Here is a 56879-nt window from a genome sequence, read left to right on the forward strand (position 1 = left end):
GGGAGGCGCGCAAGCGCGCCATCGAGATGCTCGACCGCGTCGGCATCCCGCAGCCCGACCGTCGTGTGGACGACTACCCGCACCAGTTCTCCGGCGGTATGCGCCAGCGCGCGATGATCGCGATGGGACTGATCAACAACCCGAGCCTGCTCATCGCCGACGAGCCGACCACCGCGCTGGACGTGACCGTCCAGGCGCAGATCCTCGACCTGCTCCAGGACCTGCAGCGCGACTTCGACGCGGCGGTCATCATCATCACCCACGACCTCGGTGTCGTGGCGGAGATGGCCGATGACGTACTCGTGATGTACGCCGGCCGGGCGGTCGAGTACGGCCCGTGCAAGGAGATCCTCACCCACCCGCAGATGCCCTACACCTGGGGACTGCTCTCCAGCGTGCCGGACCTGACCGCGTCGACCGAGGCCAAGCTGATCCCGATCCGAGGCAACCCCCCGTCGCTGCTCAACGCACCGCCGGGATGTGCCTTCGAACCGCGCTGTGACCACGTGGCGAAGGTGGGCGGCGACCTGTGCCGGACGACCCTTCCCGACCTCACCCCGGCCAGCAGCGGTGGCAACCACACCAAGCGGTGCCACATCAAGAACGCCGACGAGGTCTACGTGGCAGAGATCCTGCCCGAGATCGCCCCTGACCTGGTGGAGGACTGATGAGCGACACCACGACTGCCACCGCGGCCTCGGTCGCGCCGGCGAGCACGGAGACCGTGCTCTCGGTCGAGAATCTGAAGATGCACTTCCCGGTCAAGGGCAGCGGCGTGATCCGGCGTACGGTCGGGCACGTCAAGGCCGTCGACGGGGTCTCCTTCGAGGTGGCCAAGGGCAGCGCCCTCGGCCTCGTCGGTGAGTCCGGCTGTGGCAAGTCCACCACCGGGCGGATGGTGACGCGGCTCTACCAGCCCACCGAGGGGAAGATCAACTTCGAGGGCACCGACATCGCCAACTACTCGGGTAGGAAGCTGCACCCGATGCGCCGGGAGATCCAGATGATCTTCCAGGACCCGTCGACCTCGTTGAACCCGCGGCACACGGTCGGTTCGATCATCGGCGCGCCGCTGCGGATCCACAACATGGTGCCCAAGGACAAGGTGCTCAGCCGGGTCCAGGAGCTGCTCGAGCTCGTCGGGCTCAACCCCGAGCACTACAACCGCTACCCGCACGAGTTCTCCGGCGGCCAGCGTCAGCGCATCGGCATCGCCCGGGCCATGACCCTGCAGCCGAAGCTGCTCGTCGCCGACGAGCCCGTCTCCGCGCTGGACGTGTCGATCCAGGCCCAGGTGATCAACCTTCTGCAGGACCTGCAGAAGGAGTTCGACATCTCCTACCTGTTCATCGCGCACGACCTCGCCATCGTTCGTCACTTCTGCCCCGAGGTCGCGGTGATGTACCTCGGCAAGATCGTGGAGATCGGTGACCGCGAGTCGATCTACGAGCACGCTCACCACCCCTACACCCAGGCGCTGCTCTCCGCTGTGCCCGACGTGAAGCAGGCCGCGATCGGCGGCCGTCGTGAGCGGATCCGGCTGGAGGGCGACGTACCTTCGCCGATCAACCCGCCCTCGGGCTGCCACTTCCGCACCCGCTGCTCCCTCGCCAAGGACATCTGCTCCGTGGTCGAGCCGCCGCTGCTGCAGATCGGCAAGAAGCACAAGGTCGCCTGCCACTTCCCGGGTGAGATCCACCAGCACCCGGAGAAGCCGATCACCGCGCCGCTCCTGGGCGTCGACGAGTTCGGTGCGCCGGACCCGGGCGCCAGCCCGGCCGAGGTCCCGGGCGACGGTCCCGGGTACGCCGACACCTGGTACGACCTGGCGAACAACTCGCGGGGTCGCGCCTGAGAATCTCCCGCGTCTCGGCGAGATTACGAAAGACGGTCCGCAGCCTTTGGCTGCGGGCCGTCTTTGTTACGTGTGTGTCACACGTCACCGTCGGTATCGAACCGTTACCTGTAGTCCCGCCCGAACCGCTGCAACTTGGCATAACTTGATGCAGCGCGCTGGCTCGGGGCCGCGCGAAGTGGTCTGGTCTTGGGCGTACCGAGCCTTGGCATCGAACGGAGATCCGAGCGTATGACTGTGTCCGAAGTGTTGATCCAGGGTCCTGATCCCGAGATCAATCCGGAACCGAGGACGGGCGATGTCGCCGGCCGTTCGCCGATGCGGATCGCGATGGACCGCCTCCTCTCGGACAAGGTCGCGATGATCTGTGCCGGGATCGTGCTGCTCTTCGTCCTGATCGCGATCTTCGCGCCGTTGCTGTGCAAGCTGTTCGGCGTCGAGGTGCGTGCCGGTGACCCGGTCGCCGACACCGACTCGTTCAACTACCCCGTCATCGGCCCGCCCAACTACGGGTTCACCTGGGAGGCGCCGCTCGGCCTGGAGCCCAACTCCGGCAACGACCTGCTCGCGGAGTGGTTCTACGGCGCGCGTACGTCCCTGCTGGTCGCCACGATCGCCACGGTCGTCTCGACCGTCGTCGGCGTGGTGCTCGGCCTGATCGCGGGCTACAGCCGCGGCTGGGGCGACCGGGTGATCACGTTCGTGATCGACCTCTTTCTCACGCTGCCGTTCCTGCTGGTCGCGATCGCCATCTCGCCGATGCTCGTGGAGCGCTGGCGGGAGAACCCGGCGATGCTCGACAACGCCTCGCTGATCGCGCTCATCGTGATCCTCTCGATCTTCGGATGGATGGGCCTGGCCCGGCTGATCCGCGGTGAGGTGATCTCGCTGCGTGAGCGCGAGTTCATCGAGGCTGCCCACGTCCTCGGGATGCCGACCCATCGGATCCTGTTCAAGGAGCTGCTGCCCAACCTGGTGGCGCCGATCGTCGTCTCGTTCTCGCTGAGCCTGCCGGCCACGATCGCCGCGGAGGCGACGCTGGCCTACCTCGGCGTCGGTGTGACCGGACGCCCGTCCTGGGGACAGACGATCCTGCGCGCCCAGAGCTGGTTCGACGAGTACCCCTTGTACCTCTACGCGCCGATCGTCGGGATCGTGGTCCTGGTCTTCGCGCTCAACCTGCTCGGAGACGCCATCCGCGACGCCTTCGACCCCAAGTCTTTCCGGTGAGCACGTCGTCGGAGAGAGGCATCAACCATGGAAGGTGGACACCTACGATGCAATTGAAGAGAACAGTGATCGCCGCCAGTGCGATCGCTGCGCTGACGCTCACCGCTGCTTGTGGTGGCGGGGGCGGCGGTGGCGAGGACCCGGCCGGCGAGTTCAAGGCCGGCGGCGGAGCCGGAGCCGGCAAGGACGCCACGGCCGAGGGGCCGCTGGAGATCCCGTCCGACGCGAAGAAGGGCGGCACGATCACGGTGCTGTCGAACAACGCGCCCGCCACGCTCGACCCGACCCGGACCTACTACACCGACTCGGGCGCGATCATGTCCGGCTTGGTGACCCGCTCGCTGACGCAGTACGTCTACGACGAGGAGAGCGGCGACTCCATCCTCGTCCCCGACCTCGCCACCGACCTCGGTCAAGTCTCCGAGGACGGATTGACCTGGACCTTCGAGCTGAAGGACGGGATCAAGTACGAGGACGGCACCGACGTCACCGCCGAGGACGTCGTCTACGGCATCAAGCGCTCGTTCGCGACCGACACCCTGACCGACGGCCCGACCTACCAGACGACGTTCTTCAAGGACGGTCAGAAGTACAAGGGCCCGTTCGCGGACACCGACGCGGAGCTGAAGAAGCTCGCCGACTACGACCCCAGCGCCGGCTGGTACGGCGGTGAGGACTACGACGGCGTCGAGGCCGACGGCAACAAGGTGATCATCCACCTCGCCCAGGCGTTCCCCGAGCTCGACTACTACGCCTCGTTCCCGGTCTTCTCGCCGATCCCGAAGGCCAAGGACAAGGACCCGCTGGCCTACGAGAGCCACCCGATGTCCACCGGGCCCTACAAGTTCGAGTCCTACAAGCCCGGCACCTCGCTGACGCTGGTCAAGAACGACCAGTGGGACCCCGACACCGACCCCGGCCGGTTCCAGGCCGCCGACGCGTTCGACTTCAAGTTCGCCCAGGACACCGCGAAGCTCGAGAACCAGATCCTCGGCGACAAGGGCGCAGCGCAGACGATGATGACGTACGACGACGTCACGCCTCCGACCTACAAGTCGATCAAGGAGAGCGCGCCGGACAACCTCGTCGAGGGCACCTCGCCGTGCACCTACATGTACCGTCCGGACCAGACCAAGATCACGGACAAGAAGGTGCGCGAGGCCATCAGCTGGGCCTACCCCTACCAGGCTGCCTGGAAGGCCTCCGGTGAGATCATCGGCGTCACCATCCAGCCCGGCACCTCGCTCCTGCCCCCGGGCACCGCGGGTCGGGTCGAGTACCAGTACCCGAAGGGCCAGGACGGTCAGACCACCGACCCGGAGAAGGCCAAGGCGCTGCTGAAGGAGGCCGGCGCCGAGGGCTTCGAGATCAAGTGGTACTACGAGCGAGACGACGAGCAGTCGGTGGCCAAGAAGGACCAGATGGTCAAGGGCTTCGAGGCCGCCGGCTTCAAGGCGACCCCGGTGGCCTCGACCGACGAGACCTACCGCGACGACCAGAGCAACCTGGACGCTCCGATCAACCTTCGCTACGGCGGCTGGTGCTCCGACTGGCCCTCGGGCGGCTCGTGGTTCCCGGCTCAGTGGATCGGCTCGAACGCCAACAAGCCGGGCATGCCGAACCCGACCAACTTCAAGGAGGCCGACGCTGACGCGAAGCAGGCCGAGATCCTGAAGATGGACGCCGACGAGGTTCCCGCGGCCTGGGGCGAGTTCGACAAGTGGATGCAGGAGACCTACATGGTCGAGATCAACGCCGGCTACGACGCGAACGCCTTCATCAAGGGCTCGCAGGTCGGCGGGGTCGTCAACGACCCGGTCAAGGGCATGCCGAGCTTCTCCATCATGTACCTGAAGTGAGGTGATCCGGCCGGCGTGGGTGCACACCCCACGCCGGCCGGACCCGCACACAGGACACCGCAACTCTGGGCCAGCGCCCGTGGACACCTTCTAGGAAGCGAGACCTCCGTCCCATGATCGGTTTTGTCGTACGCCGGTTGATCTCGGCGATTCTCGTGCTGTTCGTGATCTCGGTGGCGGTCGTCGCGCTCTTCACCTATGGCCCGAGCGACCCGGCGGACGCGATGTGCCCGGAGCCCAAGTGCACCGCGGAGCGACAGGACGCGATCCGGGAGGCGCTCAACCTGGATGCGCCGCTCCATGTTCAGTACACCGAGTACATGACCGGCATCTTCACGGGTCGCGAGATCGCCTTCGGCTCCGAGGCGTACGACTGTGAGGCCCCGTGCTTCGGGGTCAGCTTCATCTACCGGGTCAACGTCTGGGACGACATCAAGGACCGGATCGGGCCGACGGTCTCGGTCGCGGTCGGCGCCGGCGTCACGATCCTGCTCATCGGCGTGCCCATCGGGATGTTCGCGGCCAGACGCCGGGGGACCTCGGCGGACAAGGCCGTCATCGGCGCGACGCTGGTGATCGAGTCGATTCCCTACTATCTGTTCGTCCTGCTCGCGTTCCTCTATCTCGCGGTCAGTGCCGGGATCTTCCCGCAGGAGGGCTACCACCCGTTGACCGAATCGCCTCTGAAGTGGGCGTGGGGCCTGATGCTGCCCTGGCTCGCGCTCGGCCTGGTGAACTCCTCGAAGTACGCCCGGTTCACCCGCGGCTCGATGATCGAGTCGTTCAACCAGGACTACGTCCGGACGGCGCGCGCCAAGGGCCTTCCGGAGCGGCGGATCGTCAACAAGCACGCGCTGCGCGCGGCGGTCGTGCCGATCGTGACGATCTTCGGCATCGACTTCGGATCGCTGCTGACGGGCACCATCTTCACCGAGCTCATCTTCGGCATCCCCGGCCTCGGTCTGCGGGCACTCAACGCGGTCAGCCAGAGCGACCTGCCGGTCATCGAGGCGACCACGCTGATCTCCGCCTTCATCATCGTGGTCACCAACCTCCTGGTCGACCTCTTCTACAGCGTGCTCGACCCACGCGTACGCCTCACCTGACCCCCCACCCTGTCGGCTGAGTCTGTCGGTGCCGGCCACTAGGGTTGGCGTGTGGACGGGTTGTTTGAGATGGGGGCTGCTGCCGGCGCCTCGCGCGGCGGGTCGCTGAGTCACAGCGACCATGCGGCAGCGCCGCTGGCAGTCCGGATGCGACCGCGTACGCTCGAGGAGCTCGTGGGCCAGAGCTCGCTCAAGGCGTCCGGGTCGCCGCTGCACCAGGTGGTGGAGGGCGGGCAGTCGCTCTCGCTGCTGCTGTGGGGGCCGCCGGGGACCGGGAAGACGACCATCGCCTCGATCGTGAGCCGCTCCACCGACCGTCGGTTCGTCGAGGTCTCCGCGGTCTCGGCCGGGGTCAAGGAGGTTCGCGCGGCGATCGACTCGGCCCGCGCCGAGCTGGTCGCGACCGGCAAGGAGACGGTCCTCTTCGTCGACGAGGTCCACCGGTTCAGCAAGGCGCAGCAGGACGCGCTGCTGCCGGGCGTGGAGAACCGCTGGGTCACGCTGGTCGCCGCCACCACGGAGAACCCCTTCTTCTCGGTGATCTCGCCGCTGCTGTCGCGCTCGCTGCTGCTGCGGCTCGAGTCGCTCACCGACGACGACATCCGTGGCGTACTGCTGAAGGCGGTCGAGGACGAGCGTGGCCTCGGCGGCTCGGTGACACTGACGGACGAGGCGCTCGACCATCTCGTACGCCTCGCCGGCGGCGACGCGCGCCGGTCGCTGACGTATCTGGAGGCCGCTGCGGGAGCTGCGTCGGGTGGGAAGATCACCCTTGAGGCCGCCGAGCGGGCGGTCGATCAGGCGGCGGTGCGCTACGACCGGCAGGGCGACCAGCACTACGACGTGGTCAGCGCCTTCATCAAGTCGGTGCGTGGGTCGGACGCCGACGCGGCGCTGCACTACCTGGCGCGGATGATCGAGGCGGGGGAGGACCCCCGGTTCATCGCCCGCCGGCTGATGATCCTCGCCTCTGAGGACATCGGCCTGGCCGACTCGACGGCGCTTCAGACCGCGGTCGCCGCGGCCCAGACCGTGCAGCTGATCGGGATGCCCGAGGCCCAGCTCACCTTGGCGCACGCGACGATCGCCCTCGCCGTCGCGCCGAAGTCCAACGCGGTCACCAACGCCATCTTCGCCGCTCGCGCCGACGTCTCGGCCGGGAAGATCGGCAACGTCCCGCCACACCTGCGCGACGCCCACTACGAGGGCGCGAAGAAGATCGGGCACGGGGAGGCGTACAAGTACGCCCACGACGAGCCGTTCGGCATCGCGACGCAGCAGTACGCACCCGACGCTGTGGCGGATGCGGAGTACTACCAGCCGACCACCCACGGAGCCGAAGCCGGAGTGAAGGAACGTTGGGAGCGTGTCCGGAAAATCGTGCGCGGACAGGATGGATAGGGTAGGCGCACCATGACGAACTCGAGCATGCCCGGGTGGGCGCTGGTGGCGACGCTGACCGCGGTGGGGGTCCTGGTCCTCATCTCGCTGGTGGCCGTGCTGCTCGCGCTCCGGGCGCGCCGAGCCGCGCGGCGCCGGCTCGAGGAGGCCGAGGCCAGCGAGGCCGAGCTGCGCGAGCGGCTCGAAGCGCTGGAGAAGCGGCTGACCCCGCCCGAGCCGGCCGGGCGACGGCGGCGCCGGGACGTCGCCGAGAGAGAGTATGTGATCACCTCCCTCGGGGAGGACGGCGAGCCTGCCGAGGTGGAGCAGGTGGTGCAGCGTACGTTGACCGCACCCGCCTTCGCGGACGCCGTGTTCCGGGAGACCGTGGTGCACAGTGCCGCGCTGGTCCACGGGGTGCGCCGGGCGCTCTCGCCCGAGGTGCGGTTCAAGATCCGCTACGAGATGCACCGCGAGGTCAAGCGGGCACGCAAGGACCGGAAGAGCGAGATGCGCGAGGCGCTGCGCGAATACCGTGCGCGCCAGCGCGCGGCAGTTGACGAGGACGTACGTATGGAGGACTCCCTATGAGGGGCGCGATCTGGTTCGTGGTCGGTGCGGGTGCGGGCGTGTACGCGATGGTCAAGGGGCGGCGGGCCGCGGAGGCCTTCACCGCCGACGGCCTGCGCGACCGGGCCCAGGCGCTCGGCGTCGGCGCGCGGATCTTCCGCGACGAGCTGGCCACCGGCAAGGCCGAGAAGGAGCTCGAGCTGCGCGAGTGGATCGAGGCCAGGACCGCGGGTCCGAAACAGATTGGCGCCGCAGGTGCCGAGCAGCAGACACTTGGATTGAACGGGCCAACCGAGGACCCGAGGCAGAACACGGAAGGTAGTACCCCCTGATGGAGTGGTTGAGCACGGCGGAGATCCGCCGCCGTTTCACGGCGCATTTCGCCGAGAACACGAGTGTCGGCGAGCACACGGTGGTGCCGTCGGCATCGCTCCTGCTCGACGACCCCAACCTGCTCTTCGTCAATGCAGGCATGGTGCCCTTCAAGCCCTACTTCCTGGGTCAGGCCACTCCGCCCTACGACCGGGCGACCTCGGTGCAGAAGTGCATCCGCACGCCCGACATCGAGGAGGTCGGCAAGACCACCCGGCACGGCACCTTCTTCGAGATGTGCGGCAACTTCTCCTTCGGTGACTACTTCAAGGAGGGCGCGATCACGCTCGCCTGGGAGCTGGTCACCAAGTCGGTCGCCGACGGCGGCTTCGGCTTCGACGAGTCTGCCCTCTACCCCTCGGTGCTCAACGGCGACGAGGAGGCGGTCGCGCTCTGGAAGAAGATCTCCGGCCTGCCCGACGACCGCATCGTGCGGCTGCCCCCGAGCGAGAACTACTGGTCCATGGGCGTGCCCGGACCGGGCGGTCCGTGCTCGGAGATCCTGATCGACCGCGGCCCGGAGTTCGGCGCCGATCGTGACTGGGACGCCGGCGACCGCTACCTGGAGTTCTGGAACCTGGTCTTCATGCAGGACAACGTCGTCGCGGCGCGGTCCAAGTACGACGTCGACATCGACGGCGCCCTGCCGCAGAAGAGCATCGACACCGGCCTCGGCCTCGAGCGTGTCGCCTACCTGATGCAGGGCAAGGCGAACATGTACGAGACCGACGTCGTCTTCCCAGTGATCGAGAAGGCGATGGAACTGACCGGGAAGAAGTACGGCGCCTCCTACGAGGACGACGTCCGCTTCCGCGTGGTCGCCGACCACGTGCGCTCCTCGCTGATGCTGATCAGCGACGGCGTGACCCCCGGCAACGAGGGCCGTGGCTACGTCCTGCGTCGGCTGATGCGCCGCGCGATCCGCAACATGCGCCTGCTGGGCTACGAGGACCCGGCGATGCCGGAGCTGCTGCCGATCTCCCGCGACAAGATGGGGGAGACCTACACCGACCTGCACACCGGCTGGGACCGCATCAAGCGGGTCGCAGACGCCGAGGAGGAGGCCTTCCGCAAGACCCTCGCGGCCGGCACCCAGATCTTCGACCTGGCCGCGACCGAGGTGAAGTCGAGCGGATCCACCACGTTCACGGGCGCCAAGGCGTTCCAGCTCCACGACACGTACGGCTTCCCGATCGACCTGACCCTCGAGATGGCCGCCGAGGCGGGCCTCGAGGTCGACGAGCCGGGCTTCCGCGGGCTGATGACCGAGCAGCGTGAGCGGGCCAAGGCCGACGCGCGCGCCAAGAAGGGCCAGCACGCCGACGTGTCGGTCTACCGCGGCATCCTCGACAGCAACGGGCCGACCGACTGGCAGGCCTACACGACCCTCGACACCGAGTCGAAGGCGATCGCCCTCCTCAAGGAGGGCAAGCCGGTCGACGTGCTCGGCCCCGAGGAGATCGGTGAGATCGTCCTCGACCGCACCCCGTTCTACGCCGAGTCCGGTGGCCAGTCCGCCGACGCGGGCATCATCGAGTTCGACGGCGGCCGGCTCGAGGTCGTCGACGTGCAGCGGCCGGTCAAGGGCCTCGTGGTGCACCAGGTCCGGGTCGTCGACGGCGAGTTCTCTGCACACGGGTCGGCCGGCGAGTCGCTCGTGCACGCGCAGGTCGACCCCGAGTGGCGTCTCGGCGCCCGCCAGGCCCACTCCGGCACCCACGTGGTGCACGCGGCGCTGCGCGAGGTGCTCGGTCCGACCGCGCTGCAGTCGGGCTCCTACAACCGCCCCGGCTACCTGCGTCTCGACTACGGCTGGACCAAGGGCCTGACCCCCGAGCAGATGCACGAGATCGAGGAGGTCTCCAACCACGCGCTGCGGGCCGACCTGCCGGTCTCGTGGGACTACATGACGCTCCCGCAGGCCAAGGAGTGGGGCGCGATCGCGCTCTTCGGCGAGACCTACGACGACTCCAAGGTGCGAGTCGTCGAGATCGGCGGCCCCTGGTCGCGCGAGCTGTGCGGCGGCACCCACGTGGACCACTCCGCCCAGATCGGCACGATCGTGGTCACCTCCGAGGCCTCGGTCGGCTCCGGCAACCGGCGCATCGAGGCATACACGGGCGTCGAGGGCTTCAACTACCTCGCCCGTGAGCGCGACGTGGTCTCCGAGCTCAACCTGCTGCTCAAGACGAAGTCCGACGACGTCGTCGGCAGGGTCTCCGACCTGATGGAGCGGCTCAAGGCCGCCGAGAAGGAGATCGCCCGGGCGCGTACGGCACAGCTGCTCGCCTCCGGTGGCTCGATCGCGGCCTCCGCGGTCGACGTCAACGGCGTCCAGCTCGTCGCCCAGCGGGTCCCGGGTGTGGGCGGCGGCGACGCCCGCACGCTCGCCCAGGACGTACGCGCCCGGCTCGGGGACGCGCCGGCGGCTGTGGTCCTCATCGGTGACGCCGACGACAAGGTCGCGGTCGTGGCTGCGGTCAACTCGGCTGGCATCGCCAAGGGCGTGAAGGCGGGTGACCTGATCAAGGAGCTCGCGCCGGTCGTCGGCGGTCGTGGCGGCGGCAAGCCGGACTTCGCCCAGGGCGGCGGCACCGACGTCTCCAAGATCGACACCGCGCTCGGGATGGTCCCGACGCTGGTCGCGCAAGCCTGATGCGGCACGGCGTACGCCTCGGTCTCGATCCTGGCGACGCCCGGATCGGCGTCGCCAGGAGTGACCCCACGGGGTTCCTGGCGACGCCGCTCGAGACGGTCAAGAAGGGTCGCGGAGACCTCGCGCGTCTGCAGGCGATCGTCGCCGAGATCGCCGAGGAGTCGACGATGCTCGAGGTGGTCGTCGGGCTGCCCCGGTCCCTCAAGGGAGGGGAGAACCCGGCGACTGCTAAGGTCCGGGACTTCGCCGCGTCCTTGGCGCGGCGAGTGGCCCCGGTCCCGGTTCGCCTCATCGACGAACGACTCACCACAGTTTCCGCGGAGGCTATGCTCCGAGACCGGGGGCGCAAGGGCCAGGACCGCCGAGCCGTGGTGGACATGGCCGCGGCGGTTGTGATCCTGCAACACGCATTGGACAGTGAGCGCGCTTCGGGGACCGCGCCTGGAGAGATCGTTGAGGTCGGTCATTGAGTGAGCGCTACTACCCCCCGGACCCGCGCGACCCGCGTCGCCCTGGCCAGGGGTCATATGGTCGCGATCCGCGCGGTGGCCACCCGCCACGGCAGCAGCCTCCGCAGGATCCCCGCGACCCACGCCGGATGCCGCCGCAGATGCCGGGTCAGATGCCTCCGCAGCAGGGCCAGCCGGGTCGGCGCCCGGGGCCTCGTCCGGTGCCCGGTGCCGGCACGCCCCCGCCGGGCTACGGCCGGCAGGAGCCACCGCAGCGGCCGGGCGACTACGGCAGGCCGACCTACCAGCAGCAGCCGGCCTTCTTCGAGGGTGGTCCCTCCGATCACGATCCCTACTTCGACGAGGAGCCGCCCAAGCGCAAACGACGCTTCGGTGGCTGTCTGGCCGTTCTGGTGGCCATGGCGGTGGTCGTCGGTGGGTTCTACTTCGTGGGCGACCGGGCGATCGACTACGTCAAGGACATGGTTGCGCCGCCGGCCGACTACCCCGGACCCGGCACCGACCCCGTCTCCTTCGAGGTGCACGAGGGTGACTCGGTCTCAGCGGTCGGCCGCAACCTGAAGGAGATCGGCGTCGTGGAGTCGGTCGACGCCTTCATCGAGGCGGCCAACGCCGAGGGACTGACCGTCCAGGTCGGCTTCTACCCGCTGAAGAAGCAGATGAAGGCCGCCGACGCCGTCGAGATCCTCGCCAACCCGGAGAACATCGACACGGTCAACGTCACCATCACCGAGGGGTCGCGCGCCAAGGCGATCTACAAGGTGCTCGCCGAGAAGACCGGGAAGAAGCCGGCCGAGTTCAAGAAGGCCGCCCAGGACGCTGAGGCGATCGGGCTGCCCGACTACGCCGAGGGCAACGTCGAGGGTTACCTCTTCCCGGCGACGTACGCCTTCCCGCCCGACGCGACGCCGACCGAGATGCTGGCGATGATGGTCGACCGATGGGAGCAGGCCCTCGGTGACAACGACATCGAGGCGCGCGCCAAACAGCTCAAGTGCGGCGGCGGCAAGGCATGTACGCCCGAGCAGATCATGACCGTGGCCTCCCTCGTCGAGGCGGAGGGTCGTGGCGACGACATGTCGAAGATCGCCCGGGTCATCTACAACCGTGTCGAGAACCCCGGCACGGCCGGCCAAGCGGGCTTCCTGCAGATCGACGCGACCGTCAACTATGCGCTCGGGAAGTCTGGAAGCACCGAGCTCGGTGGCGTCAACGTGCAATCCGTCGACTCGTCCTACAACACCTACACCAACAAGGGTCTGCCTCCGGGCCCGATCGGTGCACCGGGTGATGAAGCGATCCAGGCCGCGCTCAACCCGGCGGAAGGTGACTGGTACTACTACGTGACCGTCAACCTGAAGACCGGCGAGACGAAGTTCGCCAAGAACTATGACCAGTTCTTGAAGTTCAAGGCCGAGTACAAGGACTACTGCGCAACCGAGTCCAAGAGCTGCTGAGGAGAAGACCTGAGTGAAGTGCGCTGTCCTGGGTGATCCGATCGATCACTCGCTCTCCCCGACCCTCCACCAGGCCGCGTACGCCGAGCTGGAGATGTCCGACTGGTCCTACACGTCCACGCGCGTGCAGGCCGGCGGCCTGGCGAAGTACGTTGCCGACCTCGGTGGCGACTGGCCGCCCAGCCGGTGGCGTGGGCTGTCGGTGACGATGCCGCTCAAGCGGGAGGCGTACGAGCTGGCTCGGTCGATGTCGCCGCGGGCGCGGCTCGTGGGGGCGGTCAACACGCTGGTGCGCTCCTCGCACGGCTGGGCGGGGGACAACACCGACCTGCCCGGCGCGGTCGCGGCGATTCGGGAGCGCGCGGGCGAGGGATTCTCCTGCACGTCCGGCGCGATCCTGGGCGCCGGCGCGACTGCGGCCTCCACGGGCCTCGCGCTGGCCGAGCTGGGTGCCTCCCGGATCACGTTGCTGGCGCGGAACCCGGGTGCGGCGGGGGAGACGATCGAGATGATCTCGCGTCACCCGAGCAAGCCGGTCGTCTCGGTGCTGCCGCTGGACTCGGCTGCCCGGGAGTCGGTTACCAGTGGCGTCGACGTGGTCGTCTCCACGGTCCCGGCGAAGGCGCAGACTCCGGAGCTCATCGACCGCTGGGCCTCGACGCCGGTCGTCTTCGACGTCGTCTACGACCCGTGGCCCTCGCCCCTGCTGTCGGTGACGCCTGGCGTCGCGGTGAGCGGTCTGGACCTGCTCGTGCACCAGGCGGTGCTGCAGTTCGAGCTCTTCACCGGCCGGCCGGCACCTCTCGCCGCGATGCGGGCAGCGGGGGAGAAGGCGCTGGCCAGCAGGGAGTCCAGTATGGAGCCGTCACCGGCATGAGTCCCGGGGCGGTCGTGCTGGTGAGTGCGGCCGTCGCCGGTCTGCTCGCTCTCGGGGTGCCGGCACTGCTTCGCCGGCTCCCCGAGCCGGTCGACGATCCGCCGGCGGTCTCCTATGCCACCGTGGCCGGGTGGCCCCCGCTCCTGCCTCTTGCGGTGGCCGTCTCCGCGGCGCTCGCCGGGCTGCTCGCCTGGCGGGTGGAGCCCTCGCGACTGATGGTGGCGCTGGTGCCGCTCACACCTGTCTGGGTTCTGCTGGCCTATGTCGACTGGCGCGTCCAGCGGCTGCCGAAGTTGCCGATCCTGGTGGCGACCGCGGTCGGGCTCGGCCTGCTCGCCGCCGAGTGGCTCTGGACGCGTGACACCGCGGCGGCACTCGGCGCCCTTGCCGGGCTGGTGATCGCGCGCTCGGTGTTCTGGCTGCTGTGGCGGATGCTGCCGCACGCGATGGGCTTCGGCGACGTACGGCTGGCGGCGCTCGTCGGCCTGGTCCTCGGTCGGCTCGGCTGGGAGCAGCTCGCGGTCGGGCTGTGGGCAGGGCTGGCGATCTTCGGTGTCTGGGGCATCGGACGCGCCGTCGCGCAGCGCTCGCGCACGGCGATGCGCGAGCCCCTGGCGTACGGGCCGTTCATGATTCTGGGCATGCTCGTCGGTGTGCTCGCCGTCTCGCTTTGAGCCCGGGTGCACGGGGTTGCGTGACCGGGATGAAACACTGGCCTCATGTTGCGTTGGCTCACTGCGGGCGAGTCCCATGGTCCGTCCCTGACGGCCGTGATGGAGGGTCTGCCCGCCCACGTCCGGATCACCTCTGACCACATCGCGGATGCCCTGGCCCGGCGGCGCCTCGGCTATGGCCGCGGTGCCCGGATGAAGTTCGAGAAGGACCAGGTGCGGATCACCGGCGGCGTACGCCACGGGGAGTCGCAGGGCGGTCCGGTCGCGATCGAGGTCGGCAACACCGAGTGGCCCAAGTGGGAGACCGTGATGGCCTCCGACCCGGTCGACGCCGACGTGCTGGCCGGCCAGGCCCGCAACGCGCCGCTGACCCGTCCGCGGCCCGGTCACGCCGACCTGGTCGGGATGCAGAAGTACGACTTCGACGATGCCCGTCCGATCCTGGAGCGGGCCTCGGCCCGCGAGACCGCGGCCCGCGTCGCGCTCGGGGCCGTCGCCTCGGCCTTCCTCGAGCAGGCGATCGGCGTCCGGTTGGTGTCCCACGTCCTGGAGATCGGCGGAGTCCGTACGCCCGGCCGCGAGGTCCCCGCTCCCGAGGACGTGGCGCGCCTGGACGAGGACCCGGTGCGGGTGCTCGACCCCGACGGCTCCAAGCAGATGGTCGCCCGCATCGACGAGGCCCACAAGGAGGGCGACACCCTCGGTGGTGTCGTCGAGGTCGTCGTCCACGGGCTGCCGCCGGGCCTCGGCTCCCACGTCCACTGGGACCGGCGCCTCGATGCGCGCCTGGCCGGTGCGCTGATGGGCATCCAGGCGATCAAGGGTGTCGAGGTCGGCGACGGCTTCGAGCTCGCCGCGACTCCGGGCTCCAAGGCCCATGACGAGATCGTTCCCTCTGCTGACGGCATCCGCCGCGCCTCCGGCCGCTCCGGAGGCACCGAGGGCGGCATGTCGACCGGCGAGATCCTGCGCGTGCGCGCCGCGATGAAGCCGATCGCGACCGTGCCGCGTGCCCTGCGCACCGTCGACGTGGCCACCGGCGAGGAGGCCGTCGCCCACCACCAGCGCTCCGACGTCTGCGCGGTGCCCGCCGCCGGTGTCGTCGCCGAAGCGATGGTCGCGCTCGTACTGGCCGAGGCGGCGCTGGAGAAGTTCGGTGGCGACTCGGTCGCCGAGACCGCGCGCAACGCCAAGTCCTACCTCGAGAACCTGAGGCTGCGTTGATTTCCCGGGCTCTGATGCCGGCTGTCGTGCTCGTCGGCCCGATGGGCGCGGGCAAGTCGACCGTCGGTGCGTTGCTCGCCTCCCGTCTCGGGGTCACTCTGCGCGACACCGACGAAGACATCGCGGCGGCCGCCGGTAAGAGCGTGCAGGACATCTTCGTCGACGAGGGCGAGGCGCACTTCCGTGCGGTCGAGGCCGACGCGGTCGCCGCCGCTCTCGCTGAGCACGACGGGGTCGTCTCCCTCGGTGGAGGCTCCGTTCTGGCCGATCGGACCCAGATCCTGCTCAAGGAGCACACCGTCGTCTACCTGCGCGTCGGGGTCGCGGACGCGGTCAAGCGGGTCGGGCTCGGCTCGGGCCGTCCGATGCTGCTCGGCAACGTACGCGGCCGCATCAAGACGCTTCTGGAGGAGCGGGCACCGATCTATGAGTCGGTCGCGACGCTGGTCGTCGACACCGACGGCCGCTCGGCCGACGACGTCGCCGCCGAGCTCGCCACCGCCCTCACCGCGCTGAACACCACGGAGTAGAAGTGACCGAACCCGTCAGCACCGTCATCAGGGTCGAGAGCGCCGCGGCGTACGACGTCGTCATCGGCTCCGGCCTCGCCGGCCGGCTCCAGGGACTCCTGGGTGAAAGCGTCGAGCGGGTGGCGTTCCTCTACGCCGCCGAGCTCGCCGAGTACGCCGAGCCGGTGCTCGAGGAGCTGCTGAAGCACTACGACGTGCTCGGCCTCGGACTGCCCAGCGGCGAGGACCAGAAGACGGTCGCGGTCGCCAACGACTGCTGGGAGGCGCTGGGGGAGCGCGGCTTCACCCGCTCCGACGCCGTCGTCACCTTCGGTGGCGGTGCGACCACCGACCTCGGCGGGTTCGTCGCGGCCGGTTGGCTGCGCGGCGTACGCGTCGTCCACGTGCCCACCACGGTGCTCGCCATGGTCGACGCCGCGGTCGGCGGCAAGACCGGCGTCAACACCGGTGCCGGGAAGAACCTCGTCGGTGCGTTCCACGAGCCCGCCGGCGTGCTGTGCGACCTCGCGCTGCTCGAGACCCTGCCGGAGGCCGACCTGATCGCCGGACTCGGCGAGGTCGTCAAGTGCGGCTTCATCGCCGACCCCGAGATCCTGCGCCTGGTCGACGAGACGGACAAGATCACCGCCGACTCGCCGGTCCTGGCCGAGTTGGTCGAGCGCGCGATCCGGGTCAAGGCCGAGGTCGTCGCCGCGGACCTGAAGGAGACCGGCGGCGCCGACGGCCACCCCGGTCGCGAGACGCTCAACTACGGCCACACGCTCGCGCACGCGCTCGAGAAGCACTCCGGCTTCTCGATCCGCCACGGTGACGCGGTCGCCGTCGGGTGCGTGTACGCCGCCGAGCTCGCCCGGCTCGCCGGAGTCCTCTCCGACGACGTCGCCGCCCGGCACGCGCCGACCTTCGCGAAGGTCGGCCTCCCGACCACCGTCAAGGAGCTCGGCGTCGAGGCCGGCTTCGACGACCTCATCGGTGCCATGCGTGTCGACAAGAAGGCCCGCGGCTCCGTCCTCCGCTTCCTCGTCCTCCACGACCTCGCCGCCCCCCGCATCCTCACCGGTCCGTCCGAGGAGCAGCTGCGGGAGGCGTACGCGGTCGTCGCCGGCTGACCACGATCGCCCGGCTGGTGCCGGTCGGCGTGGAAGGAAAATTCCTTCCGCGGTTCAACTCACTTCCCGGACCAGCGCGCGATGTCCTCGTCGGTGACCGCGACGGGGCCCTCGACACGCTGGGTGGCACGGATGTGGTTGCCGAAGGGGTCGCGGAAGGCGCAGTCGATGCCGTAGGGCTGCTTGGTCGGCTTGTCGGTGAACTCGACGCCCTTGGCGGCGAGGTCCTCGTAGAGCTTGTCGCAGTCGTCGGTGTTGAAGATGACCACGGCGCCCATGGCTCCCTTGGTGACCAGGTCGCGCAGCTGGGCGGCCGTCTCCTCGCTGTGGGCGGGTGAGCCGCCGGGCACCTCGAGCAGCAGCTGGTGGTCGGGGTCGCCGGGAAGGTGGACGGTGAGCCAGCGCATGAAGCCCATGTCGACGTCGCTCCCGACCTCGAGCCCGAGCTTGCCGACGTAGAAGTCGAGCGCCTCGTCCTGGTCGAGCACGTAGATTCCGGTGATGTTGATGTTGGTCAGCATGCGACCAGTCTGCGGCGTGTTCGACGCCCGCGCTTCTCCGAAACTGCTCAGCTCGCCGGCCGCATCCAGGCGCGGGTCACACACCCCGGAACGGCCGGGCTGTCGGCCCGGGCGCGGTAGTCGGTCGGTGAGGTGCCGACGATGTCGCGGAACGTACGGCTGAAGGTGCCGAGGCTGGTGAAGCCGACCCTGAGCGCGACATCGGTGACCGGGGTCGCGGTGTCCCGCAGCAACGCCATCGACCGTTCGATCCGCCGCCGCTGTAGGTAGCGGTGCGGCGTCTCCCCGAAGACCGCCTTGAACCGGCGGCTGAAGTGCGCCGGTGACACATGGGCGACACGCGCGATCGCTGCGACGTCGAGCGGCTCGGCGTAGTGCCGGTCCATCACGTCACGCGCCCGCAGCAAGCGGCGATTCTCGTCCTCGCGCGGCGTCATGCCCTCGAGCCTATGCCGAGTCGGCTCGTCATGACGAGCCGACTCGGCAGGGCTTCTAGCAGGTCACAGACCCATGTCCTTAGCAATAATTAGCTTCATGACCTCGGAGGTGCCGCCGTAGATCCGGTTCACGCGGTTGTCGGCGTAGAGGCGGGCGATGGGGTACTCGTTCATGTAGCCGTAGCCGCCGTGGAGCTGGAGGCAGCGGTCGATGACGCGGTGGGCGACCTCGGTGCAGAAGAGCTTGGCCGAGGCGGCCTCGGCGGCGGTGAGCGTGCCGAGATCCTCGGCCTCGATGGCGCGGTCGACCACGGCCTCGGCGGCGTCGACCTCGGCCTTGCAGGCGGCCAGCTCGAACTTGGTGTTCTGGAACGAGGCGACGGTGGTGCCGAAGACCTTGCGCTCGGCGACGTACTTCTTGGCGAACTCGACGGCGGCCGCGGCCTGGGCGTAGGCGCCGACGGCGATGCCGAGACGCTCGACGGGGAGGTTCTGGCCGAGGTAGGAGAAGCCCTTGCCGACCTCGCCGAGTACGTCCTCGACCGGGACCTGCACGTCGGTGAAGGAGAGCTCGGCGGTGTCGGAGACCTTGAGGCCGAGCTTGTCGAGCTTGCGGCCGACCTCGTAGCCCGGGAGCGAGGTGTCGACGGCGAGCAGGGTGATCCCGCCACGTCGATCGTCGGCGGAGGCCGGCGCGGTGCGGGCACAGACAATCACCCGGTCGGCGTTGACACCCCCGGTGATGAAGGTCTTGGCGCCGTTGAGGACGTAGTGCTTGCCGTCCTCGGTGAGCTTGGCGTTGGTGGTCATCCCGGCGAGGTCGGAGCCGGTGCCGGGCTCGGTCATCGCGATCGCCCACATCTCCTCACCGGCGACGAAGCCGGGCATCCAGCGCTCCATCTGCTCCTTGGTGCCGAGCTTGAGGAGGTAGGGCAGGCAGAGGCCGACGTGGGTACTCGAGCCGCCGAAGGAGACGCCGGCGCGGGCGAGCTCCTCGGTGATGACGGCGGAGTACTTGAACGACTCGATCCCGGCGCCGCCGTACTCCTCGGGCACCTGGATGCCCCACACGCCGAGCTCACCGAGCTTGAGGTAGAAGTCGTGGGGGACGATCCCGGCCTCGTACCACTCGTCGTAGACGGGGGTGACCTCCTTCTCGATGAACGAGCGGATGGTCTCGCGGAAGGACTGGTGGTCCTCGGTGTAGATGGTGCGGCGCATGGCGGTGTTGTCTCCTCGGTGCTTCCTTGTAGGGGTCAGGGGCGGGCGCCGACGGCGCGGAGCGCCAGGTCGGCATAGAAGTCGGCGAGGGCCTCCGGGGTCCAGGAGCCGTCGTCGCGGTACCACCGGGCCAGGTCGATGCCGAGCGAGAGCAGGGCGGTGGCGGCCTTGGCGGGGTCGGGGGTGTCGAAGTCGCCGCTGCGTACGCCTTCCTCGACGACCTCACGCATGACGGTGTCGATGGCGCGGCGCAGTCCCGCGATCTCCCGGAAGTGCTCCTCGGTCAGCGCGGCGAGCTCGTAGTTGATGACTCGAGCCGTCGTGTGGGAGCGCGCGTGGAAGAGGACATAGGTGCGTACGGCGGCCGCGACCCGCTCGGCGGGCGTGGCGTCGGCGCGGGTTGCGTCGGTGACCGCCTCGAGGATCACCTCGTGGCCGCGCACCGCGATCGCGTGCAGGAGCTCCTCCTTGGAGCGGTGGTGGACGTAGACCGCGGCCGGGCTCAGTCCGGCCGCAGTGGCGATGTCGCGGGTGCTGGTGCCGTGGAACCCCTTGGCGGAGAATGCCTGGACCGCCGCGTCGAGCAGACGGGCGCGGCTGCGGTCGCCGCGCGCCTGGGTGCTGGTGCGGAGTTCGCTCATCGGCCATCCTCGTGTCGGAGTCTCCTGGTGTCGGATCCAGTGTCGCACAATATAAGTGAGCGCTTAGATTGGGATCGCCGTCACCGGTGTCGAGACGGCCCGGAGACCGCCCGGGGCCCGTGACAGGATGACCGGGTGAGCAAGAAGCTACAGCCGGTCCTGGTCCTCAACGGCCCCAACCTCGGTCGTCTCGGGAAGCGTCAGCCCGAGATCTACGGGCACACCACCCACGACGAGCTCGCCGCGATGTGCGTCGACTGGGGTCATGCGCTCGGCTTCGCCGTGGACGTACGTCAGACCAACCACGAGGGCGACATGGTCGACTGGCTCAACGCCGCGGCCGACAAGGACATCCCGGTCGTGCTCAACGCCGCCGCCTGGACCCACTACTCCTACGCCATCTACGACGCCTGCGCGCAGCTGACCGCTCCGCTGGTCGAGGTGCACATCTCCGACCCGACCCAGCGCCCCGAGGTCTTCCGGCACACCAGCGTGGTCACCGACCACGCGGTCGCGGTCGTCGCGGGCAAGGGCATCGACGGCTACCACGAGGCGCTCTCGGTCATCGCCGCGAAGCTCGGCGACGCCTGACCTGACCCATATTGGCGATCGCCGCCCGGGGTTCCCGGGCGGTCGCCGATGCCGGGGCCACCGTGGTCCCATGGGTCGGCTGGCGACAGGTCTCGCGCGGGTTCTCGCCGTGCTGCTCGCCGGTGGCGTGCTCGGTGCGTTGATCGGCGGCGTCGGCGGGCGGGTCGTGATGTTCCTGCTCATCCGGCTGACTCCGGCGGCCGACGGGATCACCAGCGACGACGGGTTCGAGATGGGGCGCTTCACCCTGAGCGGCTCGCTGAACCTCATCGTCATCTGCACGATCCTCGGCGTCGTCGGCGCGGTGCTCTACCTGCTCATCCGGTGGCTGCTGTTCGGGCCCTGGTGGTTCCGGGTCCTCAGCGTCACCCTCGCCGCCGGTGTGGGGGTGGGCAACCTCCTCGTGCACACCGACGGCGTCGACTTCACTCTGCTCGAGCCGGCCGTGGTCTCGGTGCTCGCGTTCGTGGCGGTCCCCGCGGCGTACGGTGCCGCGCTGACCGTCGTCGCAGAGCGGTGGATCCTGGCCGCATGGCCGGTCCCGCCTCAGACGGGGGCCGCGGGGAGCGCCACGCTGTGGGTGCTGCGAGCGCTGGCGCTGGTCGTCGGCGTACTGTCTCTGGTGGATCTTGCCGGGAAGACCGCGGTCGTTGCTTGATTCGGCCCTGTGCGGACTCGCGGATAGGATTCTCCGAGGCCCTCAGGGGCCCTGCGAACCTTGACTGACATTGACAATTGAAGCCTGCATCGGTGCAGGTCAAAGAGACGAAGGCTGACGGACGGTTATGGCGACGACGAACGACCTCAAGAACGGCATGGTGCTGAAGATCGAGGGCCAGCTCTGGCAGGTGGTCGAGTTCCAGCACGTGAAGCCCGGCAAGGGTCCGGCCTTCGTCCGCACCAAGCTGAAGAACGTCGAGTCGGGCAAGAACGTCGACAAGACCTTCAACGCCGGCACCAAGGTCGAGACCGCCACGGTCGACCGCCGCTCGTTCCAGTACCTCTACAACGACGGCAGCAACTTCGTCTTCATGGACGTGGCGGACTTCGACCAGGTCGAGGTCGACCCGGAGATCATCGGCGATGGCGCCGGGTTCCTCCTGGAGAACCAGGAGGTCATCCTGGCCACCAACGAGGGTCGGGTGCTCTTCGTCGAGCTCCCGCCGTCGGTCGAGCTCGTCATCTCCTACACCGAGCCCGGTGTCATGGGTGACTCGGCCACCGGCCGCACCAAGCCCGCCACCCTGGAGACCGGCGCCGAGATCCAGGTGCCGCTCTTCATCGAGCAGGGCGAGAAGATCAAGGTCGACACCCGCGAGGGCGGTTCCTACCTCTCTCGCGTCAAGGGCTGACCTGTGGCTCACGTCGCCACCGCCCGCACCAAGGCCCGTAAGCGCGCGCTCGACCTGCTCTTCGCCGCTGAGGCCCGTGGACTCTCCGCCGGTGATCTGCTCGACCAGCAGATCCGCGAGGGTGAGGTGCCCAACAACCCCTTCACGGTCAAGCTCGTCCGTGGCGTGGTCGCCGAGTCCGAGCGCATCGACGCTCTGATCGCCGCCTTCGCCAAGGACTGGTCGCTGGCCCGGATGCCCGCGGTCGACCGCAACGTCCTCCGCCTCGGCGTCTGGGAGCTCCTCGACGGCGATGTCGCCTCCGAGGTCGCGATCAGCGAGGCCACCGCCCTGGTGACCGAGCTGTCCACCGACGACTCGCCGTCCTTCGTCAACGGCGTGCTCGCCGCGGTCGCGAAGGACCTCGCCAAGGCCTGATCGGCATGAGACGTACGCCTGTCCGGGACCGTTCCGGGCAGGCGTAGCGTCATTTCGGGTGCGGCGCGACGCGTGTGTTTTCCGGTTATCGACGATTGCTTCGGTCGGGACCGTATGTTTGGACCCAAGGCTGTGATGGAGGCCGTAACCAAGCACCCGTATTCGGAGAGCGCATGACGCAGGAGAACAACCCCTACGACGAGCCGGACTCGCGCACCCGGCCGGCCGGCGCACCCTCGCACTGGGTGACGCCGCCCCCGCCGAACACGGCGGGAAGGCCGACGACGCCCCCCACCCAGCCCCATCCGGACCCGAGTCAGGAGGCGACTCGCATCACCAACCCACAGGTCACCACGACACCCGCCCCGCCCCCTCCGGTGGCGGTGACGCCGCCACCCCCGGGCGTACACGGGCAGGAGGTCCCCAGCGCGACCGACTTCCTCGACCGGCGCGCGGAGTCGGCCGGTTTCGGCCCCGCGACCTGGGGCTGGCGAGGCGCGATCCGCAGGATGTCCGGCGGGTTGATCAGCCCGAAGATGGGGCAGGACGAGGTCGCCTACGAGCAGGACCGGGCGATGATCCAGCGCGACTTCGACGGACCGCGCACGATCGTGTTCATCAACCCCAAGGGCGGCGCCGCCAAGACCACCGGCGTGCTCGCGGCGGGCTACACCTTCGGCACCGTGCGCGGTGGCGGGATCGTGGCCTGGGACAACAACGAGACCCGCGGCACCCTCGGCATTCGCGGCATGCGGAGCACCCACCGCAACACCACCCGCGAGCTGCTCGACAACCTGGCCGCGTTCAACAACGTCTACCAGTCCCGCATCGGCGACCTCGGTGCCTTCGTACGCTCCCAGGGCGACGCCCACTTCGATGTGCTCGCCTCCGACGAGCGGCCCGATGTCACCGGCCAGATCCACGCCGACGACTTCGGGCAGGTGCACCAGCTGCTGGAGCGCTTCTACAAGGTGATCCTGGTCGACACCGGCAACAACATGCGTGCCGAGAACTGGCTGGCCGCGGCCGACACCGCCGACCTGCTGGTGGTCACCTCGACGGTGCGCGAGGACACCGGCTACAGCGGCCTGTGGATGCTCGACGCGCTCCAGGAGTCGGGCTACGCCGACCTCAAGCTGAAGACGATCACCGTGCTCTCCGACCCGTCCCCGAAGGTCGACACCAACCTGGCCCGCGACCTCACCGAGGTCTACCAGCAGCGCACCCGCGGGGTCTACCGGGTGCCGTTCGACCCGGTGCTCGTCGCAGGGTCCACGGTGCAGTACTCCCAGCTCTCGGAGGACACCAAGATGTCGTGGCTGAAGGCCTGCGCTGGGATGGCGCACGCGCTCTAGCCATGGGCCGCTAACGTCGGAGTCATGCGCGCAGTCGTCTACTCCGAGAACGGTTCCTCCTCCGCCATGCGTCTGACCGAGCGCCCGGTGCCGAAGCCCGGCCCGGGCGAGGTCCTGGTCAGGCTGGTGCGGGCGGGGGTCAACCCCACCGACTGGAAGGTACGCGCCGGCATCAGCGCGACCCTCACGACTCCCGAGGCGACCCCCGGCCAGGACGGCGCCGGCGTGATCGAGGAGATCGGCGAGGGCGTCACGACCCACGTCGTCGGTCAGCCGGTCTGGCTCTTCATGGTCCAGCACGGGCAGGCCTGGGGGACCGCGGCGGAGTACGTGACGGTGCCGGCCCACAAGGCCGTCGAGCTGGCCGCGGGCGCCTCCTACGACCTCGGCGCCTCGCTCGGGGTCCCGGCGATGACTGCGCACCGGGCGCTCACCTCCGGCGCGGTGGAGCGGGTGGCCCCCGAGTCGTTCAACGGCCTCGCCATCCTCGTCCACGGCGGTGCCGGAGCGGTCGGCAACGCCGCCATCCAGCTCGCCGTGTGGGCGGGAGCGACGGTGATCACCACGGTCAGCTCCGCGGAGAAGGCGGCGCTGGCGAAGGCCGCGGGGGCCCACCACATCGTCAACTACCGCGAGGGCGACCCGACCGCCGAGATCCGCGAGATCGCACCCGACGGCGTCGACCAGATCGTCGAGGTCGCCCCGGCGGTCAACAACGACCTCGACCTCGCTGTCATCGCCAATCGCGGCACGATCGCGATCTACGCCAACAACGGCGGCGACGAGCTCACCCTGCCCGTGCGGGCGACGTTCTCGCTCAACCTGCGCTACCAGTTCCTCCAGCTCTACCGCATCGAGCCGGCGCAGATCCAGGCTGCGGCCGAGGACGTCGCCGCCGCTGTGGCGGCAGGGGCGCTGCGGGTCGGCCCGGAGGGTGGCGTACCCCTTCACCATTACCCGCTCGAGGAGACCGCCGCCGCCCACGACGCGGTCGAGGCGGGTGCCGTCGGGAAAGTGCTGATCGACCTGGAGTGAGGATAGGGTTGGCCCGATCCTTTAACGAGCCGTCCCGTGAGGCGGAGAAGGAGACCACAACCTTGTCTGATGTTGTCCAAGAGCCTGCGGCCGAAGGCCGCGTCGTGCTCGATGCCCGTGACATCTCCCGGGCGCTGACCCGGATCTCCCACGAGATCCTGGAGCGCAACCGCGATGCGGAAGACCTGGTGCTGCTGGGTCTGCACACCCGCGGAGTGCCGCTGGCCAAGCGGATCGCCGCGCGGATCGAGGCCGCCGAGGGTCACCCGGTCGCGCACGGCGCGCTCGACGTGACGATGTACCGCGACGACCTGCGCACCCATCCCACGCGCGCTCCGCACCACACCGAGATCCCGCCCGGCGGCATCGACGGCAAGACCGTGGTGCTGGTCGACGACGTGCTCTTCTCGGGCCGCACCGTCCGCGCCGCGCTCGACGCCCTTGCCGACTACGGCCGCCCCGCCGTCGTACGTCTGGCCGTTCTCGTCGACCGCGGCCACCGGCAGCTGCCGATCCGGGCCGACCACGTCGGCAAGAACCTCCCCACCGCCCGCTCCGAGCGGGTCGGGCTGAGCCTGGAGGAGATCGACGGCATCGACGAGGTACGCATCGTGGAGCTCGAGGGGGTTCCGGCATGACGAAGCATCTGCTGTCCATCGACGACGTGAGCGCGGAGGAGATCCAGCGGCTCTTCGCGACCGCCGCCGAGATGCACGACGTCCAGAAGCGTGAGGTCAAGAAGCTGCCGGCGCTGCGCGGGCGTACGGTTATCAACCTCTTCTTCGAGGACTCGACCCGCACCCGGTCCTCGTTCGAGATCGCGGGGAAGTGGCTCTCGGCCGACGTGATCAACCTGTCGGCGAAGGGGTCCTCGGCCTCGAAGGGGGAGTCGCTGCGCGACACCGTGCTGACCGTGACCGCGATGGGCGTCGACGGCCTGGTGATGCGTCACTCGGCCTCCGGCGCGGCCCATCAGGTCGCCGGCTGGCTCGACATCCCCGTGATCAACGCCGGCGACGGGATGCACGAGCACCCGACCCAGGCTCTGCTCGACGGCTACACGCTCCAGCGCCAGCTCGGCGGGTTCGGCTCCCTGGAGGGCAAGCGGATCGCGATCGTCGGTGACCTGACCCACTCGCGGGTGTTCCGGTCGAACGTGAAGTCGCTGACCAAGCTCGGAGCCTCCGTGACCGCCGTCGCCCCGCCCACGCTGATGCCCTCGGGCATCACCGAGTGGGCCAAGGCCGACGGGTTCGCCACCTCCTACTCGTTGGACGACGTGTTGCCGGAGGTCGACGCGGTGATGATGCTGCGCGTCCAGCGGGAGCGGATGAGCGGTGGCTACTTCCCGACGTCGAGGGAGTACACCGTCGGCTACGGGCTCACCCGTCAGCGGCTCGGCATGCTGCGCGAGGGCGCGCCGATCCTGCACCCCGGGCCGATGAACCGCGGCCTGGAGATCTCTCCCGAGGCCGCAGACGCCGCCTCCTCGCGGATCCTCGACCAGGTCTCGGCCGGGGTCGCGATCCGGATGTCCGTCCTCTACCACCTGCTTGCCGGCGAGGAGTCCGCATGAACGAGCGCAAGCGAGCGAGCAATCAGAGCATCATGCCGCCGCGTCCGTATTCTTTCCGCTCTGTCACGGAGGTGGCGGCATGAGCCTGTTGATCAAGGGAGTCTCCGTCCTCGGGGCCGAGCCGACCGACGTACACGTCGACGGGGGAGTGATCCGAGAGATCGGCACGCTCTCCGCGACCGTCGACGAGGTCGTTGACGCCTCCGGCCTCGTCCTCCTTCCGGGGCTGGTCGACCTGCACACCCACCTGCGCCAGCCGGGACGCGAGGACGCCGAGACGGTCGCCTCGGGCGCAGCGGCGGCTGCCGCCGGCGGCTTCACCGCAGTGCTGGCGATGGCCAACACCTCGCCGGTCACCGACACGGCCGAGGCCGCGGTCTCGGTGTGGGACCTCGGCCGCGAGGCCGGGCTGGCCGACGTGTTCCCGGTCGGCGCGGTGACCAAGGGACTGGCCGGTGAGGAGCTCGCCGAGCTGTCCCTGATGAACCGTTCCCGGGCGGGCGTCAAGGTCTTCTCCGACGACGGCCGCTGCGTCTCGGACCCGCGGGTGATGCGACGGGCGCTGGAGTACGTCAAGGCGTTCGGCGGCGTGATCTCCCAGCACTCCCAGGACCCGTCGCTGGCGCCCTACGGCTCGGCCTGCTGTCACGAGGGTGAGCTCTCCGGGCGGCTCGGTCTGCCCGGCTGGCCGGGGGTCGCGGAGGAGGTCATCGTCGCCCGCGACGTGATGCTCGCCCGTCACACCGGCTCGCGCGTCCACGTCGCCCACGCCTCCACCGCCGGCACCGTCGAGGTGCTGCGCTGGGCGAAGGCGCAGGCGGAGAAGGACGGCAGCTGGGCGGTGACCGCGGAGGTCACCCCGCACCACCTGCTGCTGACCACCGACCTGCTCGCCGGCTACGACCCGACCTTCAAGGTCAACCCGCCGCTGCGCCCCGCCGAGGACGTCGAGGCCCTGCGTACGGCGCTGGCTGACGGCACCATCGACGCGGTCGCCACCGACCACGCCCCGCACGCTCGTCAGGACAAGGAGCACGCCTTCGTCGACGCGGCCTTCGGGATGCTCGGGCTCGAGGAGGCGCTCTCGGTCGTCTCGACCGTCATGGTCTCCTCGGGCCTGCTCGACTGGGCCGGTGTCGCCCGGGTCATGTCCTCGACCCCGGCCCGGATCGCCGGCCTCGAGGAGCACGGGCGTCCGATCGCGGTCGGAGAGCCGGCCAACCTGGCCCTGGTCGACCCGGCCGCGACCTACGTCGTGGATCGCGACCGTTCGCTCTCGCTCTCCCGCAACAACCCCTGGCACGACCGCAAGCTCACCGGTCGCGTCGTCGCCACCTACCTGCGGGGGAAGCAGACCTACGCCGGTTAGGCTCCACCGCCATGACCGACGTCTTCTCCGACAAGCTCGCGCAGTGGCGCGCCTACACCGCGACCCCATGGGGCCGGATCCGCTACACCGTGATCGAGGAGATTCTCCGGCGCCAGTGTGCGGAGCTGGGTGAGGGGCTGCGGATCCTCGATGTCGGCGGCGGGGACGGGATGGACGCGCTCCCGCTGGCACTGGCCGGTCACGACGTCACGATCCTCGACCCCTCGGAGTCCTGGCTGGCCGAGGCGAAGCGCCGGGCAGCGGATGCGGGCACGTCGCTGATCACGCTCGTCGGTGGCCTCGACGACCTGCCCGAGGGGGAGTGGGACCTGGTCCTGTGCCACTTCGTGCTGCATTATCGGTCGGCTGCCGCCGGAGACGTACGCCGCCTCGCGGCCGCCGTGCGCCCGGGCGGGCGCCTCTCGGTGATGGTCCCCAACCCCGCGAGCATGGTGCTGCGCCAGCTGGTCACGGGTGGACCCGAGGCCGCGCTCACCGAGCTGCGCGCGGACACCAAGCGCACCGTGACCTTCGACCATGACGTACGCAAGGTCCCGATGGCCGACCTCGAGGCCGAGCTCGGCGCCGCGGGGCTGGAGCTCACCGGCCGCTTCGGCACCAGGATCGCCAACGACCTGCTCACCGACAACGACGCCAAGAACGACCGCGCCTACTTCGACCGTCTCCTCGAGCTCGAGCGCGAGCTGTGCGACCAGGAGCCGTTCGTACGCATCGCCGGGATGTACCAGCTCGTGGCGGAGCGACCGGGTTAGGCTCGGGAACGTGGATAACCTCGAGCGCGTCTACAAGATGCCCTTCGGCTCCGTCTACCCGCACTATGTGACGAAGGTGGAGAAGAAGGGCCGCACCACGGCCGAGCTGCACCAGGTGATCACCTGGCTGACCGGCTTCGACGACGACGCGATCGCGAAGCACATCGAGGCGGGAACGAGCTTCGAGGAGTTCTTCGCCGCGGCCGAGCTGAACCCGAGCTCGGAGCTGATCACCGGTGTGGTCTGTGGTGTGCGGGTCCAGGAGATCGAGGACCCGGTCATGCGCCAGGTGCGCTACCTCGACAAGCTCGTCGACGAGCTGGCCAAGGGCAAGGCGATGGAGAAGATCCTGCGCGGTTAATCGGTTGGACTGCGCAGCCGTCGACCGCGTATTCTTTACTCATCATGAAGTTCTTGCGCTGACCTCCGACCCGCGCCCGAGGCACATGCCCGGCGGGTCGTCCTCGAACCCGAAGGCCAGCGCTCTCATGTCATCTTCCATCGTTTCCGGACCGATCGTCGTCCGCGACCTCTCCGTCTCCTTCCGCAGCGGCTCCGTCCTCGCCGGGATAGACCTCACCGTCTCCCCGGGCGAGCGGATCGCGCTCGTGGGGGAGAACGGTGCCGGCAAGTCGACGCTGCTCCGCGCTATCGCAGACCAGCTTCCGCGCACCGCCCAACGCACAGGCACGCTCGAGGCGCCCGACGACCTCGTCTGGCTGCCGCAGGAGCCGCCGTTCCGCGACGCGGCGAGCATCGAGGACGTACTCGCCACCACTCTGCGTCCGCTCCGGGAGGCCGTCGCCACGGTCGAGACCCTCGCTGACCGTCTCGACGACCCCGCGGTCGCCGAGACGTACGCGAGCGCGCTCGACTTCGCGGTTGCCCATGACGCGTGGGACGCCGACAGGCGGGCCATCCTGGCCGCTGAGCGCCTCGGCCTCAGCGGCCTGGACCGCGAGCGCCCGATCAGCACGCTCTCCGGCGGGCAGCGGACCAGGCTGGCGCTGGCGACCGCGATCACCCGCCGTCCCGACGCGCTGCTGCTCGACGAGCCGACCAACCACCTCGACGACGAGGCGGTCGCGGTGCTGGGGGAGTTCCTGCGCGACCTCCCCGGCGTCGTGCTGATGGCCTCCCACGATCGCGTCTTCCTCGACGAGGTCGCCACCGGCCTCTTCGACCTGGATCCGACCGCCTTCGGCACCGATGGTGCCGGCGGCCGGCTCTTCGGAGGCGGGTGGAGCGCCTACGAGGAGGCTCGGCAGGCCGCTCGTGAGCGGTGGGAGCAGACGTACGCAGAACAGCAGGACGAGCTCAAGCGTCTCCGCACCGCGACCAAGATCGGCAACGACGCGATCGCCCACAACCGCGGCCCGACCGACAACGACAAGTTCATCTACAAGTTCAAGGGCAGCAACGTCGAGCGCACCGTCGCCCGCCGCAAGAAGGACGCCAACCGCCGGCTGGAGGAGGCCGAGGAGGCACAGGTACGCAAGCCACCGCCGCCCCTGCGCCTCAACGCCGCGCTGTCGGCTGCGGGCACGAGCGGGAGGATGGTCGTCGTACGCGACCTGGTGGTCGAGGAGCGGGTCAGCCTGCCGGTCCTCGACATCATGGCGGGGGAGCACCTGCTGATCACCGGGCCCAACGGCAGCGGCAAGTCCACGCTGCTCGGAGTGATCTCCGGGCGCGTGAAGCCGACCTCGGGCGAGGTCCAGGTCAGCGCGCGCCATGTCGAGGAGCTCACCCAGGACCCGCAGTTCGGGGACCTGCGCCGCCGGGTCTCCGACGTCTACCTGGAGTCGGTGGGGGAGGTGCTGGCGACCCAGGTGCCGCTACGTGACCTCGGCCTGGTCCACCCGCGCGACCTCAACCGGCCCGTCGGCGCGCTGAGCGTCGGCCAGCGTCGGCGGCTCGACCTGGCGATCGCCATCGCCACCGGCCCGGACCTGCTGCTTCTCGACGAGCCCACCAACCACATCTCGCTCACCCTGGCAGGCGAGCTGGAGGAGGCGATCGGAATCACCCCGGGCACCATCGTTGTCGCCTCCCATGACCGCTGGCTGCGGCGCCGCTGGTCGGGTCCGGAGCACCGTCTCGTGCCCTGAGGTGCCGCGGGCGGGCCACTTGCGGGCGAAACCCTGTGGATGAGCAGAGTTATCCACAGGCGCCGAGATCGTCGTTGTCCTCCTCGACGGGCCATGGTGCCTTTGACCCATGACCGACAAGATTCCGTACGCTCCAGTCCTCCGCACCCAGGCCGACGTCGAGGCCGCCTGGCGACACCTGATCAATCCACTCGGCTGGCCCGAGCCGCGGCTGTGGTTCATGCTCGTCGGGGCAGACGGCGTTCCGTTCCCACAGCTGTGCCAGATCGAGAAGGTGCCTGTCGAGATCGGCGACGACGGCGCTGCCAACGTCGCCACGATGCTGCACGACCTGATCGATGAGTTGGGCCTCGACCGGGTCGAGCTCCTGTTGTGTCGGCCGGGCGGAGGCCCGCCGAGCCTGCCGGACCGGAAGAACGCCGCCCATCTCTACGGAGCGTGTGCGGTGGCGGCGGTGCCGATCGATGTCATCCACCTCGCGACCGACCAAGACTTCTGGCCGGTCCCGTTGGACGCGCTCGGCGAGCTCAGAACTCCAGCGTGACCTTCGTGTCGCCGAGCTCGCGCGAGACGATGCGGTCGAACTCCGCCGAGGCGGCCTCACGCTCGACGAGGTCACGCAGCGCGTGGTCGATCGCAGCCTGGTTGGTCGTCGTCCCGGCGATCTTCCTCGCCTCGGCCAACAGCTCTTTGTCGATGCTGATCGACGTCTCGGTCATTGCGTACCCCCGCACGGAAATCTGGATGAAACATCGAAACGCTAGCGGTGCACAACCATGCAACGCAATGACCTGCGACAACCGTCACATCGTGTCGCACTCACCTGGCGCCGCACCTGGCCGGGATGTCGGTGCTCGCCTCTATGGTCCACAACCATGAGCCCGGAGGACCGACTGCTGACCGACATCACGATCATGGTGGACTCGATCGAGCCGATCGACCCGGTCGAAAGCGGTCACATCGCCGACGCGTCGGCGTGGTTGTGCGTGACCAACGACGTGTTCCGGCGCACCACCGCCCCGACCGAGCCGGCCAAGCACCTGGTCTCCTACTTCCTGCTCGTCGATCCGGTGAGCGGCCACATCCTGCTGGGAGACCACCGCAAGTCGGGCCTGTGGCTGCCGTCGGGAGGTCACGTCGAGCCGGGCGAGAATCCCGCCGAGACCGTTCGCCGGGAGTGCGTCGAGGAGTTGGGTGTCGAGGCACGGTTCCACTCCGACCTCGGGCCGCGGCCGTTGTTCATCACTGTGACCACGACCCGGCCCGACCGCCCGGACCCGCACACCGACGTCAGCCTCTGGTTCGTCCTAGCCCACGACCACCAAGCCCCGTTGGTGCCGGACGAGCGGGAGTACGCCGATGTGCGCTGGTGGACACCCTCCGAGATCCGTGCCGCCGACCCGAGTTCTTTCGACCCGCACATGGGTCGGATGCTCGACAAGCTGAAGACCCTCGGAGCCTGACCGTCACTCAGGACCACTCAACTCCTGCTGGAGTCGCTCGACACTCGGCAGGCTGGCCCGCAACTGATACTCGGCTACTCCGAGCGGCTGTGTTGAACCGCGCAGCGAGTACTCCGCGACGACCTGGTTGCGGCTCTGGCACAGCAGGATCCCGATCGTCGGAGCGTCGTCGGGATGTGCCATCTCTCCGTCGACCGCCGCGAGATAGAAGTTGAGCTGCCCCAGGTGCTCGGGCCTGAACTTCCCGGCCTTGAGCTCGATGACGACGTAGCAGCGCAGCCTGAGGTGATAGAAGAGCAGGTCGATGAAGAAGTCCTCTCCGCCGACCTCGAGCAGAACCTGACGTCCGACGTACGCGAACCCGACGCCGAGCTCGACCAAGAACTCGGTGACGTGGTCGACCAGAGCCTTCTCGATCTCGCGCTCCATGGCTTCGCCGCCGATGCCGAGGAACTCGAAGTTGTAGGGGTCCTTGACGATCTCTCGAGCGAGATCGGAGGTCTCCGGCGGAAGCGTACGTTCGAAGTTGCTGATCGCTCGTCCGGATCGCTCGAGGGTCCGGAGGCTGATGTGATGGACGAGCACGGCCCTGGACCAGCCGTGTTCGACTGCCGCGGCGGCGTACGCCAGCCGTTCATCGGTGTTCTTCAGCTTGCTGAGCAACTCGATGTTGTGGCCCCAGGACAAGTTGTCCAACGGCCGTTGGACAATTGCCTCCCGGGTCCAGGCCGCCGCGAACGAGCGCATGTACATCAGGTTTGCACGTGAGAATCCGGTCATCCCCGGGAAGGCCTGCCGCAGATCGCCGGCGAGTCGTTCGACGACCTTGCTACCCCAGCCTTCGGCTTCTTGCTTGACGACGATCTCGTGGCCGATGTCCCAGTAGAGCCGGATCATGGCTGCGTTGAGCGCGACTGCCGCCTGTTGCTGTGCGCTGCGGATATGGGTCTTGAGGTCGCTAAGCCAGGTGGCGTAGCCGTCGGGCAGCGAAACAGAGTCGGTCATGGGTCGTTCTCCTTGGAGGCGTACGAATCACCGCCTGCGATTGCAGGCGGTACGTTCGCCGCTCCTGGAGGCGCCTGTGGCGCTATTACTTACCCTCGCGACTGGCGGCCCCTTCTCGCAGACCTGGCTGGCCCGGTACTTCGGAGTGATCGCCTGAGTTGCCTTGATTAGATCATCTGTTCGTCGCCGGAGACAGGAGGCGCGGCGCGGGCGAGGCGATCGACGCGTCGCAACCATCTGAGTACGTCGAGCGGGTCGGCCTCGGCGAGGACGGCCGCCAACGCGGGCAGCTCTCGTTGGTAGAACCTGCCAGGGGCGTAGTCGGCGACGGTATCGAGCCAGGTCGTATGTTGCCCGATGATCGAGCCGAACCCTGGCTCGTCACTCACCACCAGGGCGGCATGCCCCCCACCGGATGGCGGGTAGTGGACGTCGGTCGCCCCGAACCTGGTCGTCACGGTCACAGATTAGGGCGGCCGGGTGGAACACCGGTGAGTCGCGCATCAAGCACATGCCAGGATGGAGTCGAGAAGGACCGATGTGGGTCCGTGAACGCAAGGGTTAGAGATGACGGACGCAGCGTGGTACCCGGACCCGACCGGACAGGCCGAGCTTCGCTACTACGACGGGAGCCAGTGGACCGAGCACGTCTCCACAGGCGGGCAGCAGTCGACGGCACCCCTGGCGCCGCCTCAGGCCACTGTGGAGCAGGAGGCGCCGACGCAGGTCGGGTCGGCGCAGGCGGTGCAGGCCGCCTACGGCGAGAGTGCCCAGGCGCAGCCGGCCCAGGCAGCGTCGGCCCAGTACGGGCAGCAGGCCGCCCACGCGCAGGCTCACGCCCAGGCCCACGCCCAGGTCCAGCCCCAGCCCACGGGCGACCCGTTCGCCGGGATCTCGGGTGACCTGATCGACGGCCGCTTCGCCGAGATCCAGGGCGACGGCGCGGTGCTGCAGAACAAGAGGCTCCTGCGCGTACGCGTCGGTGAGCCGTTCCAGGCGCGCCAGGGCTCGATGGTGGCCTATCAGGGCAACGTGCAGTTCAAGTACCAGGGCGGCGGCGTGGGGAAGTTCCTCAAGCGGGCCGTGACCGGTGAGGGCCTCAGCCTGATGGGCGTCGAGGGTCAGGGCGACGTCTTCCTGGCCGACGCGGCCAAGGAGGTCCACATCCTCCAGCTGAACAACTCCGGCGTCTCGATCAACGGTGACCACGTGCTCGCCTTCTCCGGCGGCCTGCAGTGGAACATCGAGCGGGTCCAGGGCGCCGGCATGCTCACCGGCGGTCTCTTCAACACCACGCTGCGCGGCACCGGCTGGATCGCCGTCACCACGGAGGGTGACCCGGTCGTTCTCAACGCCGGCGATGCGCCGACCTTCACCGACACCAACGCGGTCGTCGGCTGGTCGCTCGGCCTGCAGACCAGCCTGCAGAAGTCGTTGACCGCCGGTGCGCTCATCGGCCGGGGCAGCGGCGAGGCGTTCCAGGTGGCCTTCCACGGCGCCGGCTTCGTCATCGTCCAGCCGTCCGAGGGCGGGGTCGTGCCGCCCCACTCGCACAGCTGAGCCCGACCACAGCTGGGCGAATGCCGCGTACGTCACAGTGCTGGCGTACGCGGCGGACGCCAACTGCCGTCAACCGGCATCTGCTTGATACTGTCACCAGCAAGTTGACCGACATCCTTTAAGCACCGTCCCGTGAGGCGGAGAAGGAGGTACGGCGTGCCGCTGCATGCCCACAAAGAAGCACTCCTCGTACTCGAGGATGGTCGATCGTTCCGGGGGGAGTCGTTCGGTGCCGAGGGTGAGACCTTCGGCGAGGCGGTCTTCTCCACCGGCATGACGGGCTACCAGGAGACGCTGACCGACCCGAGCTACCACCAGCAGGTGGTCGTGATGACCGCCCCGCACGTCGGCAACACCGGCGTGAACGACGAGGACCCCGAGTCCCGCCGGATCTGGGTGGCCGGATACGTCGTACGCGACCCAGCCCGGGTCCCCTCCAACTGGCGCGCCCAGCGCAGCCTCGACGACGACCTCCGCGACCAGTCCGTCGTGGGCATCGCGGGCATCGACACCCGCGCCCTGACCCGCCACCTGCGTGAGCGCGGCGCGATGCGCGTCGGGATCTCGACGATCGAGACCGACCCCGAGGTCCTGCTGAAGAAGGTGCTCGCCTCCGCCGAGATGAGCGGTGCGAACCTCTCCGACGCGGTCAGCACCCAGGAGGCGTACGTCGTCCCCGCGAAGGGCGAGAAGCGGTTCACCGTCGCGGCCCTCGACCTGGGCATCAAGGAGATGACCCCGGAGCGGATGGCCGAGCGCGGCATCGAGGTCCACGTGCTCCCGGCGACCGCGACCCTCGAGGACGTCCTCGCCATCAATGCCGAATCTGGGGGCATCGACGGGCTCTTCTACTCCAACGGCCCCGGCGACCCGGCCGCGACCACCGGCCAGGTGGAGCTGCTCAAGGAAGCCCTCGCCGAGAACATCCCCTACTTCGGCATCTGCTTCGGCAACCAGCTCTTCGGCCGCGCGCTTGGTTTCGGGACGTACAAGCTGAAGTACGGTCACCGCGGGATCAACCAGCCCGTCATGGACCTCACCACGCGCAAGGTCGAGGTGACCGCCCACAACCACGGCTTCGCCGTCGACGCACCCATCGGCGAGGAGACCACGACGCCCTTCGGCATCGCGACCGTCTCCCACGTCAACCTCAACGACGACTGCGTCGAGGGCCTCGAGCTCAAGGACGCCGAGACCGGGAAGCTCAAGGGCTTCTCCGTCCAGTACCACCCGGAGGCAGCGGCCGGCCCGCACGATGCCGCCTACCTCTTCGACCGTTTCATCTCTCTCATGGCGAAGGAGGTCTGAGCGATGCCCAAGCGCGAGGACATCAAGTCCGTGCTCGTGATCGGCTCCGGGCCGATCGTCATCGGCCAGGCCTGCGAGTTCGACTACTCCGGCACCCAGGCCTGTCGCGTGCTGCGCGAGGAGGGGATCCGGGTCGTCCTGGTCAACTCCAACCCGGCCACGATCATGACCGACCCTGAGTTCGCCGACGCGACCTACGTCGAGCCGATCACCCCGGAGTTCGTCGAGAAGGTCATCGCCAAGGAGCGCCCCGACGCCCTCCTGGCCACCCTCGGCGGCCAGACCGCGCTCAACTGCGCGGTGGCGCTGGACGAGCGCGGAACCCTGGAGAAGTACGACGTCGAGCTGATCGGCGCGAGCATCGACGCCATCCAGCGCGGTGAGAACCGCGAGGAGTTCAAGAAGATCGTCGCCGAGCTCGGCGGCGAGAGCGCCAAATCGGTCATCTGCCACAGCATCGACGACCTGCTCGCGGGCGCTGAGCAACTCGGCTACCCCGTGGTCATCCGGCCGAGCTTCACCATGGGTGGCTCGGGCTCAGGCTTCGCGTACAACGAGACCGAGCTGCGGCGTCTGGGTGGCGCCGGCCTCGCGGCCAGCCCCACCACCGAGGTGCTCCTGGAGGAGTCCATCCTCGGTTGGAAGGAGTACGAGCTCGAGGTCATGCGTGACCGCAAGGACAACTCGGTCATCGTCTGCTCGATCGAGAACCTCGACCCGATGGGCGTGCACACCGGCGACTCGATCACCGTCGCCCCGGCGTTGACGCTGACCGACCGCGAGTACCAGAAGCTGCGCGACCTGGCGATCGGCATCATCCGCGCCGTCGGCGTGGACACCGGCGGCTGCAACATCCAGTACGCCGTCAACCCGGCCGACGGCCGGATCATCGTCATCGAGATGAACCCCCGAGTCTCGCGCTCCTCGGCGCTGGCCTCCAAGGCGACCGGCTACCCGATCGCCAAGATCGCCGCGAAGGTCGCGATCGGCTACACCCTCGACGAGATCGAGAACGACATCACCGCCGGGCCGAACGGCTCGACCGCCGCGTCGTTCGAGCCGACCCTCGACTACGTCGTCGTCAAGGTCCCGCGCTTCGCCTTCGAGAAGTTCCCGGGTGCCGACACGACCCTGACCACCCACATGAAGAGCGTGGGCGAGGCGATGGCGATCGGCCGCAACTTCACCGAGGCCCTCCAGAAGGCGCTGCGAAGCCTGGAGAAGCCCGAGGCGGTCTTCGACTGGACGCAGGAGGTCGTCGAGCTCGACAAGCCCGCGCTGCTGGAGGAGATCAAGGTCCCCACCGACGGCCGGCTCAAGCGGGTCATGGACGCGATCCGCTCCGGAGCGTCGCCTGAGGAGATCTTCGAGAGCACCAAGATCGACCCCTGGTTCATCGACCAGCTCTTCCTGATCAACGAGATCGCCCAGGACATCATCGCGGCGCCCGAGCTGACCGCCGACGTGCTCCGCTACGCCAAGCGCCACGGCTTCTCCGACTACCAGCTCGGCAAGATGCGCGGCATGACCGCCGACGTGGTCCGAGGCGTACGCCACGCGCTGAACATCCGCCCGGTCTACAAGACGGTCGACACCTGTGCGGCCGAGTTCGAGGCGCGTACGCCCTACCACTACTCCTCCTACGACGAGGAGACGGAGGTCGCGCCCCGGGAGAAGGAGGCCGTGATCATCCTCGGCTCCGGACCCAACCGGATCGGGCAGGGGATCGAGTTCGACTACTCCTGCGTGCACGCCTCCCTCGCGCTGAGCGAGGCCGGCTACGAGACCGTGATGGTCAACTGCAACCCCGAGACGGTGAGCACCGACTACGACACCTCCGACCGGCTCTACTTCGAGCCGCTCACCCTCGAGGACGTGCTCGAGATCGTCCACGCCGAGCAGCAGGCCGGACCGGTCGTCGGGGTCATCTGCCAGCTCGGCGGCCAGACCCCGCTCGGGCTCGCGCAGGCGCTCAAGGACAACGGTGTGCCGATCGTCGGCACCAGCCCCGAGGCCATCCATCTCGCCGAGGAGCGCGGTGCCTTCGGCCGGGTGCTCCACAAGGCCGGCCTGGTCGCGCCGAAGCACGGCATGGCCACCACGTTCAACGAGGCCCGCGAGATCGCCGCAGAGATCGGCTACCCGGTCCTGGTGCGTCCCTCCTACGTCCTCGGCGGCCGCGGCATGCAGATCGTCTACGACGACGACGCACTGCGCTCCTACATCGAGGCCGCCACCGAGGTCACCCCCGACAAGCCGGTGATGGTCGACAAGTTCGTCGACGACGCCGTCGAGATCGACGTCGACGCCCTCTACGACGGCACCGAGCTGTTCCTCGGCGGGGTCATGGAGCACATCGAGGAGGCCGGGATCCACTCCGGTGACTCCTCCTGCGCGCTGCCGCCGATCACCCTCGGCGCCGCCGAGGTCGAGCGCATCCGCGTGGCGACCCTGGCGATCGCCGAAGGCGTCGGCGTACGCGGCCTGCTCAACATCCAGTACGCCCTCGGCTCCGACGTGCTCTACGTCATCGAGGCCAACCCGCGCGCCTCCCGCACGGTCCCGTTCGTCTCCAAGGCGACCGCGACCCCGCTGGCCAAGGCCGCGGCGCGGGTGATGCTCGGCGAGTCGATCGCGGAGCTGCGTACGGCCGGTGTGCTCCCGGCAACGGGCGACGGTGGCGCGCTGCCGCCCAACCAGCCGATCGCGGTCAAGGAAGCGGTCATGCCGTTCAACCGGTTCCGCACCCCGGAGGGTCAGCAGGTCGACACCGTGCTCGGCCCGGAGATGAAGTCGACCGGCGAGGTGATGGGGCTCGACTCCGACTTCGGCCGCGCCTTCGCCAAGAGCCAGGCCGGTGCGTTCGGCCCGCTGCCGACCCAGGGCCGGATCTTCGTCTCGATGGCCAACCGCGACAAGCGCACCATGATCTTCCCGATCAAGGTGCTCGCCGACCACGGCTTCGAGATCTTCGCGACCGAGGGCACCGCCGAGGTGCTGCGCCGCAACGGTGTGCCCTCGCGGCTGATGCGCAAGCACTCCGAGGGCACCGGGCCCGATGGCGAGAAGACCACCGTCCAGCGGATCCTCGACGGCGAGGTCGACCTGGTCATCAACACGCCCAACGGCACCTCCAACGCCAAGTCCGCCCGGATGGACGGCTACGAGATCCGCACCGCCGCGGTGATGGCCAACATCGCCTGCATCACCACGGTCCAGGGCCTCGGCGCCGCCGTGCAGGGCATCGAGGCGCTGCGGCGCGGTGAGATCGACGTACGCAGCCTGCAGGAGTGGCGCGACGTCGTCGGCCACCACGACGGCGGGGTGTCGGCCAAGTGAGGGCTTACCGGACCCTGTTCGACAAGGTATTGACGAAGACGGATCCGGAGCGTGCCCACCAGCAGGCGTTCGCCGCGATCCGTGCGGCCGGCCCGGCGCTGTCCAGGACACGTACGCCGGGATCCCCGGTGCACGCGATAGGGCTCACCTTCCCGAACGTGATCGGCCTGGCCGCGGGCTTCGACAAGAACGCGGTCGGGATCGACGCGCTGGGCGGGCTCGGCTTCGGGCACGTGGAGATCGGCACGGTCACGGGGGAGGGGCAGCCGGGCAACCCTGCGCCGCGCCTCTTCCGGCTGCCCGCCGACCGCGCCGTGATCAACCGGATGGGCTTCAACAACGACGGTGCCGAGGCGGTCGCCGCCCGGCTGGCGAGCCGTCTGGAGCGCCGTGGCACGGCCGCCGGCGGGCCGATCCTCGGCATCAACATCGGCAAGACCAAGCTCGTGCCCGAGGATGACCAGGCGGCAGTCGAGGCCGACTACGCCAAGTCGGCCCGGCTGCTGGCTCCCTACGCCGACTACCTGGTGGTCAACGTCTCCTCGCCCAACACGCCCGGCCTGCGCAGCCTGCAGTCGGTCGAGAAGCTGCAGCCGCTGCTGGAGCACGTCCGCTCCATCGCCGACCAGGTCACCAAGCACCGGGTCCCGCTGCTGGTCAAGATCGCCCCCGACCTGGCCGACTCCGACGTCGTCGAGGTCGCCGACCTGGCCGGCGCGATCGGCCTGGACGGGATCATCGCGACCAACACCACCATCGGCCGTGAGCACCTCGCCTCGACGCCCGCCGAGATCACCGCAGCCGGTGCCGGCGGACTCTCCGGCGCCCCGCTGAAGGCGCGCGCGCTCGACGTCCTGCGGCTGCTCCGCAGCAGGGTCAGCCCCGAGATGACGCTCGTCGGTGTGGGTGGCATCGCCACCGTCGAGGACGCCCGCGAGCGCCTCGCCGCCGGTGCCGACCTGCTCCAGGGCTACACCGGGTTCATCTACGAAGGTCCCGGCTACGCCCGCCGGATCGCGAACGGAGTTTCTCGATGACCTTCGGCGCCCGCTACGCCGCCGCTCTCGCCGAGCGGGGGCGGCTCTGTGCCGGGATCGACCCGCACGCCTCGTTGCTCCTCGACTGGGGCCTGAACGACGACCTCGCCGGCCTGGAGAGGTTCGCCCTGACCGCGGTCGAGGGCCTGGCCCCCTATGTCCCCGTCGTCAAGCCGCAGAGCGCCTTCTACGAGCGTTTCGGCTCGCGCGGTGTCGCGGTGCTGGAGCGGGTCATCGCCGAGTCGAAGGCCGCCGGCGCGCTGGTGCTCCTCGACATCAAGCGCGGCGACATCGGCTCCACCAGCCAAGCGTACGCCGACGCCTACCTCGATCCCGCGAGCCCACTCGGCAGCGACGCGGTGACCGTGAGCCCCTATCTGGGCTTCGGTTCGCTGACGCCGTTCGTCGAGACGGCCACGAAGTTCGACGCCGGGTTGTTCGTGCTCGCCCTGACCTCCAACAAGGAGGGCCCCGAGGTGCAGCACGCGACGGTCGAGGACGGCCGCAGCGTCGGCCGGGTCATGCTCGACCACCTGCGCCGGCTGAACGAGTCCGAGACGCCGTTGGGCTCCTTCGGTGCGGTCGTCGGTGCGACGATCGACGGCGCGGACGGTGCGGGGGTGGCGTACGACTTCGGCTTCAATGGGCCGATCCTGGCTCCGGGCTTCGGTGAGCAGGGCGGCACCCCGGGCGACCTGGCCCGGATCTTCGGGTCCGCCAATGCCAACGTGGTCGCCAGCACCAGCCGCGGACTGCTGCGCAAGGGCCCGGACGTGGCCGCGCTGCGCGACGAGGCCCTGAGGCTGCGAGACGAGCTCGGCTGACACACTGGCGCCATGACCAGTCTCCGGATGGCCGCTCAGCTCCTCGTCCTGCCGATCCTCGCCACGAGCCTGAGCTCGTGCGGTGATCCGATCGACGACTACTGCGAGTCCCTCGAGGGGCACCAGGAGGAGCTGACGAACACCCTGGGGGAGGACGGCACCAGCGGGCTGATCGCCGCCCTGCCGATCTTCGAGGACCTCGAGCGCAACGCGCCCGACGACATCGCGAAGGACTGGAAGACGCTCACGGGGGCGATCTCGGGGCTCAGCACGGCTCTGGAGGACGCCGGTGTCTCGGCCGACGACTTCGAGAACGGCGAGCCGCCCGAGGGCGTCAGCGACGCCGAGGCGAAGGCGATCGCCGACGCGGCCACCAAGGTGAGCAGCACGAAGACGCAGGAGGCGTCCGTACGCGTCCAGCAGCAGGCCCGGGACGTCTGTCACACGTCCCTGACCCTGTGAACCGAATGGACACCAGTTAGGCGACCCCGATTGCCGCCCCGGCAACGTAATGGCTAGATTGGCGCGAGCGCTTACTTTCAGCGCTCAGCCGGGGGGCACGATCCCTGTACCGCGCGACCCGGTTGCCCTGTCGACTACACATTGATCGTGAAAGGGAGTCTTCGTGGCTCTGCCTCCGGACATCACCCCTGAACAGCGCGCTGCCGCGCTCGTCAAAGCCGCGGCCTCGCGCCAGGAGAGGGCTGCTGTCAAGAACAAGGTCCGCACTGGCGGCATGTCCGTCCTCGAGGTCATCGAGGAAGGGAAGAAGAACGAGGTCGTCGGCAAGATGAAGGTCATCGACCTGCTGACCTCCCACCCCGGCCTCGGTGAGGTGCGGGCAACCCAGATGATGGAGCGTCTCGGCATCGCGATGAGCCGCCGTGTGCAGGGCCTCGGCCCCAAGCAGGTGGCCGCGCTGGTCGAGGAGTTCGCTCGCCGATGAGTCTGATGACGGACGAGAAGACCCCGGCCGGCGCCGGCGAAGGCCACGAGAAGCGACTGGTCGTCCTGGCCGGTCCGACCGCGGTCGGCAAGGGCACCGTCTCCGCGGCGGTGCGCGACGACCACCCCGAGGTCTTCTTGTCCGTCTCGGCGACGACCCGGAAGCCTCGCGCGGGCGAGGTCAACGGGGTGCACTACCTGTTCGTCTCCGACGAGGAGTTCGACGCGATGATCGCCGGTGGCGAGCTGCTGGAGTGGGCCACGGTCCACAACATGGCGCGCTACGGCACCCCTCGTGGTCCCGTCGACAAGGCGCTGGCCGAGGGACGCCCGGCGATGCTCGAGATCGACCTGCAGGGCGCCCGGCTCGTGCGCGAGACCATGCCCGAGGCGATCTTCGTCTTCCTGGCCCCGCCGAGCTGGGAAGAGCTCGTACGCCGGCTGGTCGGTCGAGGCACCGAGACCGAGGCCGAGCGGGAGCGCCGCCTGGAGACTGCGCGGGTCGAACTGGCGGCGGAGAAGGAGTTCGACGTCACGATCGTGAACCACGAAGTTCATCAGGCAGCCGATGAGTTGGTAACCTTGATGACGCTCGGGCTTCCGAGCAAGAAATCCGACCAAGCCGACAAGTGAGGCTCACGTGGCTGCCCCTCAGATCGACGCCCAGGGCGTGACCAACCCCTCGATCGACGACCTGCTGACGAAGACCGACAGCAAGTACAAGCTGGTTCTCTACAGCGCCCAGCGGGCTCGCCAGATCAACGCCTACTACTCCCAGCTCGGCGAAGGCCTCCTCGAGTACGTCGGCCCCCTGGTCGACACCCACGTTCAGGAGAAGCCCCTCTCGATCGCGCTGCGCGAGATCAACGAGGACCTGCTGACCTGCGAGGACATCGACCCGGCCGAGCTGGCCGCCCAGGCTGCGGCTCAGGCTGCCGCTGCCGAGGCGCCTGCCGGCGACGCCTGATCGTCCAGGTCCTCCGCTGTCCACCAACAGCACCACTTCGGCCGCTCCCCTCGAGGGGGAGCGGCCGCGCGTGGTCTTAGGGGTCGCCGGCGGCATCGCCGCCTACAAGGCGGCCGAGCTGCTACGCCGGTTCACCGAGTCCGGCCATGACGTGACCGTGGTCCCCACGGCCGCCGCCCTCGAGTTCGTCGGCGCCCCCACCTGGGCGGCGCTGTCGGGCAAGGAGATCGCCACCGGCGTCTTCGAGAACATCACCGAGGTCCCGCACGTACGCATCGGGCAGCAGGCCCACCTCGTCGTGGTCGCGCCCGCGACCGCCAACACGCTCGCCCGCGCGGCCCACGGCCTCGCTGACGATCTGCTCAGCAACGTGCTGCTCACCGCGCGCTGCCCGGTCGTGTTCGCCCCGGCGATGCACACCGAGATGTGGGAGCACCCGGCGACCCAGGCCAACGTCGCCACCCTGCGCGAGCGCGGCAACATCGTCATCGAGCCCGCCGAGGGCCGGCTGACCGGCAAGGACACCGGCAAGGGTCGCCTGCCCGAGCCGGCCGAGATCTTCGAGCTCTCCCGTGCCGTTCTCGCCCACGGCGGGCGTGCCGACCTCGTCGGTCGTCGCGTCGTCGTCTCGGCGGGCGGCACCCGGGAGTATCTGGACCCGGTCCGCTTCCTCGGCAACCGCTCGTCCGGACTCCAGGGCTATGCCATCGCCCGTGCCGCGGCCGCCCGCGGTGCCGAGGTGACCCTGGTCGCCGCCAACGTGACCCTGCCCGACCCGGCCGGCCTGAAGGTCGTACGTGTCGGCACGACCGCCGAGCTGCGCGACGCCGTGGTCTCCGCGGCCACCGGTGCGGACGCGATCGTCATGGCCGCCGCCCCTGCCGACTTCCGGCCGACAGGGGTGAGCGAGGCCAAGATCAAGAAGGCCGCCGACGGGTCGGCGCCCACGATCGAGCTGATGCAGAACCCCGACATCCTCGCCGAGATCTCTCACCACCGGACCAAGCCCGGTCAGGTCGTCGTGGGATTCGCGGCGGAGACGGGCGATGAGACCGGCTCGGTGCTCGAGCTCGCCACGGCCAAGCTGAAGCGGAAGGGCTGCGACCTGCTCGTCGTCAACGACGTCAGCGGCGGCGCGGTCTTCGGCAGCGAGGTCAACAAGGCAGTCATCCTGGGCGCCGACGGAGGCCACGTCGACGTGCAGGAAGGGGCGAAATCCGCCCTCGCAGAGGTGATCTGGGACCAGATCTCCTTACGCCTGGATGAACAACGTACAAACTGACGACACGCCACGCGCCACGATGAGGACCACCCCAACGGTCCTGGGGTTCGGGGTCTATGTTTGTCGACCAGAACGATTGACGTTTGCCTACCTGTTCAACCCACACGAACCTTTGAAACGGAGCTACACGTGACCGGACGTCTCTTCACGTCGGAGTCGGTGACCGAGGGGCACCCGGACAAGATCGCCGACCAGATCAGCGACACCGTGCTCGACTACCTGCTCGAGCACGACCCCAAGAGCCGGGTGGCTGTCGAGACCCTGCTCACCACCGGCCTTGTCGTCGTCGCCGGCGAGGTGACCACCGACGCCTACGCGCCGGTCGCCCAGCTCGTGCGCCAGAAGATCCTGGACATCGGCTACGACTCCTCCCTCAAGGGCTTCGACGGCCACTCCTGCGGTGTCCAGGTCGCCATCGGCGCCCAGAGCCAGGACATCGCCCAGGGCGTCGACACCGCCGAGGAGCACCGCCTCGACAGCTCGGTCGACGAGCTCGACCTGCAGGGTGCCGGCGATCAGGGCCTGATGTTCGGCTACGCATGCGACGACACGCCCGAGCTGTTCCCGCTGCCCATCAAGATGGCGCAGACGCTCGCCGAGCGGCTGACCGCGGTCCGCAAGGACGGCACGCTGGACTACCTGCGTCCCGACGGCAAGACCCAGGTCACCATCGAGTACGACGACGAGAACAAGGCCGTCCGCGTGGACACCGTCGTCCTCTCGACGCAGCACGCCGAGGAGACCACCCAGGAGCAGTTGCACGCCGACATCAAGAAGTACGTCATCGAGCCGGTGCTGGAGCAGTTCAAGTCGTCTGTTCCCTTCGACGGCTACAAGCTCCACATCAACCCGACCGGTCGCTTCGTCGTCGGTGGCCCGATGGGTGACGCCGGCCTGACCGGCCGCAAGATCATCGTCGACACCTACGGCGGCATGGCCCGCCACGGCGGCGGTGCCTTCTCGGGCAAGGACCCGTCGAAGGTCGACCGCTCGGCTGCGTACGCCATGCGCTGGGTGGCCAAGAACATCGTCGCCGCGGGCCTGGCCCGTCGCGCCGAGGTCCAGGTCGCCTACGCCATCGGCAAGGCCCAGCCCGTAGGCGTCTTCGTGGAGACCTTCGGCACCCACACCGTGCCCGAGGCCAACATCCAGAAGGCCGTCCTGGAGGTCTTCGACCTCCGCCCGGCCGCGATCCTGCGCGACCTCGACCTGCTCCGCCCGATCTACGCCAAGACCGCTGCGTACGGTCACTTCGGCCGCGAGCTCCCCGAGTTCACCTGGGAGCGTACTGACCGCGCCGACGCCCTCAAGGCTGCTGCCGGCGCCTGATCCACCGCACCCCCTTATCGCCGAGTCGGCGCGTTCTAACGCGCCGACTCGGCGTGGTTTTTGGTCAGGACGAGCCGACTCGGCGGTTTGTCGGCGCGGGCTGGTAGGAATGTCGGTTGTGAGCCGGGGACCGCAGGAGGCAGCCGGGGCAGCGGAGCTGGAGCTGCCCGGGCTGGTGCGCGACCGGGTCAAGGAGGGGCGGGCGAAGGCCGCGGCGACGCGGGCACGGAAGGCCGCCGAGGCGACGATCGCCGAGGTCGATCCGGTCGCCAAGGTCCTGGTCGACCTGCCGATGGCCCACCTGGACCGGCCCTTCGACTATGCGGTCCCGGCCTCGATGGCCGAGGAGGCGCAGCCCGGGGTCCGGGTGAAGGTGCGGTTCGGCCCCAAGGACGTCGACGGGTTCGTCGTGGCGCGGGCGGAAGCCTCCGAGCACGCGCACCTGCAGCCGCTCAAGCGGGTCGTCAGCTCCGAGCCGGTGCTCACGCCGCAGGTGGCGGCGCTGAGCGAGTCGGTCGCCTGGCGCTACGCGGGCGCCCGGGCCGACGTCCTCCGGCTGGCGATCCCGCCCCGGCACGCGTCGACCGAGAAGGAGCCCTCAGCGGTCGCCCCGGCCGGGCGGCCCTTCAACCCCGCCGCCGCGGCAGCGGCCTGGGCCGGTCACGAGCCGGCGGCAGCGTTCCTACGACATCTGGCCTCCGGCGGGGCTCCGCGCGCGGTCTGGCACGCCGCCGCCGGCACCGACCACGCCGACCTGATCGCTCACGCCACCGCGACGACGCTGGCCTCCGGACGCGGCGCGCTGGTCGTGGTGCCGGACTGGAAGGACCTCGCCCGTCTCGACACCGCGATGACCAAGGTTCTGGGGGAGGGGCAGCATGCCGTGCTGGCCGCCGACGCCGGTCCCGCGTCGCGCTACCGGGAGTTCCTGCGGGTCGCCCGGGGCGCGGTGAAGGTCGCGATCGGCACCCGCGCGGCGGCCTTCGCGCCGGTGCACGACCTCGGACTGGTGGTCGTCTGGGACGACGGCGACGACCTCCTCGCCGAGCAGCGCTCGCCCTACCCGCACGCGCGCGACGTACTGCTGCTGCGCGCCGAGCAGGAGCAGGCGGCAGCGCTCGTGGGCGGCTTCGCGCGGACCGTGGAGGCCGGGTTCCTGGCCGAGACCGGCTGGGCGCAGGAGATCCGCCCAACCCGGGCGCTGGCCCGCGAGCGGGTGAGCATCGAGATCACCGGCGACACCGACTTCGACCTCGAGAAGGACCCGCTCACCCGCGCCTCGCGGGTGCCTCGCGAGGCCCACGAGATCATCCGGACGGCACTCACCACCGGACCCGTCCTGCTGCAGACGCCGCGGCGCGGATATGCGGCCTCGCTGGCCTGCGACAGGTGCCGTACGCCGGCCAGGTGCTCTGCCTGCCAGGGGCCGCTGCAGCTCGGCGGACCGGCCGCGCCGCCGACGTGCGGCTGGTGCGGTCACGTCGAGACGGCGTGGGCGTGCGGAGCCTGCGGCGGGTTCGGGCTGCGGGCGCCGATCATCGGCGAGGCGCGTACGGCCGAGGAGATGGGCCGCTCCTTCGCCGGGGTGCGGGTGGTGACCTCCTCGGCAGGGGCGGTCAAGCAGACGGTGCCGGGCACACCGGCGATCGTGGTCGCGACCATCGGCGCCGAGCCCGTCGCCGAGGGCGGCTATGCCGGGGTGCTGCTGCTCGACACCTGGCTGCTGCTGGGGCGGCCGGATCTGCGTACGGACGAGGAGGCGCTGCGCCGCTGGAGCAACGCCGCGGGGCTGGTGCGGCCCGGTGGGCGGGTGCTGGTCGTCGGCGACCCGGCGCTGTCGGTGCTGCAGGCGCTGGTGCGCTGGGACCAGCCCGGGTTCGCCCAGCGTGAGGCGGCCGCACGGCAGGAGGCCCACCTCCCGCCGGCGTCGCGGCTGGCCACCATCACCGGCACTCCCGGAGCGCTCGACGACGCGCTCACGCTGCTGGCGCTGCCGCCGGGCGCGGAGGTGCTCGGGCCGGTCCCGGCCGAGCCCACCTCGACCGGTGAGCCACGGCTGCGCGCGGTCGTACGGGTGCCGCGACCCCTCGGAGTGAGGCTCACCGAGGCGCTCGGGGAGCTGCAGCGGGTGCGGTCGGCGCGCAAGCTCGACCCGGTGCGGGTCCAGGTGGATCCGCCGACGCTCTGACCCACGCTCTGCCCACGTATTGTGGTCCCGACACGCTCGACCACCTAGGAGAACAGTGGCAGTCCAGCCCATCCGACTCTTCGGCGACCCCGTGCTGCGCAAGCCAGCGATCGAGGTCGTCGACTTCGACAAGGAGCTCCGCAAGCTCGTTGCCGACCTGACCGACACCATGCTCGAGGCGCCCGGCGCCGGACTGGCCGCTCCCCAGATCGGAGTGAGCCTGCGGGTCTTCACCTGGTACGTCGACGGCCAGGTGGGTCACCTGATCAACCCGGACCTGACCCTGTCGGAGGAGACTCAGGACGGGGGAGAGGGCTGCCTGTCGCTTCCCGACATCACCTTCGACTGCCGCCGGGCCCTGTCGGTGGTGGCGAAGGGCTTCGACATGCACGGTGAGCCGGTCACCATCGAGGGCTCCGAGCTGCTCGCCCGGGCCATCCAGCACGAGACCGACCACCTCGACGGCATCCTCTTCATCGACCGGCTCGACGAGGCCGCGCGCAAGGCGGCGATGAAGGAGATCCGGGAGTCGGAGTGGTTCGGCCTGGAGAAGCCCACGGTGAAGGTCTCGCCGCACGCGACGAACGGGTTCGGGTTCTGATGAGGGTCGTCTTCGCAGGTACGCCCGAGGTGGCCGTCCCCTCGCTGGACGCGATCGCCGCCTCGCGCCACGAGCTCGTCGGTGTCGTCACCCGGCCCGATGCCGCCCAGGGGCGCAGCAAGCGGCTGGTGCCCTCGCCGGTGGCCCAGCGGGCCGAGGAGCTGGGGGTGCCGGTGCTCAAGCCGGAGCATCCCCGTGAGCCCGAGTTCCAGGCGGAGCTGAAGGCGCTGGAGCCCGACTCCTGCCCGGTGGTCGCCTACGGCGCGATGCTGCCGCAGTCGGCGCTGGACATCCCGACGCACGGCTGGGTCAACCTCCACTTCTCGCTCCTGCCCGCCTACCGCGGCGCCGCTCCGGTGCAGCGTGCGGTCTGGGCCGGCGAGGAGATCTCCGGGGCCACCACGTTCCGGATCGTGAAGGCGATGGACGCCGGCCCGGTCTTCGGCACCATGACCCAGGCGCTGGCGCCCGACGAGACCTCCGGGTCGCTCTTCGAGAAGCTCACCGAAGGTGGGGCCAGGCTGCTGGTGTCCACGCTCGACGGCATCGAGGACGGCTCCCTCGAGGCGCGCGAGCAGCCCACCGAAGGCGTCACCTACGCCGACAAGATCACCATCGAGGACGCCCAGATCGACTGGACGCATAACGCCGTCGCCATCGACCGGCAGATCCGCGCCTGCACCCCCGCCCCGGGAGCCTGGACGCTGCTCGACGGCGAGCGGTTCAAGGTCGGGCCGGTCACGATGGCCGAGGACACGGTGGCTCCCGGGGAACTGGTCGTCCGCAAGAACGAGGTCCTTGTCGGCACCGGCACCACGGCGGTCCGGCTCGGCCGGGTGAAGGCCTTCGGCAAGAAGGAGATGCCGGCGGCTGACTGGGCCCGCGGCGTACGTCTGGAGTCCGGTGTCGCCTTCGAATAGGGAACAGCCGGGTAGGCGCTCAGGCCCCGGCCGGCGGCCGCAGGGACCGGCTCGATCGGGGCCGCGCGGCAGCACCAAGCCCGCCGATCCGGCACGGCTCGCCGCGTTCGAGGTGCTCAAGGCGGTGCGGGTCGATGAGGCGTACGCCAACCTGGTGCTGCCCCACGTCCTCGGCCGCCTCGGGCTGGACGGTCGCGATGCGGCCTTCGCCACCGAGCTCGCCTCGGGGACGCTGCGGCAGCAGGGGACGTACGACGCCGTGCTGGCCGCCTGCATCGACCGGCCGCTGGCCAAGGTCGAGGCGAAGGTGCTCGACGTGCTGCGGCTGGGCGCACACCAGGTCCTGTCCATGCGGGTGCCCGACCATGCCGCGATCTCGACCAGCGTCGACCTGACCCGGTCGAAGGTCGGTCAGGGTCCGGCGGGGTTCGTCAACGCCGTGCTGCGCAAGGTCACCCGCAAGACCCTCGACGAATGGGTCGCCGAGGTGACGCCCGCGCGCGAGAAGGACCACGACGGCTGGGCCGCGATCGCCTTCAGCCACCCGCGCTGGGTCGTCCAGCGGCTCGCCGAGGCCGTGGGCCGCGACCAGATCGATGCGCTGCTCGAGGCCGACAACGTGCCGCCGTCGGTCACTTTGGTTGCTCGTCCCGGGCGGGCGACGGTCGACGAGCTCGGCGGCACGCCGACGCCCTACTCGCCCTTCGGAGTCACCCTCGACTCCGGCTCACCGGCCGGCATCGCCGCGGTCGCGGAGGGGCGCGCCGGGGTGCAGGACGAAGGGTCCCAGCTCGTCGCGATCGCTCTGGCCGAGGCCGACCTCGACCGGCAGGACTCCGGGACGGAGTCGTGGCTGGACCTGTGCGCCGGGCCCGGCGGCAAGTCGGCGCTGCTGGCCGCCCTGGCGGCGCAACAGGACGCTGCGCTGGTCGCCAACGAGCGCCAGCCGCACCGTGCCGGACTCGTCCTCGCCAACCTGACCGACCGGTCATCCGGTTCGCACGTGGACGGGTCCGCCGGGGTCGTGGCCGGCGACGGGACCAGGCCGCCGTTCAAGGACGCGACGTTCGACCGGGTCCTCGTCGACGCCCCGTGCACCGGCCTGGGAGCGCTGCGCCGCCGCCCGGAGGCACGGTGGCGACGTGCGACGGCCGACCTCGACGTACTCGTCGACCTCCAGCGCTCCCTGCTCGACCGGGCGATCGACCTGACCCGGCCGGGCGGTGTCGTGCTCTACGCCACCTGCTCGCCGGTTCTGGCCGAGACCGAGGGCGTGGTGCGGAGCGTGCTCGAGGACCGATCCGATGCGATCCTCGAGCCGATCGGCGCCACGGCCGGCACGGTGCCCGACAGCGCCGGGCCGATGGCAGGCACCGTGCAGCTGTGGCCACACCGCCACGGCACCGACGCGATGTTCCTGGCGCTGCTGCGGCGCACCCCGTAGCGGCTCAGTCGGTCCACCTGAGCGAGCCCGCGAGCGCCTCGAGCTCGGCGTCGGTGGTGCCCTCCCCGCTCTGGACGCTGATGAAGATGTCGCCGTGCACCTCGGTGAGGTAGGCGCCCGAGCCGGGGCCTGCCTTGTCGGGGCTGGCGCTCCACACCTGGTAGTCCTCCGCCGGGCGGATCACCAGGCCGGCCACACCACCGTCCTCGGACGTGCAGGAAGCCCCGTCGTCGATCAGATACCACTCACACGTCCAACCGGCCGGCTGCTCGACGGGAACCTTGTCGACGAGTCCTTCGCGCGCGCCCTCGGTGGCGATCCTGACCCCCGGATAATCCTCGAGGAGCGTGCCGTTGCTCCAGGTCTGCTCGACCGCGCCGGCCGTCCCGGACAGGACGATGGTGAAGCCGGTCCCGTTGCCCGCAAGACCGCTGACTGCCTGCACCGTGATGTCCATCGTCTTCGCCTCGTCGTTGGTGACGACCATTCCGGTGACCCCGTCGCCGAGGTCGAGACGCTGCCCGGAGGCGAGCGGCGCAGTCGATGGCGAGGCCGACGCGGACGGTGCGCCGGCAGCGCCGAGGGGAGCCTGGTCGACCGCGGTCGTGGTCAGGAGCTGGGAGAGCCCGAGCCCACCTGCGGCGAATGCGCCGACGGCCGCAGCGGCTCCGGCGGTCACGGTGATGCGCCGGCGGCGACGGATGCGAGAGCCCGCGCTGATCGCGCCGGCCGAGATCCGGGCGTAGTCAGGGTGCTGGTCGGCGACCTGCTCGTGCAGTGCCGTACGGAAGCTGGTCTCTGGGTCGTTCATCGGGTGGTCCTCTCCGGGAAGATGTCCGCAACCAGCGGGCGCAGCCGTTCCAGGGCACGCTTCGAGCGGGTGCGGACCGCCGTCTCGGTCAGTCCGAGGTCGGCAGCTGTCTGGGACACGGATCGGTCCTCCCAATAGCGTGCGACGAGCACGGCCCGGTCGGTCGGCGACAGCCGCTGGAGGGCGGCAAGCAGGTCGATCCGGGCGCTGGGGTCGGCATCGCTGCCCGGATCGTCCGGCAGCGTCGAGGTCGGCGTCTCGGCGTTGCGCCGGAGCCGTCGGTGGGAGATGAATCCGTTGAGGAGCACACGTCGTGCGTAGGCCGTCGGGTTGTCCGCCCTGCTGACCCGCCGCCAAGACGCGAAGACCCGGGCGTACGTCGTCTGGGTCAGGTCCTCGGCGAGGTGATGGTCACCCGTCAGCAGCAGCGCGGTGCGGTAGAGCGCGCCGCCCGTCGCGTGGACGAAGTCGGCGAACTCCTCGGCGGGGGTCATCGCGGTCGATGTGCTCACATCCCTTCGACGCCTCGGGATGAGGTCCACGTGACACCCCCGTGAGGATCTGGATCAGCGAGTTTCGTTTCACCGCATCATCTCAGCGCCTACGCTGGCGAGCATGGCCAAGGCATCGCCGTCGGTGGAGATCGAGGTGGACAACCGCGTCGTCAGGATCTCCAACCCCGATCGGGTCTACTTCCCATCCCAAGAAAATGGCAGAGCCGGGGCGACCAAGCTCGACGTGGCGCAGTACTACCTCGCCGTTGGGCCGGGGATCGTCAACGCGCTGTGGGAGCGGCCGTGCATGCTGCACCGGTTCCCCAAGGGCCTGGCGGGGCCGAAGGTGCACCAGAAGCGGCTGCCGCAGGGGGCGCCCGACTGGATCGAGACCGTACGCCTCTACTTCCCGCGCTGGGGCCGCACCGCCGACGAGCTCTGCGTGACCGAGCTCGGCGCGGTGATCTGGGCCGTCCAGATGTCGACGGTCGAGTTCCACCCCTGGAACAGCCGCCGCGAGGACACCGAGAAGCCCGACGAGTGGCGTATCGACCTCGATCCCGGTCCCGAGTGCCCGTTCTCGACCGTGCAGACGGTGGCGGGCGTCGTCCGCGAGATCCTCGACGAGCTGGGCGCGGTCGGCTACCCGAAGACGAGCGGTGGCTCGGGGATGCACGTCTATGTCCGGATCCCGGCGGAGCACGGGTTCGGTGACGTACGCCGCGCCGCGCACGCCTTCGCCCGCGAGGTCGAGCGCCGGGCACCCAAGCTGGTCACCACGGCCTGGTGGCGCAAGGATCGCGACCCGGCGCAGCTGTTCGTGGACTTCAACCAGAACACGAGGGACCACACGATCGCGTGTGCCTACTCGATCCGCGGCGTCGCCGACGGCCGGGTCTCCACCCCGATCACCTGGGAGGAGACCAAGGACGTCGACCCGCGCGAGTTCACGATGCGTACGGTGCCGGCACGGTTCGCGGAGATCGGTGACCTGCACGCCGACATCGACGACCATCCGTTCTCGATCGAGCCGCTGCTCGAGTGGGCCGACCGCGACGAGCGTGACGGCGCCGAGACACCACCGGAGCCCGACGACGCCGGGTGAGCGTCACCAGACCTCGAGGCGCTCGCCCAGGGTGCGACCGAGCTCCTTGGAGTAGGTCGCGGTGAGGTGGTGGCCGTCGCGGTGGGTGATGGTGTCGCCGACGACGGTGGTGCAGATGCCGACGCTGTCGCAGAACATGTCGTCGAGGTCGACGGTCTCGACCCGAGCCGCCTTGGCCGCCTGCATCTGCAGGTCGGCGCCGTCCTGCTGGCTCTCGAGCGGCTTGTAGGTGCAGGGCGAGAGCGTCTTGTTGCTGCTCAGGCACGTGGCCGGGTCGAACTCGAGCGCCGGTACGTCGCGCACCCACACGGTGCGCTTCGCTGCGGGCTTCACCTGGGACAGCAGCCTCTGGTAGCCGCGGTAGACGGCACGGCGTACGTCCGCGCGGTCGGTGTGCCGGCCCGAGGAGTCGTGGTAGGCGGCGCTGATCGGGCGCGAGGAGATCAGCAGCAGGTCGGGGCGGAGCTTCTTGACCGAGGAGAGCATGAAGTCGTGGAAGTCGTCGCACGACGTCATCGGGTCGGTGCTGTCGATCTTGTCGGGCGTGACCAGCGAGACCGTGCACTGCGGCATCGCCAGCATGTAGGCGCGGTAGCCGGAGCGCTCGGCGATCTCCTCGACCGCCGGCGTCCAGTGGCGGGCGTGGGAGTCGCCGATGACCACGATCGTCTTCTCGGCGTCCGCGTCACCGCGCGGGCACAGCTTGCGTACGTTCGTCGCGTAGTAGTTGCACTCGCCGACCTCCTCCACGTCGTCGGAGAGGTTGGTGAGGCCCGGCTTCAGGTTGGTGGGGATCGCCTGGTTCTTGCGCGCCGCGAGCACCGAGGCCTTCACCAGCGCCGGGAGCGGGTCGGGCTCCTGCGCCTTGGCGGCGGGCGGCGCGGCGCTCGACCCGGGCCGGTCGGGCTGCTTGGACTGACCGGAAGGCTCGGAGGAATCGGCCTCCGCCAGCGTGATCGCCGGCTGGTAGCCGTCGCGGGCGGTCCCGGTGGCGTAGGTGTTGGCCCCGAAGCAGGTCACCGCGACCAGGGTGATGCTCAGCGGGTAGAGCGCCACCGGGCCCAGCGACCCGGCTCGGCTGAGCACCGGTCGGTGCCACAGGACGCCGCGCCGGAACGGCTCCTCGACGTAGTGGTAGGAGAGCCCCGCCAGACCGAACGCCAGCGCGACCAGGAGCACCTGCTCCCACCAGCGCAGCTCGCGGCCCAGCTGCAGCTCGGCGAGGACCAGCACCGGGAAGTGCCACAGGTAGAGCGAGTAGGACCAGTTGCCGATGACCTGCAGCGGCGGCACCGACAGCAGCCGGCCGACCACCGTCGGGCCGTGCCACAGCGTGCCGGCCACGATGATGAAGACGCTGCCGAGCACCGGCACCAGCGCCGGGGTGCCCGGGAACGGGGTCGCGTCGTTGAACTGCAGGCAGGCGCACACGATGAAGAACATCCCGAACGCCGAGAGCACCTGCGCCCGCCACCGCGCGGTGGCGTCCTGTGGCCCGTCGTCGCGGAACGCGATCGCCGCGATCGCGCCCAGACCGAGCTCCCAGGCGCGGGTGAACGGCGAGAAGTACGCCGCCTCCGGGCTGGTCCGGGTCAGCACCGCCGAGGCCAGCAGCGATGCCACGATGACGACGCCGAGGGCGATGACCAGCACGCGCCTGCGCCCGCGTTGGTCGGGCTTGACGGGGCCGTCCGCCACCTTCTCGCTGCGCCGCTTCATCGCCCACAGGCACCCCAGGATCATCAGCGGCCACACCAGGTAGAACTGCTCCTCCACCGCGAGCGACCAGAAGTGCTGCAGCGGCGAGGGCGGCAGCGCTGCCGAGAAGTAGTCGGTCTCCAGCGACGCGAACCGGAAGTTGGCGGCGAACGCCGCCGACCACAGCGCGTCGAGGGCGATCTCCCGAGTGCGTACGAAGCCGAGGAAGAGGGCTGCGTAGACGACCGTCGCGAGGAGCACCACGGTCGCGGCCGGCAGGATCCGGCGGGCTCGGCGCGCGTAGAAGCCGAGCAGACTGACCCGGCCCTCGGTGCGTACCTGCCGCATGAGCTGCTGGGTGATCAGGAAGCCCGAGATCGCGAAGAAGACGTCGACGCCGACGAAGCCGCCGGTCAGCGATCCGAAACCGACGTGCAGAGCGACGACCGCGAGCACCGCGATCGCCCGGAGCCCCTGGATGTCGGGACGGTGACGAGACGAGGTCGCGCTCCCGCTGGTCGAGCCGGTGGACGTGTCCGTCGAGCCCACGAGCAGCCGCACCTCCTCAGCCAAGCGCATCCGTCACATTCGTCGCGACGATAACTCCCGTAACCGGCCGATCCTGGTAGACGCGCCTAGGCCGTGTCTCCCAAAGACACGGCGGCGCGAGCGGCGTTTCGGGCCGATCTGGCAAGGCGGCGCTGCGAAGGCATCCTGGAGGCTGTCGAGCGGCGGCAACGCAGCCAGATCGGATGCGAAACGTTGCGTAGCGGGCGTGGATTTGGGAGACACGGCCTCGGGCCCTAGTCGAGATCGACGTCGTCTCCGGCGGCGACGGGGCCTGCGGTCGCCGGGAGCGGGGGAGGAGTGCCTCCGAAGGCCGGGCACAGCGACTTGTGGGCGCACCATCCGCACAGCCGCCCCGGGTTCGGCTGCCACTCGCCGGTCTCCTGGGCGGTGCGGATGGCCCGCCAGATCGCCTCGGCCTTGCGCTCGGTGGCCAGCAGGTCGGCCTCGTCGGGTACGTAGCGCAGGATGTCGCCCGAGCCGAGGTAGATCAGCTGCAGCATCGCCGGCACCACGCCTCGGGTGCGCCAGATCACCAGGGCGTAGAACTTGAGCTGGAACAGTGCCTTCGCCTCGTACGCCTCGCTGGGCACGCGTCCGCTCTTATAGTCCACCACGCGGATCCGGCCGTCGGCGGCGACGTCGACACGGTCGATGAACCCGCGCAGCAGCAGTTTGGAGTCGAGCAGCGCCTCGACGTAGTGCTCGCGCTCGGCTGGCTCCAGGCGACGCGGGTCCTCCAGGTCGAAGTAGCGCCGCAGCACCTGCCGGCACGACTCCAGCCAGCCCTCCTCTGCCCCCTCTGCCCCCTCGGCCTCGGAGGTGAACAGCGTCGCCAGGGTCGGGTCGAGGCTGCGTACGTCCTCCCACGCCTGCTCCACCATCGACTTCGCCTGCCGGGGCGTGCGCTCGGGAGCGGGCAGGTCGAAGAGGTCCTCGAGCACCTTGTGCACCACGGTCCCGCGTGCGGCCGCCTCCGAGGGTGGCTCGGGCAGCTGGTCGATCGTGCGGAACCGGTAGAGCAGCGGGCACGAGGTGAAGTCGCTCGCGCGGCTCGGTGAGAGCGACCCCAGCACATTGACGCCGTCGACCGGGGTCGACAGCGATTCGGCGGGTGAGGTGCTCATGGACATCGAGACTATTCGCAGGCACCGACAATCCAGGTCGCCACCACCTGACAACCGCCGCTCAAGTACGCTCGGAATGTGGCAGACCCTGACCCAC

58 protein-coding genes (2 of these 58 only partly in view) are annotated in these 56879 nt (G+C 69.5%); 47 read left to right on the forward strand and 11 right to left on the reverse strand.

Annotation, left to right across the window (positions count from 1 at the left end):
• The 16 genes from OH802_RS17225 to aroB all read left to right on the forward strand — a co-directional run.
• Positions 1-668 carry the 3' portion of an ABC transporter ATP-binding protein gene (locus OH802_RS17225; protein WP_406020417.1) on the forward strand. Its footprint begins 418 nt before the window's first position, so the window shows 668 of its 1086 coding nt (coding positions 419-1086); its start codon lies beyond the left edge, outside the window; the stop codon is at positions 666-668.
• Entirely contained in the window at positions 668-1855 is a 1188-nt protein-coding gene (locus OH802_RS17230; protein WP_406020419.1) for an ABC transporter ATP-binding protein, read from the forward strand. Before OH802_RS17225 ends, OH802_RS17230 begins: the two co-directional genes overlap by 1 nt.
• A 231-nt stretch (positions 1856-2086) precedes the next feature.
• Complete coding sequence (locus OH802_RS17235; RefSeq protein ID WP_406020421.1) at positions 2087-3085, forward strand: ABC transporter permease; 999 nt, start codon at positions 2087-2089, stop codon at positions 3083-3085.
• 47 nt (positions 3086-3132) lie between these two features.
• A complete protein-coding gene (locus OH802_RS17240) occupies positions 3133-4944 on the forward strand; it encodes an ABC transporter substrate-binding protein (protein WP_406020423.1) in 1812 nt (603 codons plus the stop codon).
• Positions 4945-5057: 113 nt separating this feature from the next.
• Complete coding sequence (locus OH802_RS17245; RefSeq protein WP_406020425.1) at positions 5058-6050, forward strand: ABC transporter permease; 993 nt, start codon at positions 5058-5060, stop codon at positions 6048-6050.
• 69 nt (positions 6051-6119) lie between these two features.
• Positions 6120-7451, forward strand: a complete 1332-nt coding sequence (locus tag OH802_RS17250; protein WP_406029333.1) for a replication-associated recombination protein A — start codon at positions 6120-6122, stop codon at positions 7449-7451.
• A 12-nt stretch (positions 7452-7463) separates the two neighbouring features.
• The gene (locus OH802_RS17255; RefSeq protein WP_406020427.1) at positions 7464-8021 is read left to right on the forward strand and encodes a hypothetical protein; all 558 of its coding nucleotides are present in this window, start codon (positions 7464-7466) and stop codon (positions 8019-8021) included.
• A complete protein-coding gene (locus OH802_RS17260) occupies positions 8018-8332 on the forward strand; it encodes a DUF6167 family protein (RefSeq protein WP_406020429.1) in 315 nt (104 codons plus the stop codon). The genes OH802_RS17255 and OH802_RS17260 overlap by 4 nt, the downstream gene beginning before the upstream one ends.
• An 8-nt stretch (positions 8333-8340) precedes the next feature.
• The gene (alaS, locus tag OH802_RS17265; RefSeq protein ID WP_406029335.1) at positions 8341-11028 is read left to right on the forward strand and encodes an alanine--tRNA ligase; all 2688 of its coding nucleotides are present in this window, start codon (positions 8341-8343) and stop codon (positions 11026-11028) included.
• Positions 11028-11498 (forward strand): Holliday junction resolvase RuvX, encoded by a 471-nt coding sequence (ruvX, locus tag OH802_RS17270; RefSeq protein ID WP_406020431.1) that lies wholly within the window; start codon positions 11028-11030, stop codon positions 11496-11498. Before alaS ends, ruvX begins: the two co-directional genes overlap by 1 nt.
• Positions 11499-11650: 152 nt before the next feature.
• Positions 11651-12955 (forward strand): endolytic transglycosylase MltG, encoded by a 1305-nt coding sequence (mltG, locus tag OH802_RS17275; protein ID WP_406020433.1) that lies wholly within the window; start codon positions 11651-11653, stop codon positions 12953-12955.
• A 13-nt stretch (positions 12956-12968) separates the two neighbouring features.
• The gene (locus tag OH802_RS17280) at positions 12969-13832 is read left to right on the forward strand and encodes a shikimate dehydrogenase (RefSeq protein ID WP_406020435.1); all 864 of its coding nucleotides are present in this window, start codon (positions 12969-12971) and stop codon (positions 13830-13832) included.
• A complete protein-coding gene (locus OH802_RS17285) occupies positions 13829-14506 on the forward strand; it encodes a prepilin peptidase (RefSeq protein ID WP_406020437.1) in 678 nt (225 codons plus the stop codon). The genes OH802_RS17280 and OH802_RS17285 overlap by 4 nt, the downstream gene beginning before the upstream one ends.
• A 45-nt stretch (positions 14507-14551) precedes the next feature.
• Positions 14552-15730, forward strand: coding sequence for a chorismate synthase (gene aroC / locus OH802_RS17290; protein ID WP_406020439.1), 1179 nt, complete (start codon positions 14552-14554; stop codon positions 15728-15730).
• Between the two features lie 14 nt (positions 15731-15744).
• Positions 15745-16260, forward strand: a complete 516-nt coding sequence (locus OH802_RS17295; protein WP_141804915.1) for a shikimate kinase — start codon at positions 15745-15747, stop codon at positions 16258-16260.
• Between the two features lie 2 nt (positions 16261-16262).
• The gene (gene aroB / locus OH802_RS17300; RefSeq protein ID WP_406020442.1) at positions 16263-17369 is read left to right on the forward strand and encodes a 3-dehydroquinate synthase; all 1107 of its coding nucleotides are present in this window, start codon (positions 16263-16265) and stop codon (positions 17367-17369) included.
• Positions 17370-17428: 59 nt separating this feature from the next.
• Here aroB and OH802_RS17305 read toward each other — a convergent pair whose 3' ends face one another.
• The 4 genes from OH802_RS17305 to OH802_RS17320 form a co-directional block, all read right to left on the reverse strand.
• Positions 17429-17890, reverse strand: a complete 462-nt coding sequence (locus OH802_RS17305) for a VOC family protein (RefSeq protein WP_406020444.1) — start codon at positions 17888-17890, stop codon at positions 17429-17431.
• Between the two features lie 47 nt (positions 17891-17937).
• The gene (locus tag OH802_RS17310) at positions 17938-18327 is read right to left on the reverse strand and encodes a helix-turn-helix domain-containing protein (RefSeq protein WP_406020445.1); all 390 of its coding nucleotides are present in this window, start codon (positions 18325-18327) and stop codon (positions 17938-17940) included.
• Between the two features lie 63 nt (positions 18328-18390).
• Entirely contained in the window at positions 18391-19548 is a 1158-nt protein-coding gene (locus OH802_RS17315) for an acyl-CoA dehydrogenase family protein (protein ID WP_141804911.1), read from the reverse strand.
• A 35-nt stretch (positions 19549-19583) separates the two neighbouring features.
• On the reverse strand, positions 19584-20189 hold the full coding sequence (locus OH802_RS17320; protein ID WP_406020448.1) for a TetR/AcrR family transcriptional regulator: 606 nt from the start codon (positions 20187-20189) through the stop codon (positions 19584-19586).
• Positions 20190-20324: 135 nt separating this feature from the next.
• Between OH802_RS17320 and OH802_RS17325 the strand changes: the two genes are divergently transcribed.
• The 13 genes from OH802_RS17325 (at position 20325) to OH802_RS17385 (ending at position 31312) form a co-directional block, all read left to right on the forward strand.
• Complete coding sequence (locus OH802_RS17325) at positions 20325-20780, forward strand: type II 3-dehydroquinate dehydratase (protein WP_355224973.1); 456 nt, start codon at positions 20325-20327, stop codon at positions 20778-20780.
• Positions 20781-20850: 70 nt separating this feature from the next.
• A complete protein-coding gene (locus OH802_RS17330) occupies positions 20851-21438 on the forward strand; it encodes a hypothetical protein (protein WP_406020449.1) in 588 nt (195 codons plus the stop codon).
• Positions 21439-21565: 127 nt separating this feature from the next.
• On the forward strand, positions 21566-22132 hold the full coding sequence (efp, locus tag OH802_RS17335) for an elongation factor P (RefSeq protein ID WP_406020451.1): 567 nt from the start codon (positions 21566-21568) through the stop codon (positions 22130-22132).
• A gap of 3 nt (positions 22133-22135) precedes the next feature.
• On the forward strand, positions 22136-22549 hold the full coding sequence (gene nusB / locus OH802_RS17340; protein WP_160022948.1) for a transcription antitermination factor NusB: 414 nt from the start codon (positions 22136-22138) through the stop codon (positions 22547-22549).
• A 173-nt stretch (positions 22550-22722) separates the two neighbouring features.
• Positions 22723-23904 (forward strand): MinD/ParA family protein, encoded by a 1182-nt coding sequence (locus OH802_RS17345; protein WP_406020454.1) that lies wholly within the window; start codon positions 22723-22725, stop codon positions 23902-23904.
• Positions 23905-23928: 24 nt separating this feature from the next.
• Positions 23929-24939: an NADPH:quinone reductase gene (locus OH802_RS17350; protein WP_406020456.1), complete on the forward strand. Its 1011-nt coding sequence runs from the start codon at positions 23929-23931 to the stop codon at positions 24937-24939.
• Positions 24940-25001: 62 nt separating this feature from the next.
• Positions 25002-25577: a bifunctional pyr operon transcriptional regulator/uracil phosphoribosyltransferase PyrR gene (gene pyrR, locus OH802_RS17355; protein WP_406020458.1), complete on the forward strand. Its 576-nt coding sequence runs from the start codon at positions 25002-25004 to the stop codon at positions 25575-25577.
• Positions 25574-26515, forward strand: a complete 942-nt coding sequence (locus tag OH802_RS17360; protein WP_406020460.1) for an aspartate carbamoyltransferase catalytic subunit — start codon at positions 25574-25576, stop codon at positions 26513-26515. Before pyrR ends, OH802_RS17360 begins: the two co-directional genes overlap by 4 nt.
• A 79-nt stretch (positions 26516-26594) precedes the next feature.
• Complete coding sequence (locus tag OH802_RS17365; RefSeq protein WP_406020462.1) at positions 26595-27884, forward strand: dihydroorotase; 1290 nt, start codon at positions 26595-26597, stop codon at positions 27882-27884.
• Between the two features lie 11 nt (positions 27885-27895).
• Positions 27896-28657, forward strand: coding sequence for a methyltransferase domain-containing protein (locus tag OH802_RS17370; protein ID WP_406020464.1), 762 nt, complete (start codon positions 27896-27898; stop codon positions 28655-28657).
• 10 nt (positions 28658-28667) lie between these two features.
• The gene (locus OH802_RS17375) at positions 28668-29018 is read left to right on the forward strand and encodes a DUF2200 domain-containing protein (RefSeq protein WP_406020466.1); all 351 of its coding nucleotides are present in this window, start codon (positions 28668-28670) and stop codon (positions 29016-29018) included.
• A gap of 127 nt (positions 29019-29145) precedes the next feature.
• Complete coding sequence (locus OH802_RS17380; protein ID WP_406020468.1) at positions 29146-30768, forward strand: ABC-F family ATP-binding cassette domain-containing protein; 1623 nt, start codon at positions 29146-29148, stop codon at positions 30766-30768.
• A gap of 109 nt (positions 30769-30877) precedes the next feature.
• Positions 30878-31312 (forward strand): hypothetical protein, encoded by a 435-nt coding sequence (locus tag OH802_RS17385; RefSeq protein ID WP_406020470.1) that lies wholly within the window; start codon positions 30878-30880, stop codon positions 31310-31312.
• On the opposite strand, the gene OH802_RS17390 is transcribed toward OH802_RS17385, so the two are convergent.
• Positions 31296-31487, reverse strand: coding sequence for a type II toxin-antitoxin system VapB family antitoxin (locus OH802_RS17390; protein WP_350658798.1), 192 nt, complete (start codon positions 31485-31487; stop codon positions 31296-31298). The two genes, OH802_RS17385 and OH802_RS17390, sit on opposite strands and share 17 nt — an antisense overlap.
• Positions 31488-31643: 156 nt before the next feature.
• On the opposite strand from OH802_RS17390, the gene OH802_RS17395 reads away from it, so the two are divergent.
• Positions 31644-32231: an NUDIX hydrolase gene (locus OH802_RS17395; protein ID WP_406020472.1), complete on the forward strand. Its 588-nt coding sequence runs from the start codon at positions 31644-31646 to the stop codon at positions 32229-32231.
• A gap of 3 nt (positions 32232-32234) precedes the next feature.
• Here OH802_RS17395 and OH802_RS17400 read toward each other — a convergent pair whose 3' ends face one another.
• Positions 32235-33236 (reverse strand): YhcG family protein, encoded by a 1002-nt coding sequence (locus OH802_RS17400; RefSeq protein WP_406020474.1) that lies wholly within the window; start codon positions 33234-33236, stop codon positions 32235-32237.
• A 167-nt stretch (positions 33237-33403) separates the two neighbouring features.
• On the reverse strand, positions 33404-33694 hold the full coding sequence (locus OH802_RS17405; protein ID WP_406020476.1) for a hypothetical protein: 291 nt from the start codon (positions 33692-33694) through the stop codon (positions 33404-33406).
• A 109-nt stretch (positions 33695-33803) separates the two neighbouring features.
• Between OH802_RS17405 and OH802_RS17410 the strand changes: the two genes are divergently transcribed.
• The 15 genes from OH802_RS17410 (at position 33804) to OH802_RS17480 (ending at position 50980) form a co-directional block, all read left to right on the forward strand.
• Entirely contained in the window at positions 33804-34796 is a 993-nt protein-coding gene (locus tag OH802_RS17410) for an AIM24 family protein (protein WP_406020477.1), read from the forward strand.
• 156 nt (positions 34797-34952) lie between these two features.
• On the forward strand, positions 34953-36104 hold the full coding sequence (carA, locus tag OH802_RS17415; RefSeq protein WP_406020479.1) for a glutamine-hydrolyzing carbamoyl-phosphate synthase small subunit: 1152 nt from the start codon (positions 34953-34955) through the stop codon (positions 36102-36104).
• Between the two features lie 3 nt (positions 36105-36107).
• Complete coding sequence (gene carB / locus OH802_RS17420; RefSeq protein WP_406020481.1) at positions 36108-39443, forward strand: carbamoyl-phosphate synthase large subunit; 3336 nt, start codon at positions 36108-36110, stop codon at positions 39441-39443.
• A gap of 29 nt (positions 39444-39472) precedes the next feature.
• Positions 39473-40480, forward strand: coding sequence for a quinone-dependent dihydroorotate dehydrogenase (locus OH802_RS17425; protein ID WP_406020484.1), 1008 nt, complete (start codon positions 39473-39475; stop codon positions 40478-40480).
• Positions 40477-41304, forward strand: a complete 828-nt coding sequence (gene pyrF / locus OH802_RS17430; RefSeq protein WP_406020486.1) for an orotidine-5'-phosphate decarboxylase — start codon at positions 40477-40479, stop codon at positions 41302-41304. The genes OH802_RS17425 and pyrF overlap by 4 nt, the downstream gene beginning before the upstream one ends.
• A gap of 12 nt (positions 41305-41316) precedes the next feature.
• Positions 41317-41766, forward strand: coding sequence for a hypothetical protein (locus OH802_RS17435; RefSeq protein WP_406020488.1), 450 nt, complete (start codon positions 41317-41319; stop codon positions 41764-41766).
• 163 nt (positions 41767-41929) lie between these two features.
• Positions 41930-42250: an integration host factor, actinobacterial type gene (mihF, locus tag OH802_RS17440; protein WP_168381123.1), complete on the forward strand. Its 321-nt coding sequence runs from the start codon at positions 41930-41932 to the stop codon at positions 42248-42250.
• Positions 42247-42882, forward strand: coding sequence for a guanylate kinase (gene gmk / locus OH802_RS17445; RefSeq protein ID WP_355021693.1), 636 nt, complete (start codon positions 42247-42249; stop codon positions 42880-42882). The genes mihF and gmk overlap by 4 nt, the downstream gene beginning before the upstream one ends.
• Positions 42883-42889: 7 nt before the next feature.
• On the forward strand, positions 42890-43216 hold the full coding sequence (gene rpoZ, locus OH802_RS17450; protein WP_160022984.1) for a DNA-directed RNA polymerase subunit omega: 327 nt from the start codon (positions 42890-42892) through the stop codon (positions 43214-43216).
• A gap of 70 nt (positions 43217-43286) precedes the next feature.
• Positions 43287-44498 carry a bifunctional phosphopantothenoylcysteine decarboxylase/phosphopantothenate--cysteine ligase CoaBC gene (coaBC, locus tag OH802_RS17455; RefSeq protein WP_406020491.1) on the forward strand — a complete coding sequence of 404 codons (1212 nt, stop codon included), beginning with the start codon at positions 43287-43289 and terminating at the stop codon, positions 44496-44498.
• A 129-nt stretch (positions 44499-44627) separates the two neighbouring features.
• Complete coding sequence (metK, locus tag OH802_RS17460) at positions 44628-45827, forward strand: methionine adenosyltransferase (RefSeq protein ID WP_141804886.1); 1200 nt, start codon at positions 44628-44630, stop codon at positions 45825-45827.
• Between the two features lie 118 nt (positions 45828-45945).
• On the forward strand, positions 45946-48015 hold the full coding sequence (locus OH802_RS17465; RefSeq protein ID WP_406020493.1) for a primosomal protein N': 2070 nt from the start codon (positions 45946-45948) through the stop codon (positions 48013-48015).
• Positions 48016-48070: 55 nt separating this feature from the next.
• The gene (def, locus tag OH802_RS17470; protein ID WP_091041329.1) at positions 48071-48616 is read left to right on the forward strand and encodes a peptide deformylase; all 546 of its coding nucleotides are present in this window, start codon (positions 48071-48073) and stop codon (positions 48614-48616) included.
• A complete protein-coding gene (fmt, locus tag OH802_RS17475) occupies positions 48616-49536 on the forward strand; it encodes a methionyl-tRNA formyltransferase (RefSeq protein WP_406020496.1) in 921 nt (306 codons plus the stop codon). The genes def and fmt overlap by 1 nt, the downstream gene beginning before the upstream one ends.
• A 124-nt stretch (positions 49537-49660) precedes the next feature.
• Positions 49661-50980 (forward strand): RsmB/NOP family class I SAM-dependent RNA methyltransferase, encoded by a 1320-nt coding sequence (locus OH802_RS17480; protein WP_406020498.1) that lies wholly within the window; start codon positions 49661-49663, stop codon positions 50978-50980.
• Between the two features lie 4 nt (positions 50981-50984).
• On the opposite strand, the gene OH802_RS17485 is transcribed toward OH802_RS17480, so the two are convergent.
• Entirely contained in the window at positions 50985-51791 is an 807-nt protein-coding gene (locus tag OH802_RS17485) for a hypothetical protein (protein WP_406020500.1), read from the reverse strand.
• Positions 51788-52303 (reverse strand): SigE family RNA polymerase sigma factor, encoded by a 516-nt coding sequence (locus OH802_RS17490; protein WP_406020502.1) that lies wholly within the window; start codon positions 52301-52303, stop codon positions 51788-51790. Before OH802_RS17490 ends, OH802_RS17485 begins: the two co-directional genes overlap by 4 nt.
• Positions 52304-52406: 103 nt before the next feature.
• Between OH802_RS17490 and ligD the strand changes: the two genes are divergently transcribed.
• On the forward strand, positions 52407-53390 hold the full coding sequence (gene ligD / locus OH802_RS17495; protein WP_406020504.1) for a non-homologous end-joining DNA ligase: 984 nt from the start codon (positions 52407-52409) through the stop codon (positions 53388-53390).
• A gap of 3 nt (positions 53391-53393) precedes the next feature.
• On the opposite strand, the gene OH802_RS17500 is transcribed toward ligD, so the two are convergent.
• Together OH802_RS17500 and OH802_RS17505 are read right to left on the reverse strand one after the other, a co-directional pair.
• A complete protein-coding gene (locus tag OH802_RS17500; RefSeq protein ID WP_406020506.1) occupies positions 53394-55667 on the reverse strand; it encodes an acyltransferase family protein in 2274 nt (757 codons plus the stop codon).
• Between the two features lie 224 nt (positions 55668-55891).
• Positions 55892-56782, reverse strand: a complete 891-nt coding sequence (locus tag OH802_RS17505; protein ID WP_406020508.1) for a RecB family exonuclease — start codon at positions 56780-56782, stop codon at positions 55892-55894.
• Between the two features lie 78 nt (positions 56783-56860).
• On the opposite strand from OH802_RS17505, the gene OH802_RS17510 reads away from it, so the two are divergent.
• A protein-coding gene (locus tag OH802_RS17510) for a site-2 protease family protein (protein ID WP_406020510.1) crosses the window boundary here: on the forward strand, positions 56861-56879 show its beginning. 1154 nt of this gene lie beyond the right edge of the window; 19 of the gene's 1173 nt are visible here — the first part of the coding sequence; its start codon is at positions 56861-56863; its stop codon lies beyond the right edge, outside the window.

The organism is Nocardioides sp. NBC_00850 (assembly GCF_045207335.1).
Classification (GTDB): Bacteria; Actinomycetota; Actinomycetes; order Propionibacteriales; family Nocardioidaceae; genus Nocardioides.

Excerpts from the sequence above, each read along its gene's own strand:
- OH802_RS17230 (WP_406020419.1), top strand. The coding sequence starts at position 668 with ATGAGCGACACCACGACTGCCACCGCGGCCTCGGTCGCGCCGGCGAGC.
- OH802_RS17235 (WP_406020421.1), top strand. The coding sequence starts at position 2,087 with ATGACTGTGTCCGAAGTGTTGATCCAGGGTCCTGATCCCGAGATCAAT.
- OH802_RS17240 (WP_406020423.1), top strand. The coding sequence starts at position 3,133 with ATGCAATTGAAGAGAACAGTGATCGCCGCCAGTGCGATCGCTGCGCTG.
- OH802_RS17245 (WP_406020425.1), top strand. The coding sequence starts at position 5,058 with ATGATCGGTTTTGTCGTACGCCGGTTGATCTCGGCGATTCTCGTGCTG.
- OH802_RS17250 (WP_406029333.1), top strand. The coding sequence starts at position 6,120 with ATGGGGGCTGCTGCCGGCGCCTCGCGCGGCGGGTCGCTGAGTCACAGC.
- OH802_RS17255 (WP_406020427.1), top strand. The coding sequence starts at position 7,464 with ATGACGAACTCGAGCATGCCCGGGTGGGCGCTGGTGGCGACGCTGACC.
- OH802_RS17260 (WP_406020429.1), top strand. The coding sequence starts at position 8,018 with ATGAGGGGCGCGATCTGGTTCGTGGTCGGTGCGGGTGCGGGCGTGTAC.
- ruvX (WP_406020431.1), top strand. The coding sequence starts at position 11,028 with ATGCGGCACGGCGTACGCCTCGGTCTCGATCCTGGCGACGCCCGGATC.
- mltG (WP_406020433.1), top strand. The coding sequence starts at position 11,651 with ATGCCTCCGCAGCAGGGCCAGCCGGGTCGGCGCCCGGGGCCTCGTCCG.
- OH802_RS17285 (WP_406020437.1), top strand. The coding sequence starts at position 13,829 with ATGAGTCCCGGGGCGGTCGTGCTGGTGAGTGCGGCCGTCGCCGGTCTG.
- aroC (WP_406020439.1), top strand. The coding sequence starts at position 14,552 with ATGTTGCGTTGGCTCACTGCGGGCGAGTCCCATGGTCCGTCCCTGACG.
- OH802_RS17295 (WP_141804915.1), top strand. The coding sequence starts at position 15,745 with ATGCCGGCTGTCGTGCTCGTCGGCCCGATGGGCGCGGGCAAGTCGACC.
- OH802_RS17305 (WP_406020444.1), bottom strand. The coding sequence starts at position 17,890 with ATGCTGACCAACATCAACATCACCGGAATCTACGTGCTCGACCAGGAC.
- OH802_RS17310 (WP_406020445.1), bottom strand. The coding sequence starts at position 18,327 with ATGACGCCGCGCGAGGACGAGAATCGCCGCTTGCTGCGGGCGCGTGAC.
- OH802_RS17315 (WP_141804911.1), bottom strand. The coding sequence starts at position 19,548 with ATGCGCCGCACCATCTACACCGAGGACCACCAGTCCTTCCGCGAGACC.
- OH802_RS17320 (WP_406020448.1), bottom strand. The coding sequence starts at position 20,189 with ATGAGCGAACTCCGCACCAGCACCCAGGCGCGCGGCGACCGCAGCCGC.
- OH802_RS17330 (WP_406020449.1), top strand. The coding sequence starts at position 20,851 with ATGGGTCGGCTGGCGACAGGTCTCGCGCGGGTTCTCGCCGTGCTGCTC.
- efp (WP_406020451.1), top strand. The coding sequence starts at position 21,566 with ATGGCGACGACGAACGACCTCAAGAACGGCATGGTGCTGAAGATCGAG.
- OH802_RS17345 (WP_406020454.1), top strand. The coding sequence starts at position 22,723 with ATGACGCAGGAGAACAACCCCTACGACGAGCCGGACTCGCGCACCCGG.
- OH802_RS17350 (WP_406020456.1), top strand. The coding sequence starts at position 23,929 with ATGCGCGCAGTCGTCTACTCCGAGAACGGTTCCTCCTCCGCCATGCGT.
- OH802_RS17360 (WP_406020460.1), top strand. The coding sequence starts at position 25,574 with ATGACGAAGCATCTGCTGTCCATCGACGACGTGAGCGCGGAGGAGATC.
- OH802_RS17365 (WP_406020462.1), top strand. The coding sequence starts at position 26,595 with ATGAGCCTGTTGATCAAGGGAGTCTCCGTCCTCGGGGCCGAGCCGACC.
- OH802_RS17370 (WP_406020464.1), top strand. The coding sequence starts at position 27,896 with ATGACCGACGTCTTCTCCGACAAGCTCGCGCAGTGGCGCGCCTACACC.
- OH802_RS17380 (WP_406020468.1), top strand. The coding sequence starts at position 29,146 with ATGTCATCTTCCATCGTTTCCGGACCGATCGTCGTCCGCGACCTCTCC.
- OH802_RS17385 (WP_406020470.1), top strand. The coding sequence starts at position 30,878 with ATGACCGACAAGATTCCGTACGCTCCAGTCCTCCGCACCCAGGCCGAC.
- OH802_RS17390 (WP_350658798.1), bottom strand. The coding sequence starts at position 31,487 with ATGACCGAGACGTCGATCAGCATCGACAAAGAGCTGTTGGCCGAGGCG.
- OH802_RS17395 (WP_406020472.1), top strand. The coding sequence starts at position 31,644 with ATGAGCCCGGAGGACCGACTGCTGACCGACATCACGATCATGGTGGAC.
- OH802_RS17400 (WP_406020474.1), bottom strand. The coding sequence starts at position 33,236 with ATGACCGACTCTGTTTCGCTGCCCGACGGCTACGCCACCTGGCTTAGC.
- OH802_RS17410 (WP_406020477.1), top strand. The coding sequence starts at position 33,804 with ATGACGGACGCAGCGTGGTACCCGGACCCGACCGGACAGGCCGAGCTT.
- carB (WP_406020481.1), top strand. The coding sequence starts at position 36,108 with ATGCCCAAGCGCGAGGACATCAAGTCCGTGCTCGTGATCGGCTCCGGG.
- pyrF (WP_406020486.1), top strand. The coding sequence starts at position 40,477 with ATGACCTTCGGCGCCCGCTACGCCGCCGCTCTCGCCGAGCGGGGGCGG.
- OH802_RS17435 (WP_406020488.1), top strand. The coding sequence starts at position 41,317 with ATGACCAGTCTCCGGATGGCCGCTCAGCTCCTCGTCCTGCCGATCCTC.
- gmk (WP_355021693.1), top strand. The coding sequence starts at position 42,247 with ATGAGTCTGATGACGGACGAGAAGACCCCGGCCGGCGCCGGCGAAGGC.
- fmt (WP_406020496.1), top strand. The coding sequence starts at position 48,616 with ATGAGGGTCGTCTTCGCAGGTACGCCCGAGGTGGCCGTCCCCTCGCTG.
- OH802_RS17485 (WP_406020500.1), bottom strand. The coding sequence starts at position 51,791 with ATGAACGACCCAGAGACCAGCTTCCGTACGGCACTGCACGAGCAGGTC.
- ligD (WP_406020504.1), top strand. The coding sequence starts at position 52,407 with ATGGCCAAGGCATCGCCGTCGGTGGAGATCGAGGTGGACAACCGCGTC.
- OH802_RS17500 (WP_406020506.1), bottom strand. The coding sequence starts at position 55,667 with ATGCGCTTGGCTGAGGAGGTGCGGCTGCTCGTGGGCTCGACGGACACG.
- OH802_RS17505 (WP_406020508.1), bottom strand. The coding sequence starts at position 56,782 with ATGAGCACCTCACCCGCCGAATCGCTGTCGACCCCGGTCGACGGCGTC.